Origin of the sequence: Mixta hanseatica (assembly GCF_023517775.1) — a bacterium.
Lineage (GTDB): Bacteria > Pseudomonadota > Gammaproteobacteria > Enterobacterales > Enterobacteriaceae > Mixta > Mixta hanseatica.
The window spans coordinates 1-57671 of the sequence record NZ_CP082904.1; the positions used below are offsets into that span (position 1 = coordinate 1).

54 protein-coding genes and 1 pseudogene (1 of these 55 running past the window's edge) are annotated in these 57671 nt (G+C 53.5%); 37 read left to right on the forward strand and 18 right to left on the reverse strand.

The features are described from left to right. The 6 genes from dnaA to K6958_RS00030 all read left to right on the forward strand — a co-directional run bounded on the left by dnaA (window position 1) and on the right by K6958_RS00030 (window position 8475). Complete coding sequence (gene dnaA / locus K6958_RS00005) at window positions 1-1401, forward strand: chromosomal replication initiator protein DnaA (RefSeq protein WP_249892761.1); 1401 nt, start codon at window positions 1-3, stop codon at window positions 1399-1401. Between the two features lie 4 nt (window positions 1402-1405). Further along, window positions 1406-2506, forward strand: a complete 1101-nt coding sequence (gene dnaN, locus K6958_RS00010) for a DNA polymerase III subunit beta (protein WP_249892762.1) — start codon at window positions 1406-1408, stop codon at window positions 2504-2506. A 234-nt stretch (window positions 2507-2740) separates the two neighbouring features. Next, window positions 2741-3826 (forward strand): DNA replication/repair protein RecF, encoded by a 1086-nt coding sequence (recF, locus tag K6958_RS00015; RefSeq protein WP_249892763.1) that lies wholly within the window; start codon window positions 2741-2743, stop codon window positions 3824-3826. Between the two features lie 17 nt (window positions 3827-3843). Further along, window positions 3844-6252, forward strand: coding sequence for a DNA topoisomerase (ATP-hydrolyzing) subunit B (gene gyrB / locus K6958_RS00020; protein ID WP_249892764.1), 2409 nt, complete (start codon window positions 3844-3846; stop codon window positions 6250-6252). Window positions 6253-6396: 144 nt separating this feature from the next. Further along, window positions 6397-7206, forward strand: a complete 810-nt coding sequence (gene yidA / locus K6958_RS00025) for a sugar-phosphatase (protein ID WP_249892765.1) — start codon at window positions 6397-6399, stop codon at window positions 7204-7206. 3 nt (window positions 7207-7209) lie between these two features. Continuing rightward, window positions 7210-8475 carry a YidR family protein gene (locus tag K6958_RS00030; protein ID WP_249892766.1) on the forward strand — a complete coding sequence of 422 codons (1266 nt, stop codon included), beginning with the start codon at window positions 7210-7212 and terminating at the stop codon, window positions 8473-8475. Here K6958_RS00030 and K6958_RS00035 read toward each other — a convergent pair. Next, window positions 8456-8824 carry a YceK/YidQ family lipoprotein gene (locus K6958_RS00035; protein ID WP_249892767.1) on the reverse strand — a complete coding sequence of 123 codons (369 nt, stop codon included), beginning with the start codon at window positions 8822-8824 and terminating at the stop codon, window positions 8456-8458. The genes K6958_RS00030 and K6958_RS00035 overlap by 20 nt on opposite strands. A gap of 301 nt (window positions 8825-9125) precedes the next feature. Here K6958_RS00035 and ibpA point away from each other — a divergent pair, with 301 nt between their 5' ends. Then, on the forward strand, window positions 9126-9542 hold the full coding sequence (gene ibpA, locus K6958_RS00040; RefSeq protein WP_249892768.1) for a small heat shock chaperone IbpA: 417 nt from the start codon (window positions 9126-9128) through the stop codon (window positions 9540-9542). 57 nt (window positions 9543-9599) lie between these two features. Here ibpA and K6958_RS00045 read toward each other — a convergent pair whose 3' ends face one another. Both K6958_RS00045 and K6958_RS00050 read right to left on the reverse strand, forming a co-directional pair. Continuing rightward, window positions 9600-10514 carry an EamA family transporter gene (locus tag K6958_RS00045; protein ID WP_249892769.1) on the reverse strand — a complete coding sequence of 305 codons (915 nt, stop codon included), beginning with the start codon at window positions 10512-10514 and terminating at the stop codon, window positions 9600-9602. Between the two features lie 257 nt (window positions 10515-10771). Next, window positions 10772-12025: a valine--pyruvate transaminase gene (locus K6958_RS00050; protein ID WP_249892770.1), complete on the reverse strand. Its 1254-nt coding sequence runs from the start codon at window positions 12023-12025 to the stop codon at window positions 10772-10774. 318 nt (window positions 12026-12343) lie between these two features. On the opposite strand from K6958_RS00050, the gene K6958_RS00055 reads away from it, so the two are divergent. Further along, window positions 12344-13552, forward strand: coding sequence for an aldose 1-epimerase family protein (locus tag K6958_RS00055; protein WP_249892771.1), 1209 nt, complete (start codon window positions 12344-12346; stop codon window positions 13550-13552). A 51-nt stretch (window positions 13553-13603) separates the two neighbouring features. On the opposite strand, the gene ghrB is transcribed toward K6958_RS00055, so the two are convergent. The 7 genes from ghrB to K6958_RS00090 all read right to left on the reverse strand — a co-directional run bounded on the left by ghrB (window position 13604) and on the right by K6958_RS00090 (window position 20413). Further along, window positions 13604-14578, reverse strand: coding sequence for a glyoxylate/hydroxypyruvate reductase GhrB (gene ghrB, locus K6958_RS00060; RefSeq protein WP_249892772.1), 975 nt, complete (start codon window positions 14576-14578; stop codon window positions 13604-13606). An 85-nt stretch (window positions 14579-14663) separates the two neighbouring features. Beyond that, window positions 14664-15950: an MFS transporter gene (locus tag K6958_RS00065; RefSeq protein WP_249892773.1), complete on the reverse strand. Its 1287-nt coding sequence runs from the start codon at window positions 15948-15950 to the stop codon at window positions 14664-14666. An 83-nt stretch (window positions 15951-16033) separates the two neighbouring features. Then, window positions 16034-16993 (reverse strand): sugar kinase, encoded by a 960-nt coding sequence (locus K6958_RS00070; RefSeq protein ID WP_249892774.1) that lies wholly within the window; start codon window positions 16991-16993, stop codon window positions 16034-16036. A 3-nt stretch (window positions 16994-16996) separates the two neighbouring features. Next, the gene (locus K6958_RS00075; RefSeq protein WP_249892775.1) at window positions 16997-17722 is read right to left on the reverse strand and encodes a sugar phosphate isomerase/epimerase family protein; all 726 of its coding nucleotides are present in this window, start codon (window positions 17720-17722) and stop codon (window positions 16997-16999) included. Window positions 17723-17915: 193 nt separating this feature from the next. After that, complete coding sequence (locus K6958_RS00080) at window positions 17916-18941, reverse strand: LacI family DNA-binding transcriptional regulator (RefSeq protein ID WP_249892776.1); 1026 nt, start codon at window positions 18939-18941, stop codon at window positions 17916-17918. Between the two features lie 135 nt (window positions 18942-19076). Continuing rightward, the gene (locus K6958_RS00085) at window positions 19077-19739 is read right to left on the reverse strand and encodes an OmpA family lipoprotein (protein ID WP_249892777.1); all 663 of its coding nucleotides are present in this window, start codon (window positions 19737-19739) and stop codon (window positions 19077-19079) included. 107 nt (window positions 19740-19846) lie between these two features. Beyond that, window positions 19847-20413, reverse strand: coding sequence for a DNA-3-methyladenine glycosylase I (locus K6958_RS00090; RefSeq protein WP_249892778.1), 567 nt, complete (start codon window positions 20411-20413; stop codon window positions 19847-19849). 140 nt (window positions 20414-20553) lie between these two features. Here K6958_RS00090 and K6958_RS00095 point away from each other — a divergent pair, with 140 nt between their 5' ends. The 6 genes from K6958_RS00095 to K6958_RS21155 all read left to right on the forward strand — a co-directional run bounded on the left by K6958_RS00095 (window position 20554) and on the right by K6958_RS21155 (window position 27133). Beyond that, entirely contained in the window at window positions 20554-21201 is a 648-nt protein-coding gene (locus tag K6958_RS00095) for a hypothetical protein (RefSeq protein WP_249892779.1), read from the forward strand. Between the two features lie 101 nt (window positions 21202-21302). Continuing rightward, window positions 21303-21845, forward strand: a complete 543-nt coding sequence (dnaT, locus tag K6958_RS00100) for a primosomal protein DnaT (RefSeq protein WP_249892780.1) — start codon at window positions 21303-21305, stop codon at window positions 21843-21845. Further along, complete coding sequence (gene dnaC / locus K6958_RS00105) at window positions 21845-22585, forward strand: replicative helicase loader DnaC (protein WP_249892781.1); 741 nt, start codon at window positions 21845-21847, stop codon at window positions 22583-22585. The genes dnaT and dnaC overlap by 1 nt, the downstream gene beginning before the upstream one ends. Before the next feature lie 155 nt (window positions 22586-22740). Continuing rightward, window positions 22741-23964: an MFS transporter gene (locus K6958_RS00110; RefSeq protein ID WP_249892782.1), complete on the forward strand. Its 1224-nt coding sequence runs from the start codon at window positions 22741-22743 to the stop codon at window positions 23962-23964. Then, window positions 23964-24875, forward strand: coding sequence for a bestrophin family protein (locus tag K6958_RS00115; protein ID WP_249892783.1), 912 nt, complete (start codon window positions 23964-23966; stop codon window positions 24873-24875). Before K6958_RS00110 ends, K6958_RS00115 begins: the two co-directional genes overlap by 1 nt. Window positions 24876-25189: 314 nt before the next feature. Next, window positions 25190-27133: a methyl-accepting chemotaxis protein gene (locus K6958_RS21155; RefSeq protein WP_277614712.1), complete on the forward strand. Its 1944-nt coding sequence runs from the start codon at window positions 25190-25192 to the stop codon at window positions 27131-27133. A 55-nt stretch (window positions 27134-27188) separates the two neighbouring features. Here K6958_RS21155 and lldD read toward each other — a convergent pair whose 3' ends face one another. From lldD to flgA, 6 genes are all read right to left on the reverse strand, one after another. Beyond that, complete coding sequence (gene lldD / locus K6958_RS00125; protein WP_249892784.1) at window positions 27189-28373, reverse strand: FMN-dependent L-lactate dehydrogenase LldD; 1185 nt, start codon at window positions 28371-28373, stop codon at window positions 27189-27191. Further along, entirely contained in the window at window positions 28370-29155 is a 786-nt protein-coding gene (gene lldR, locus K6958_RS00130; RefSeq protein ID WP_249892785.1) for a transcriptional regulator LldR, read from the reverse strand. The genes lldD and lldR overlap by 4 nt, the downstream gene beginning before the upstream one ends. Beyond that, window positions 29140-30792, reverse strand: coding sequence for an L-lactate permease (lldP, locus tag K6958_RS00135; RefSeq protein ID WP_249892786.1), 1653 nt, complete (start codon window positions 30790-30792; stop codon window positions 29140-29142). Before lldP ends, lldR begins: the two co-directional genes overlap by 16 nt. A 349-nt stretch (window positions 30793-31141) precedes the next feature. Further along, window positions 31142-31585, reverse strand: a complete 444-nt coding sequence (locus tag K6958_RS00140; protein WP_249892787.1) for a flagella synthesis protein FlgN — start codon at window positions 31583-31585, stop codon at window positions 31142-31144. 11 nt (window positions 31586-31596) lie between these two features. Beyond that, window positions 31597-31890 carry a flagellar biosynthesis anti-sigma factor FlgM gene (gene flgM, locus K6958_RS00145; protein WP_249892788.1) on the reverse strand — a complete coding sequence of 98 codons (294 nt, stop codon included), beginning with the start codon at window positions 31888-31890 and terminating at the stop codon, window positions 31597-31599. Between the two features lie 78 nt (window positions 31891-31968). After that, on the reverse strand, window positions 31969-32658 hold the full coding sequence (gene flgA / locus K6958_RS00150) for a flagellar basal body P-ring formation chaperone FlgA (protein ID WP_249892789.1): 690 nt from the start codon (window positions 32656-32658) through the stop codon (window positions 31969-31971). A gap of 257 nt (window positions 32659-32915) precedes the next feature. On the opposite strand from flgA, the gene flgB reads away from it, so the two are divergent. The 19 genes from flgB (at window position 32916) to cheW (ending at window position 51260) form a co-directional block, all read left to right on the forward strand. Beyond that, window positions 32916-33329 carry a flagellar basal body rod protein FlgB gene (gene flgB / locus K6958_RS00155; protein WP_249892790.1) on the forward strand — a complete coding sequence of 138 codons (414 nt, stop codon included), beginning with the start codon at window positions 32916-32918 and terminating at the stop codon, window positions 33327-33329. Window positions 33330-33334: 5 nt separating this feature from the next. Further along, window positions 33335-33739: a flagellar basal body rod protein FlgC gene (gene flgC, locus K6958_RS00160; RefSeq protein ID WP_249892791.1), complete on the forward strand. Its 405-nt coding sequence runs from the start codon at window positions 33335-33337 to the stop codon at window positions 33737-33739. Window positions 33740-33750: 11 nt separating this feature from the next. Continuing rightward, window positions 33751-34410, forward strand: a complete 660-nt coding sequence (locus K6958_RS00165) for a flagellar hook assembly protein FlgD (protein WP_249892792.1) — start codon at window positions 33751-33753, stop codon at window positions 34408-34410. A gap of 43 nt (window positions 34411-34453) precedes the next feature. Beyond that, entirely contained in the window at window positions 34454-35677 is a 1224-nt protein-coding gene (gene flgE, locus K6958_RS00170; RefSeq protein ID WP_249892793.1) for a flagellar hook protein FlgE, read from the forward strand. A 12-nt stretch (window positions 35678-35689) separates the two neighbouring features. Continuing rightward, window positions 35690-36439 (forward strand): flagellar basal body rod protein FlgF, encoded by a 750-nt coding sequence (locus K6958_RS00175; protein ID WP_249892794.1) that lies wholly within the window; start codon window positions 35690-35692, stop codon window positions 36437-36439. Between the two features lie 22 nt (window positions 36440-36461). Then, window positions 36462-37244 carry a flagellar basal-body rod protein FlgG gene (gene flgG / locus K6958_RS00180; RefSeq protein WP_249892796.1) on the forward strand — a complete coding sequence of 261 codons (783 nt, stop codon included), beginning with the start codon at window positions 36462-36464 and terminating at the stop codon, window positions 37242-37244. A 154-nt stretch (window positions 37245-37398) separates the two neighbouring features. Beyond that, window positions 37399-38067 (forward strand): flagellar basal body L-ring protein FlgH, encoded by a 669-nt coding sequence (locus tag K6958_RS00185; RefSeq protein ID WP_249894750.1) that lies wholly within the window; start codon window positions 37399-37401, stop codon window positions 38065-38067. Between the two features lie 11 nt (window positions 38068-38078). Then, the gene (locus K6958_RS00190; protein WP_249892797.1) at window positions 38079-39200 is read left to right on the forward strand and encodes a flagellar basal body P-ring protein FlgI; all 1122 of its coding nucleotides are present in this window, start codon (window positions 38079-38081) and stop codon (window positions 39198-39200) included. After that, complete coding sequence (gene flgJ / locus K6958_RS00195) at window positions 39200-40126, forward strand: flagellar assembly peptidoglycan hydrolase FlgJ (RefSeq protein ID WP_249892798.1); 927 nt, start codon at window positions 39200-39202, stop codon at window positions 40124-40126. The genes K6958_RS00190 and flgJ overlap by 1 nt, the downstream gene beginning before the upstream one ends. Before the next feature lie 102 nt (window positions 40127-40228). Beyond that, window positions 40229-41872 (forward strand): flagellar hook-associated protein FlgK, encoded by a 1644-nt coding sequence (flgK, locus tag K6958_RS00200; protein WP_249892799.1) that lies wholly within the window; start codon window positions 40229-40231, stop codon window positions 41870-41872. Between the two features lie 17 nt (window positions 41873-41889). Continuing rightward, window positions 41890-42813 (forward strand): flagellar hook-associated protein FlgL, encoded by a 924-nt coding sequence (gene flgL, locus K6958_RS00205; RefSeq protein ID WP_249892800.1) that lies wholly within the window; start codon window positions 41890-41892, stop codon window positions 42811-42813. Between the two features lie 78 nt (window positions 42814-42891). After that, window positions 42892-44553, forward strand: coding sequence for a methyl-accepting chemotaxis protein (locus K6958_RS21160; protein ID WP_277614713.1), 1662 nt, complete (start codon window positions 42892-42894; stop codon window positions 44551-44553). A 168-nt stretch (window positions 44554-44721) separates the two neighbouring features. After that, window positions 44722-45444, forward strand: coding sequence for an RNA polymerase sigma factor FliA (locus K6958_RS00220; RefSeq protein ID WP_249894751.1), 723 nt, complete (start codon window positions 44722-44724; stop codon window positions 45442-45444). A gap of 471 nt (window positions 45445-45915) precedes the next feature. Next, complete coding sequence (gene flhD / locus K6958_RS00225; RefSeq protein WP_249892801.1) at window positions 45916-46263, forward strand: flagellar transcriptional regulator FlhD; 348 nt, start codon at window positions 45916-45918, stop codon at window positions 46261-46263. Between the two features lie 14 nt (window positions 46264-46277). Then, window positions 46278-46814, forward strand: coding sequence for a flagellar transcriptional regulator FlhC (gene flhC / locus K6958_RS00230; RefSeq protein WP_249892802.1), 537 nt, complete (start codon window positions 46278-46280; stop codon window positions 46812-46814). Window positions 46815-46957: 143 nt separating this feature from the next. Then, on the forward strand, window positions 46958-47845 hold the full coding sequence (gene motA, locus K6958_RS00235; protein WP_249892803.1) for a flagellar motor stator protein MotA: 888 nt from the start codon (window positions 46958-46960) through the stop codon (window positions 47843-47845). Next, entirely contained in the window at window positions 47842-48765 is a 924-nt protein-coding gene (motB, locus tag K6958_RS00240; protein ID WP_249892804.1) for a flagellar motor protein MotB, read from the forward strand. Before motA ends, motB begins: the two co-directional genes overlap by 4 nt. Before the next feature lie 21 nt (window positions 48766-48786). Next, on the forward strand, window positions 48787-50745 hold the full coding sequence (cheA, locus tag K6958_RS00245; RefSeq protein WP_249892805.1) for a chemotaxis protein CheA: 1959 nt from the start codon (window positions 48787-48789) through the stop codon (window positions 50743-50745). A gap of 11 nt (window positions 50746-50756) precedes the next feature. Continuing rightward, window positions 50757-51260, forward strand: a complete 504-nt coding sequence (gene cheW, locus K6958_RS00250) for a chemotaxis protein CheW (RefSeq protein WP_249892806.1) — start codon at window positions 50757-50759, stop codon at window positions 51258-51260. Window positions 51261-51703: 443 nt separating this feature from the next. Here the strand turns inward: cheW and K6958_RS00255 are convergent, their stop codons facing one another. Further along, window positions 51704-52801: a FliC/FljB family flagellin gene (locus tag K6958_RS00255; RefSeq protein WP_249892807.1), complete on the reverse strand. Its 1098-nt coding sequence runs from the start codon at window positions 52799-52801 to the stop codon at window positions 51704-51706. Window positions 52802-53308: 507 nt separating this feature from the next. Between K6958_RS00255 and fliD the strand changes: the two genes are divergently transcribed. The 3 genes and pseudogenes from fliD to K6958_RS00270 all read left to right on the forward strand — a co-directional run bounded on the left by fliD (window position 53309) and on the right by K6958_RS00270 (window position 55832). After that, window positions 53309-54766, forward strand: a complete 1458-nt coding sequence (gene fliD, locus K6958_RS00260; protein ID WP_249892808.1) for a flagellar filament capping protein FliD — start codon at window positions 53309-53311, stop codon at window positions 54764-54766. A 58-nt stretch (window positions 54767-54824) separates the two neighbouring features. Further along, window positions 54825-55079, forward strand: a pseudogene (fliS, locus tag K6958_RS00265) (flagellar export chaperone FliS); the annotation flags it as partial. A 55-nt stretch (window positions 55080-55134) separates the two neighbouring features. Beyond that, a protein-coding gene (locus K6958_RS00270) for an IS1-like element IS1A family transposase (RefSeq protein ID WP_103215986.1) occupies window positions 55135-55832 on the forward strand; the annotation gives its coding sequence in 2 pieces (ribosomal slippage) (window positions 55135-55384 and window positions 55384-55832; 699 coding nt in all). A 269-nt stretch (window positions 55833-56101) separates the two neighbouring features. Here K6958_RS00270 and fliE read toward each other — a convergent pair. Continuing rightward, window positions 56102-56431: a flagellar hook-basal body complex protein FliE gene (fliE, locus tag K6958_RS00275; RefSeq protein ID WP_249892809.1), complete on the reverse strand. Its 330-nt coding sequence runs from the start codon at window positions 56429-56431 to the stop codon at window positions 56102-56104. A 295-nt stretch (window positions 56432-56726) separates the two neighbouring features. On the opposite strand from fliE, the gene fliF reads away from it, so the two are divergent. Next, window positions 56727-57671: the 5' portion of a flagellar basal-body MS-ring/collar protein FliF gene (fliF, locus tag K6958_RS00280; protein WP_249892810.1), read on the forward strand. 720 nt of this gene lie beyond the right edge of the window; only the first 945 of its 1665 coding nucleotides appear in the window; it begins with the start codon at window positions 56727-56729; the stop codon falls past the right edge of the window.

Here is a 57671-nt window from a genome sequence, read left to right on the forward strand (position 1 = left end):
GTGTCACTTTCGCTTTGGCAACAGTGTCTTGCCCGTTTGCAGGATGAGCTACCTGCCACTGAATTCAGCATGTGGATCCGTCCGCTACAGGCTGAACTGAACGACAATACGCTGGCCTTATATGCCCCGAATCGGTTCGTACTCGACTGGGTAAGAGATAAATATCTCCATAATATCAACGCCCTGCTGAATGACTTCTGCGGCACCGAAGCGCCGCAGCTGCGTTTTGAGGTGGGCAGCAAGCCGGTGGTGCAGACCATGCCGCAGGCCAGCATGACCAGCGCCAGCGTGGCGGCGCCGGTGATGGCGAGCATACCGCCAACGGCGCCGGCGGCACGCCCCAGCTGGGATAGCGTACCCGCCCCCGCCGAGCGCTCCTGGCGTTCAAACGTCAACGCCAAACATAACTTTGATAACTTCGTCGAAGGTAAATCGAACCAGCTGGCGCGCGCGGCGGCGCGTCAGGTTGCCGATAACCCCGGCGGCGCCTACAACCCGCTGTTTCTGTATGGCGGCACCGGCTTGGGTAAAACCCACCTGTTACATGCGGTAGGTAACGGCATCATTGCCCGTAAACCCAATGCTAAAGTGGTCTACATGCATTCAGAGCGTTTCGTACAGGACATGGTAAAAGCGCTGCAAAATAACGCGATAGAAGAGTTCAAACGCTATTACCGTTCGGTAGATGCGCTGCTTATCGATGATATTCAGTTCTTTGCCAACAAAGAGCGTTCGCAGGAAGAATTTTTCCATACCTTCAACGCGTTGCTGGAAGGCAATCAGCAAATTATTTTAACCTCAGACCGCTATCCTAAAGAGATCAACGGTGTGGAAGATCGCCTGAAATCACGCTTTGGCTGGGGCCTGACGGTCGCCATTGAGCCGCCGGAGCTGGAAACGCGCGTCGCGATCCTGATGAAAAAGGCGGATGAGAACGATATTCGCCTGCCGGGCGAAGTCGCCTTCTTTATTGCCAAGCGCCTGCGCTCTAACGTGCGTGAGCTGGAAGGAGCGCTGAACCGCGTTATCGCCAACGCCAACTTTACCGGCCGCGCTATTACCATCGATTTTGTGCGCGAAGCGCTGCGCGATCTGCTGGCGCTGCAGGAGAAGCTGGTCACCATCGATAATATTCAAAAAACGGTGGCGGAATATTACAAAATCAAGGTGGCTGATTTGCTCTCTAAACGTCGTTCGCGCTCGGTTGCGCGTCCGCGTCAGATGGCGATGGCAATGGCAAAAGAGCTGACGAACCACAGCCTGCCGGAAATCGGTGACGCTTTCGGGGGTCGCGACCATACTACCGTGCTGCATGCCTGCCGTAAAATCGAGCAGCTACGTGAAGAAAGTCACGACATTAAAGAAGATTTCTCCAATTTAATCAGAACATTATCTTCCTGACGCTATGAAATTTATTGTAGAACGTGAGCAATTACTTAAACCGCTACAGCAGGTGAGCGGTCCGTTAGGCGGTCGTCCGACGCTGCCCATCCTTGGCAACCTGCTGATGCAGGTAAATGATGGCAGCCTGTTATTGACCGGGACTGATTTAGAAATGGAAATGGTGGCGCGCGTTGCCTTAACGCAGCCGCATGAGCCTGGCGCAACCACCGTACCGGCGCGCAAGTTTTTAGATATTTGCCGCGGCCTGCCGGAAGGCGCGGAAATCAGCGTGGTGCTGGAAGGCGACAGAATGCTGGTGCGCTCAGGGCGTAGCCGTTTTTCGCTCTCCACGCTGCCCGCCAGCGATTTCCCTAATCTTGATGACTGGCAGAGCGAAGTTGAATTCACTTTGCCGCAGGCGACCCTGAAACGTCTGATTGAGGCAACGCAGTTCTCAATGGCGCATCAGGACGTGCGTTACTACCTTAACGGCATGCTGTTTGAAACCGAAGGGGAAGAGCTGCGTACCGTCGCCACCGACGGCCACCGCCTGGCGGTTTGCTCGATGCCGGTCGGCCAGTCGCTGCCGAACCATTCGGTGATCGTGCCACGTAAAGGGGTTTCCGAGCTGGTTCGCCTGCTGGACGGCGGTGATACGCCGCTGCAAATCCAGATTGGCAGCAGCAATATTCGTGCGCACGTCGGCGATTTTATCTTTACCTCCAAGCTGGTGGATGGCCGTTTCCCGGACTATCGTCGCGTGCTGCCGAAAAATCCGGACAAAACGCTGGAGGCGGGCTGCGATCTGCTGAAACAGGCGTTTGCGCGCGCCGCGATCTTATCTAATGAAAAATTCCGCGGCGTACGCCTTTATATCAGCCAGAACCAGCTGAAAATCACGGCGAACAACCCGGAGCAGGAAGAAGCGGAAGAGATCCTGGACGTCACCTACGGCGGCAGCGATCTGGAAATCGGCTTTAACGTTAGCTATGTGCTGGACGTGCTGAACGCGCTGAAATGCGAAAATGTGCGTCTGCTGCTGACGGACTCCGTCTCCAGCGTGCAGATTGAGGATGAGGCCAGCCAGAGCGCCGCTTACGTTGTTATGCCGATGCGTCTCTAGTTAACCCGGCGCGCTGGAGCCGATGCTCCAGCGGCCCGGCGGCGCAAAGGTAGGCTGAAGCGATACGCCCCGAGGGCGTTCTTTGCCGCTGCCAAAGCGGGTTCAGCCCTTGTAAAATGCCGGTTCATCCCCATATTGTGATGACAAGCAAGCCCTGGCTAATTGTCCGTGCGCTAAGCAACGACAGCCTTGAGATAAGGCGCCTGCTGTCACTCCATCTCTTTGGATTATTTCATGGCTTTAACCCGCCTGCTGATTAAAGACTTCCGTAATATTGAGCAAGCTGACCTGGCGCTGGCGCCGGGCTTCAATTTTCTGATTGGCGCTAACGGCAGCGGTAAAACCAGCGTGCTGGAGGCCATCTACACGCTGGGCCACGGGCGCGCATTTCGCAGCCTGCAGGCGGGGCGCGTTATCCGTCACGAACAGGATGCGTTTACGCTGCACGGGCGAATTGACGGCGCCGAGCGGGAAACGGCGGTGGGCCTGACGAAAAACCGCGCCGGCGACAGCAAGGTGCGGATTGACGGCAGCGACGGCCATAAGGTCGCCGAGCTGGCGCAGCTGCTGCCGATGCAGCTGATTACGCCGGAGGGCTTTACGCTGCTGAACGGCGGGCCGAAATATCGCCGCGCCTACGTTGACTGGGGCTGCTTTCACAATACGCCCGGCTTCTTTCTGGCGTGGAGTAATCTGAAGCGTCTGCTTAAGCAGCGCAACGCCGCTCTGCGCCAGGTATCGCGTTATCAGCAAATCGAACCCTGGGATCGCGAGCTGGCGCCGCTGGCGGAGCAGATTAGCCGCTGGCGTGCGGAGTACAGCGCGGCGATAGCGGCGGATATTACCGCCACCTGCAGCCAGTTTTTACCGGAGTTCGCGCTGGATTTCTCTTTTCAGCGCGGCTGGGATAAAGAGAGTGACTACGCCGAACTGCTGGAGCGGCAGTTTGAGCGCGACCGGGCGCTGACCTATACCGCCAGCGGTCCCCATAAGGCCGATTTTCGTATTCGCGCCGAAGGGACGCCGGTTGAAGATTTACTGTCTCGCGGACAGCTGAAATTACTGATGTGTGCGCTGCGTCTGGCCCAGGGTGAGTTCCTTACCCGGCAAAACGGACGCCGCTGCCTCTACCTGATCGATGATTTTGCCTCCGAGCTGGATGAGAGCCGTCGCCGCCTGCTGGCGGAGCGGCTTAAAGCCACGCATGCCCAGGTTTTTGTCAGCGCTATCGGTGCCGATCATGTCATCGATATGACTGACGAAAAGGGCAAGATGTTCCGCGTAGAACAGGGTAAAATAGCGGTTCAACCTGAAGATTAAATGAGCGAGAAACGTTGATGTCGAATTCTTATGACTCCTCAAGTATCAAAGTCCTGAAGGGGCTTGATGCGGTACGCAAACGCCCGGGAATGTATATCGGCGATACGGATGACGGCACCGGTCTGCATCACATGGTATTCGAGGTCGTGGATAACGCCATCGACGAAGCGCTCGCCGGCCACTGTAAAGAGATCGTTGTTACCATTCATGCGGATAACTCCGTATCGGTGCAGGATGATGGCCGTGGCATTCCTACCGGGATCCACCCGGAAGAAGGCGTTTCGGCGGCGGAAGTGATCATGACCGTACTGCACGCGGGCGGTAAGTTCGATGACAACTCCTATAAAGTGTCCGGCGGTCTGCACGGCGTGGGCGTGTCGGTAGTGAACGCGCTGTCTGAAAAGCTCGAGCTGACCATCCGTCGTGAAGGCAAAGTGCATCAGCAGACCTATGTGCACGGCGTGCCGCAGGCGCCGCTGGCGATCACCGGCGAAACCGATCTGACCGGTACGCGTGTGCGCTTCTGGCCAAGCCATCAAACCTTTACTAACGTGGTTGATTTCGAATATGAAATCCTGGCCAAGCGTCTGCGCGAGCTGTCGTTCCTGAACTCCGGCGTCTCTATCCGCCTGGAAGATAAGCGCACCGATAAAAGCGATCATTATCATTACGAAGGCGGCATCAAAGCGTTCGTTGAATACCTGAACAAAAACAAAACCCCGATCCATCCGAACGTGTTCTACTTCTCTACCGAAAAGGATGGCATCGGCGTGGAAGTGGCGCTGCAGTGGAACGATGGTTTCCAGGAAAACATCTACTGCTTCACCAACAACATTCCGCAGCGCGACGGCGGCACGCACCTGGCGGGCTTCCGTGCGGCGATGACGCGTACGCTGAACGCCTATATGGATAAAGAAGGCTACAGCAAAAAAGCGAAAGTCAGCGCTACCGGCGACGATGCGCGTGAAGGCCTGATTGCGGTGGTTTCCGTGAAAGTGCCGGACCCGAAATTCTCCTCGCAGACCAAAGACAAACTGGTCTCTTCCGAGGTGAAATCGGCGGTTGAATCGCAGATGAATGAACTGCTGGCAGAATACCTGCTGGAAAACCCGTCCGATGCGAAAATCGTCGTGGGCAAAATTATCGATGCGGCCCGTGCGCGTGAAGCGGCACGCCGCGCGCGTGAAATGACCCGTCGTAAAGGCGCGCTGGATCTGGCCGGTCTGCCGGGCAAGCTGGCTGACTGTCAGGAGCGCGATCCGGCGCACTCTGAAATCTACCTGGTGGAGGGTGACTCCGCAGGCGGCTCCGCCAAGCAGGGACGTAACCGTAAGAACCAGGCGATTCTGCCGCTGAAGGGTAAAATCCTTAACGTAGAGAAAGCGCGCTTCGATAAGATGCTCGCTTCGCAGGAAGTGGCGACGCTGATCACCGCGCTGGGCTGCGGCATTGGCCGTGACGAATACAACCCGGATAAGCTGCGTTATCACAGCATCATTATCATGACCGATGCGGACGTCGACGGCTCACACATTCGTACGCTGCTGTTGACCTTCTTCTATCGTCAGATGCCGGAAATCATCGAACGCGGCCACGTTTATATTGCGCAGCCGCCGCTGTACAAGGTGAAGAAAGGCAAGCAGGAACAGTACATCAAAGATGATGAGGCGATGGATCAGTATCAGATCGCCATTGCGCTGGACGGCGCAACGCTGCATACCAACGCCAGCGCGCCTGCGCTGGGCGGCGAGCCGCTGGAAAGCCTGGTTACCGAGTACAACAGCACGCAGCGCATGATCAAGCGTATGGAGCGTCGTTTCCCGATGGCCCTGCTGAAAACGCTGGTTTACCATCCGACGCTGGAAAGCCTGGATGATCAACAGACGGTGACTCACTGGATCGATACGCTGGTTACCCTGCTGAACGAAAAAGAGGCGCACGGCAGCACTTACGTTGCCAGCGTGCGTGAAAACCGCGAGCTGAATATTTTTGAGCCGGTACTGCGCGTACGTACGCATGGCGTGGATACCGACTATCCGCTGGATAGCGAATTTATTCAGGGGCCGGAGTATCGCAAAATCTGTACGCTGGGCGCTAAGCTGCGCGGTCTGCTGGAGGAAGATGCTTATATCGAACGCGGCGAACGCCGCCAGCCGGTAGAAAGCTTCGAGCAGGCGCTGGAGTGGCTGGTAAAAGAGTCGCGTCGCGGCCTGTCGGTACAGCGTTATAAAGGTCTGGGCGAGATGAACCCAGAGCAGCTGTGGGAAACCACCATGGATCCGGATAGCCGTCGTATGCTGCGCGTAACCATTAAAGATGCGATTGCCGCCGATCAGCTGTTTACTACACTGATGGGCGATGCGGTAGAACCGCGCCGCGCCTTTATCGAAGAGAACGCCCTGAAAGCGGCCAACATTGATATTTAACCGCCTCTGTGTTTTTCAGTAGCCTGACGCCAGTCCCTGTGACTGGCGTTTTTTTATCTGGCGCGCCGCAAGTTTGCGTCATACTGGTCATTGTGAGCTGGATCGCGCTAGCATTAACCCAAACCGAACACTAACGAGGACGTTATGGCGATAAAACTGATTGCAATTGATATGGACGGCACGCTGCTTAATCCCCAACACCAGATTTCACCGCGCGTTAAGCGGGCTATCGGCCAGGCTCGTGACAAAGGCGTGCATATCGTGCTGACCACCGGACGTCCTTATATCGGTGTGGAACGCTATCTGATGGAGCTGGATCTGCAACAGGAAGGCCAGTACTGCATTACCAACAACGGCGCGCTGGTGCAGCGGGCGGTAAACGGCGACTGCGTGGCGGAAACCGCGCTCTCGTTCGATGACTATCTGAAGTTTGAACAACTGGCGCGTGAGCTGGACGTGCATTTCCAGGCGCTGGATAAATCGTCGCTCTATACGCCGAACAAAGACATCAGCGAATATACCATCCATGAAGCTTATTTGACCGGGATCCCGGTGCGCTATCGCGCGGTGGAAGAGATGGACCCGGCGCTCACCTTCCCGAAACTGATGATGATTGATCATCCGGAACGGTTGGATGCGGCTATTGCCCGTCTGCCGGCGGAGACGCAGCAGAATTACACCATTATGAAAAGTGCGCCGTACTATCTCGAAATTCTCCATCCGCAGGTGAACAAAGGCACCGGCGTGCATGCGCTGGCGCAGCAGCTCCAGTTGGCGCAGGATGAAATCATGGCTATCGGCGATCAGGAAAACGATTTGGCGATGATTGAATATGCCGGCACCGGCGTGGCGATGGGCAATGCGATTGAGTCGGTGATCGCCATCAGCCAGTTCGTCACGAAAACCAATGCGGAAGATGGCGTGGCGCACGCTATCGAAAAATTTGTGCTGTAAGCTATGGAAAAACAGATCACTTTTGCCTCGCGCAATCATCAGCTTACTAACATTAACGTCTGGACCGGCGATAGCCAGTGGCTGGCGTATGATGTGCGCCCTTCGGGCGCCTCTTTTACCGGCCTGACCATTGAGCGCGTCAATGTCGTCAGCGGGGCGACGGAAATCCTCTATCAGGCCCGCGACGGCGCGCACGTTGGCGTGGTGACCGTCAGCCCGCATATGCCGCCACGCTATGTTTGTATTCATGGGCCGGAGCATCCGGATGTCGGCTGGCGTTATGATTTTCATCATCGCCGTGGCGTAATTATTCAGAACGGCAAGGCGGAAAATCTGGACGCCTGCGATATCACGCCGCCCTTTACGCCCGGTGCGCTGCGCGGCGGCTCGCATGTTCATGTCTTCAGTCCGGACGGCAGCCGCATCAGCTTTACCTATAACGATCACGTGATGCATGAGTGGGACAGCAAAGAGGATTTGCGTAACGTCGGCGTGGCCGTACCGCTGCATGCGGTTTGTCCCGTTAAACAGCACCCGCGTGAGTATGATGGCAGCCATTTTTGCGTGCTGGTCAGCCAAACTACCGCCACGCCCCAGCCCGGCAGCGATGAGATCAATCGTGCCTATGAAGAGGGCTGGATTGGTCAGCAGGGCTATCTGCGTGCCGACGGCAGCCGTCAACGCTGGGCGCTCGCCTTTATTGGCGATACGCGAGCAATAGATGGCGGCACGGTGCCGGAGGTGTTTATTGTCGATCTGCCGGAAAGCCTGAAAGATTACGCGCAGGCGGGCGATGCGCCGCTGGAAGGCACGGAAACCCGCCTGCCGGCGCCGCCGCGCGGAGTGAAGCAGCGCCGCATAACCTTCACCCATCAGCGCCGTTATCCCGGGCTGACGACCATGCCGCGTCACTGGCTGCGCAGCGCGCCGGATGGCAGTGAAATCGCCTGTTTAATGCGTGACGATGAGGGCATTGTGCAGCTGTGGGGCATTCCAACCTGCGGCGGCGAACCGCGCCAGATCACGCACAGCAAGCATGACATCCAGTCCGCGTTTAGCTGGCATCCTGATGGTGAACGGCTGGCTTTTATCTGCGATAACAGCGTGATGATATGCGAGCGGCAAAGCGGGAAACTTCAGCGCCTTACGCCGCGTAGTGAAACGCCGCCGTCAGGCGATGCGGTAGTGTTTTCGCCCGATGGCCGCCAGATAGCCTTTATGCGCGACCTGGACGGCTATCGGCAAATCTTTACAGTTGCGGTGAGTTAATCGCCAGCGGCGCGGCTTCCGCCAGATGTTCCTGCGTATGCGCCAGCTTTTCTGCTTCTATCACGCGTGCGCGCGGCGAATCGATCGATTGGCTGTCGCCTGCGCGTGCATAGTCCCATGGCAGCAGCAGCGTATCCAGCACGGCGGAAAAAGGCAGATCGACCAGCGCCAGCGGTTTTAGCGCCCAGCTGCTTTGATCGTCGGTTAACATTTCCGCGCTGGCGCGGGTGCCGGGGTAATAGCCCTGACTGGCGCCGGTGTGTGACATCATGCTGGAGCAGCCGGAGGTACCGACCAATGCGCTACAGGCCAGAAGCCCTGCCAAACGGTATTTCATTATCGCTTTCATCTACTTATCCCTTCAACCATCAGCCTGGCTGAGATGTATTATCCGCGGCGGGGAAAATCCCGGTCACTCTGTGGTGACTCGCGCCTGATGTATGACGACATTTTCCCCTGAGTGTATGACATTCTCTGGTGTTTGCTTAAAAAAATCGCAAATTCCCCCTTGAAAGCGCTGTTGCTATCCCCATTTTCTTATCACGGTCAGCGCGGCATCCGCCGAATGGGTTTGCCAGCGTGGCCGGATAGCCTGTCCATTGTGGAAGGCTACGATTAATCAACTCGCTGAAAATCAGGAGCTTTGCATTATGCGTAACTTTGACCTTTCTCCGCTCTATCGTTCATCTATCGGTTTCGATCGTCTGTTCAACCTGCTGGAATCTAATCAGAACCAAAGCAACGGCGGTTATCCTCCGTACAACGTTGAGCTGGTGGCGGAAAACCACTACCGCATTACCATTGCCGTAGCGGGCTTTGCGCAGAACGAACTGGATATTACCGCGCATGACAATATGTTAATCGTGCGTGGCGCACATCCTGAAGAACAGAACGAGCGCAAATATCTTTATCAGGGGATTGCCGAACGTAATTTCGAACGTAAATTCCAGCTGGCCGACCACATCGTGGTACGCGACGCCCGCCTGGAAAACGGTCTGCTGTACATTGATCTGGAACGTATCGTGCCGGAAGAGATGAAACCACGCCGTATCGAAATCCTGAGCTAATAAGCAAACCTGACGCCGCGGAAACGCGGCGTTATTGTTTCTGCGAGTTGATAAACCTTAGTCCCGCTGTGCATGCGCCGGACGCAGCGGCGTTAAACGCCCGCCAAAGACATTAACCACCAGACCGATCACAATAATCAACGCGCCGACCACCTGCCGCATTGAAAGCGTTTCCCCCAGCAGCAGCGCCGCGCTAACAATACCTACTACCGGCACCAGCAGCGAGAGCGGCGCTACGCGCCAGGTTTCGTAGCGGCTTAGCAGCGTGCCCCAGATGCCGTAGCCGACAATGGTGGCGATAAACGCCAGATAAATCAGCGCCAGCACCGTTTGCAGTTGAATATGCACCAGACTATGCACCATCGCCGCCTCGCCTTCGAACAGCCATGAACAAAGCAGAAACGGGCCCACGGGGATCAGCGCGCTCCAGACTACCAGCGACATAATCGGCACGCCGCCGTTGTGCATAATGACCTTGTTAGTGATATTGCCCATGCCCCAGCAGAGTGCGGCGGCCAACGTCAGCAGCATAGTAGTTATTGTGATGCCGCTGGCGGCCTGCACGCCATGAGCGGTAGTGGCTAATAAAAACATGCCGCCTGAGGCGATAACGATACCGGCGATATGGTGCCAGCGCAGCTTCTCCGACAGCAGCAGCGCGCCAAGCAGCAGAGTAAAAAAGGCCTGCGCCTGTAGCACCAGCGAGGCCAGTCCGGCAGGCATACCCAGTTTAATCGCCAAAAACAGAAAGGCGAACTGCCCAAAACTGATGGTAAGTCCGTAAAGCGCCAGCCAGCGCAGCGGTACCTTTGGAGGACGCACAAAAAAAATCGTCGGCAGCGCCACCAGCGCAAAGCGCAGGGCAGCCAACAGAAAAGGCGGCATATCGTGCAGCCCGACTTTAATTACCACAAAGTTAACGCCCCAGGCGACGACCACACACAGCGCCAGCAACAGATCTTTTACGGACATATCCTCTCCCGCTATCCATAGTTAAGAAATTGTTAACCAAATTACGCGCAAAGCCGTCGGTTTGCTATACAGAGTTTGCAGCCATAAGGGAGAGGTCTGACGGATTAATTGGCCCCAGCTGGAATGGCAGCGGCGGTGGGCGAGGTGTATGCCGAATTTAGGGTGGCATCAGTTTTGCGATTAATAAGGATAAGGGGCGGAAAGCGCCCCTTACCTCTGCCAGCGCTGGGTGACAGTACCAGGTTTTGCCGTTCCGGCTATGCCCGTTCATCCCATGCGCGCTCAATTTCTTCCGCCAGAATGATTATGGCCCGCTCAATCTTCTCGCCCTCCGGCACATAGTTCATGCGCATACATTGATGCATATGCGGCCAGTCATGCGCCAGCCCAGGGAAAAAGAAGTGGCCCGGCACCATCAGGACACCGCGCTGCTTCAGACGCTGATAGAGCAGCTCGGTGGTAATGGGCAGATCTTTAAACCACAGCCAGAGGAAGATAGCGCCTTCCGGCTTATGAATCAGGCAGCGATCTTGCGGCAGATAGCGGCGAATAATGCTGATGGTTTCCTGCACGCGCTGCTGGTAAAAGGGTTTAATCACCGTTTCCGACAGCCGCAGCAGATCGCCGCGCTGAATCATTTCCGTAGCGATAGCCGGACCAACGCTACCCGGCGCCAGGCTGATAATGCCGTTCATATTGCCGATCGCGTCAATCACCTTTTCATCCGCTACGATAATCCCGCAGCGCGCGCCCGGCAGGCCGAGCTTCGACAGGCTCATGCAAAGAATAATGTTGGGATTCCACAGCGGACGCGCCTCGCTGAAGATAATGCCGGGAAAAGGCAGACCGTAGGCGTTATCAATCAACAAAGGAATATCATGCTGCTGCGCCAGCATATCCAGGTGCAGCAGTTCCTCATCGGTAATCACATTGCCGGTCGGGTTGGTCGGGCGCGACACACAAATCAGGCCGATCTCATCGGTAATCGACAGATGATCGAAATCGACATGATATTTAAACTGGCCTTCCGGCAGCAGCTCAATATTAGGCCGGGCGGCAATGAACAGATCTTCATCCAGTCCGGCATCGGCATAGCCCAGATATTCCGGCGTCAGCGGAAACAGCACGCGCTTTTTGCTGCTGTCGGCACGGCGTCCGGCGTACAGATTAAACAGATAAAAAAAAGCGCTCTGGCTGCCGTTGGTCAGGGCGATGTTTTTCGGCGAGATTTGCCAGCCCAGCTCTTCGCGCAGCAGCGTTGCCAGCGCATCCAGCAGCAGCGCTTTGCCGCGCGGGCCATCATAATTACACAGCGCCTCGGTTAGCTTCCCTTCCTGATGCATCTGCAACAGCAGCTGATGAAAATAGTCATCCATTGCCGGGATTTGCGCCGGATTGCCGCCACCAAGCATCACTGCGCCGGGCGTGCGCAAACCTTCATCCATATCTTCCATTAAACGAGCAATGCCGGTATGGCGGGTAAATTTGTCACCGAAGAGAGAAAAGCTCATAGCTGTAAATCAATTATGATGGGCAAGTGTAGGTCTACCTTACCGTCAGCCGGATGCTGATGCAAACAGCTTGCCCGATCGGGATAGCGCTGAAACAAACGTTACCTGACGCTGAAACGTATCAAGCTAATACCGGTTTAGATCACGTTTGTACTGTCACTAGCTGCAACAAATCCTCTAAAAATGCGTTAACAATCTCATTTCACCACGGAAACAGCCGGTAAAACCGTGCAGGTGACTGCCATCACTGTTTTTCATATCCGTCGTTTGTAACCTGCTGGCTGTTTGGCTAAATCAATTCAGCTAAGGAATAAAAAAATGAAAAAGACTCTGGTGGCGATGACGGTAGCAACACTGTTTTCCACGCCTGTGATGGCGCAATCCTGGCTGCTGACGGATGCTGAAAGCGGCATGGATAAAGGCAACTGGACGATCAGCAGTCAACAGCTGAAGCTGCAGGGTCAGCCTTTCAGCATTGAACAAAAAGTATTGCATGGCGGCAAGCAGGAAGGATCAAAGGTGATTACTCTGCGCAGCGAAAATGGGCTAACCATCGCCCTTAGCCCAAGCCGTGGAATGGATTTGCTGCACGTAAACGGGCACGGCGTGCGCATGGGCTGGGATTCACCGGTCGATGAGGTGGTCAATCCGGCCTATATCAACCTGGAAAGTCGTAACGGCCTCGGCTGGCTTGATGGCTTCAATGAAATGATGGTGCGCTGCGGTTTTGAATGGACCGGCCATCCGGTGAGCAAGGATGGCGTACTTTATACGCTGCACGGCAAAGCGGGGAATACGCCAGCGTCACGGGTTGAGATTGTTGTTGATGACCAGGCGCCGCATGAAATCCGTATTCGCGGACTGCTGAAAGAGCATACCTTTAAAAAGGCGAATTTCAGTACCTGGACCGAGCTGCGCTATATTCCCGGCAGCGACAGCTTCACCATTCATGATGAACTAACCAATCACAGCGACTATCCGCAAGATTACCAAATCATTTACCACAGCAACTTTGGTACGCCGATCCTGGAAAAAGAGGCACGTTTTATCGCGCCGGTGAAAAGCGTTTCTCCTTTCAATGATTATGCGAAACAGGGGCTGAAAAGCTGGAATACCTACGACGCGCCGACCAAAGGCTTTGATGAGATGGTGTTTAACCTGACACCGCTGGCGGATGCGCAGGGCAAAACGGTGGCGGCGGTGATTAACAGCAAAGGCGACAAGGGCGCGGCCATTGAGTTTGATACCCATCAGCTGCCGCTGCTTACGCTGTGGAAAAATACCGATACGTTGAAGCAGGGCTACGTGACCGGTATTGAGCCTGGCACCAACTACGCTTATCCGGTCACCATAGAGAAAGAGCAGGGACGAGTGAAGCAGCTTCAGCCGGGACAAAGCCAGGCGTTTACCCTGACCTATACATTGCTGAAAGATGCGCAGGCGGTGCAGAAAGTGGAACAGCGGGTAAAAACCTTACAGGGCGATAACGCGCCGCAGCTGGAAGAGAAACCGCTGGCGGTGGAATAAATGCGAGATTAGCGATCGCCCTGCGGCGATCGCTTTCACTGACGTAAGGGCTTAGCGCAGCACCTGCGGATTAACGCAGTTTTTTTCTACCTTGCCCGCCAGCGCGGCGATCAGGTTTTCTACCGCATCACGCGCCATGCCGTAGCGGGTTTCATGCGTTGCCGAACCAATATGCGGTAATGCGACGACGTTAGGCAGCTTCAGCAATGCTGAGTCGGCCGGCAACGGCTCTTGTTCAAATACGTCCAGCCCGGCGGCATGAATGGTTTTATCTTTCAGCGCCGCGATCAGCGCCTGCTCATCCACGACCGGCCCACGCCCGGCGTTGATTAAAATGGCGCTCGGCTTCATTTTCGCCAGCTGTTCGCGTCCGATCATATGATGCGTTTGCTCGGTCAGCGGCAGGCTGATGCAAAGAAAGTCAGACTCCTGCAGCAGCGTATCAAGGTCGCAGTACTGCGCATTAAAGCGCGCTTCCGCTTCTTCATGATGTTTGCGGGCGTTATACAGAATCGGCATGCCAAAGCCGTGATGCGCACGCTGCGCCAGCGCCAGACCGATACGGCCCATACCCAGAATACCCATTTTTTTATGGTGTACATCAATACCAAACCAGTCTGGCCCAATGCTGCGCTGCCACTCGCCAGCCTTAACGCGCTCGGCGACTTCTACCACGCGGCGGGCGCTGCTCAGTACCAGTGCCATCATAGTATCGGCAACGGTTTCGGTCAGCACGGTGGGCGTATGCATCAGCACAATGCCGCGCTGGTTCATCGCGTCAACATCGAAATTGTCATAGCCCACAGAAATGGTCGAGGCGGCACGCAGCTTAGGCATTTTCTCCAGCACGGCTTCATCGACTTTGCAGCTGGACCCGATAATGCCCTCCGCGCGGGCAAATAGCTCCGCATGTTCTTCCAGACTTTCCGGCGTCAGGCTTTTGATCGCCGTTACGGTAAAATGCTCATCAAGACGGGCACGTAACTCATCCGGCAACGATTTATACAACACCACTTCAGGCTTCATAACAGGCTCCATCCGCCTGGCAGGCGGTAAAACAAAAGGAATGACGGTTTGAGGCCGGGCGAGCCCGGCCTTTACGCACGGTTAATCAGGCGTGCCTGGCCGCGCGTCCGGGCGAGGGGGGCTGCTTGTTCTCCGCCGGTTTTACGATCAGCGTCAGGAAAACAGAAACCAGCAGCGCCGCGCCCATAAAGATATAGGAAGCCGCCGGGCTGCCGGTGGCCCCATTAAGGTAGCCAACGATCCACGAACCGACAAACGAGCCGAGCGCGCCCATGCTGTTAATCAACGCCATGGCACCGCCCGCCACGTTACGCGGCAGCATCTCAGGAATAATGGCGAAGAAGGGACCATAGGGCGCATACATGGCCGCACCGGCAATCACCAGCAGGCTGTAGGAGAGCCAGAAATTGCTGGAGCCGACCAGCCAGGAACCGAGGAACGCCAGCGCGCCGATCAGCAGCAAAGGCCAGACGAACAGCTTACGGTTCTGCATGCGGTCAGAGGCCCAGGAAACCACAATCATCGCAATGGTAGCGGCCAGATAAGGCACGGCAGAAAGCCAGCCCGCTTCAACCATCCCCATTTCAGTGCCGTTACGTAAAATCGAAGGCAGCCACAGCACAAATCCATACACGCCGATGCTCCAGGCGAAATATTGTACGCAAAGAATGATCACATTACGTGATTTAAAGGCTTCCCGATAGTTGCGCACCGCCTTGATGCCTTCCTGCTCTTTACGCAGTTGCTCCTGTAGCGCGGCCTTTTCCTCTTCGCTCAGCCAGCGCGCCTGAGCCGGTTTATCCTGCACCATAAACCACCAGCAGACCGCCCAGATAACCGCCGGGATGCCTTCAAAAATAAACATCTCGCGCCAGCCGTAGGCGTTAATCAGATAGCCGGAGACTACCGACATCCACAGTACGGTGACCGGGTTACCCAAAATTAGAAAGGTGTTGGCGCGTGAGCGTTCCGATTTTGTAAACCAGTTGCTGATATAGATCAGCATCGCCGGCATTACTGCGGCTTCCACCACTCCCAGCACAAAGCGGATCGCCGCCAGCATCGGGATATTGCTTACCACGCCGGTCAGCGAGGCGCACACGCCCCACAGCACCAGGCACCAGAACACCAGCTTTTTCACGCTGCGGCGTTCAGCGTAGACGGCGCCGGGGATCTGAAAGAAAAAGTAGCCGAGGAAGAACAGCGCGCCCAATAGCGAGGACATGCCTTTGGTGATGCCTAAATCTTCATTAATACCGGCCGCCGAGGCGAAGCTAAAGTTTGCACGGTCGAGGTACGCCAGACTGTAGGTGATAAAGATGATGGGAATGATATACCACCAACGTTTCGGCGCGATTGTATGCTTATTCATGAGCTTATCCTCTGTGGAGGGCGCATATTCTGATGACAATGTCATCGATATGCATCGTTATCAAGAGTCGTAGGGTTTGTCGCTCAGTAGTCGCCCAGTTCGGCACGCGTCGGCAAGCCTTCGCTATCGCCGATCGCCTGGATAGCCAGCGAGCCAATTTTATTGCCGCGCCGGATCGCCTGCGGCAGCGGCTGGCCTTCCAGCAGCGCGCTGATTACACCAACGGCGAAACCATCGCCTGCGCCGACCGTATCCACGACATTATCGACGCGAATAGCTGCAACCTGACCTTTATCGCCTGCGGCAGTTTTATACCAGGCGCCGTCACAGCCAGTTTTAATGATTACCGCCTTCACGCCTTTATCGAGGTAGAAGTCGGCGATCGCTTCCGGCTGGCGGTAGCCGGTAAGGATTAAGCCCTCTTTCTCGCCCGGCAGTACCCAGTCGGCATAGCTGGCCAGCTGATTAAGCTGCTTCGCCATCTCCTGTTCGCTCGGCCACAGTACCGGGCGCAGGTTAGGATCGAAAGAGAGAGTTTTGCCCATTGCGCGCATTTCCTGCGCCGTATGGTTCAGCAGTTCCAGCGAGCTGGCAGAGAGCGCTGCCGCCACACCGCTTAAATGCAAATGACGGGCCGCGCCGAAATAGTCGCGGTCGAAATCCTCTACAGAAAGATGGCTGGCGGCGGAGCCTTTACGGAAATACTCCACCAGCGGGTCGGAGCCATCCTCTACTTTGGATTTCAGCTGAAAACCGGTGGGATAGCGTGGGTCGGTGATAACGCGTTGATGATCGACACCCTCTTTTTCCAGCTGCTGATGAACAAAGCGGCCGAAGGCGTCATCGCCCACGCGGCTTACCCAGCCCACTTTTAAACCGAGGCGTGCCAGTCCGATAGCGACGTTAAGCTCCGCGCCGGCGATGCGTTTGCTAAAGGTTTCCGCCGCGGCCAGGTCGCCGGTCTCTCTGGCGACGAACATCGCCATCGCTTCGCCGATAGTTACCACATCCAGCGCATTCTGCTGCTGATTTTGGTTAGTCATGATTTACTCCTCACGCAGCAGGTCAACGTAATGGCGCGTAACGGCCGTCAGATCGTCGCCCTGCAGCGGAAATTCAATACCGCGCGGCACGTCGCCGGGCAGCAGTTTTAACAGCTCGCGCCAGCCGTTGTCGGCCTCGTCAAGCGCAATCGCACGCCAGCTGTCGCCATGAGGAATAGCCGCTTTCACATGAATATAGCTGACGTGACGGGCAAGCAGACGCGCCGCGGCAAGGGCATCGTCGCCGGTCCATAGCCAGTTGCCTATATCAAAAGTCATACCGGAAGTGGCGTGCTGCCGCGCAAAGAAGGGGGCGATAGCGTCAAGTCGACCATATTCGGTCTGATCGTTTTCCACCACTAGCCTGATGCCGCGAGTCTCCAGTGCGGTTTCGCGGTCCGGGCGCCAGGCGCCGAGCGACAGTTTCAAACGCTGAGCGCGCAGCTGCTCCGCCTCCTGTAGATAGCGATCCAGCTGCGGATTAACCGCGCCGTCGTCGGCAAACAGCGCATCGGGAACGGAATAGAAAGCTTTCAGCCGATGTTCAGCAATCGCTTCAGCCAGCTGGGGCAGGCGTTGCAGCTCAGATTCCGCCAGCAGCTCACGACGAATTTCAACGCCGTCACCACCGGCTTCAGCCACGATCGGTAATAGCGCCTGCTGTCCGCCCAGCTCGGCAACTTTTTGATGACCGTACGCGGCGGTCACGATAATAATTTCTGGTTTCACCTTTTCCTCCGGGGATACAGCATTTGAACCCGCTTAAAGAAAAGCTAATTGGAACCGGTTCCAAAGCAAAGGTGGAAAGTATGAAATTATGATCGCGCTCACGATGTAAGCTATTTTGTCCCAGGGATCGTCTGATTTGTCACGGCCAGGCAGCTGTCCGGCGCAACCTGCGTTGGCCGGGCAGAAAAAGAGGTTAAAGCAGGGGACGGCTGGAGCCGCGAATCACTAACTCGCCGCGAAAGGTCTTTTCTTCAATCGTCATGGCTTCGCCCTCAATACGCTGGATCACCCGCTCCAGCGCCGCATAGCCGATCTGCCAGGTGGGCTGCTTAAGGGTGGTAATGCCGTCGCCTGCCAGCTCCGCCCACTCCAGTTCATCAAAACCCAGCAGGCCGATTTGCTGGCCCCAGTTAAGACCCAGCCGCCGCATGGCGCGCGCCACCTGCAGTGTCAGCGCGCCGTTGGCCACCAGCAGCGCCGCAGGCTGGCCGGCGTGACGCTGGTAAAAGTCGCTGATAATGCGATCCATTGCGCTGGCGTCGCTGAGCGCCGCCTCCGCATTTTCACCGATCACCGTTTCGTGGCGTGCGCAACACTGGCGGAAAGCCTGCAGGCGCTCCAGACGCGTATTAACCAGGCCAAGCGGCTCACTGAGAAACAGCAACGCCCGGTAGCCGTTCTTCACTAAATGCTCGGTCGCCTCGGTCGCCGCCTGGAGATTATCCAGCCCGACGACATCACAGGAAAACTCAGGGATTTTACGGTCGATCAGCACCATCGGCAGCAGTGACTGCTGCAGCCGATTCAGCGCGTCTTCACGCATCCCAACGGCGTTTACCACGATGCCCTCCACCTGGTAGCTGCTGAGCAGCTGCAAATAATGTTGCTCCTGGTCCACTTCGTTATTGGTGTTACACACCAGCAGCGTAAAGCCGCGCGCGCGGCAGGCCGCTTCAATGCCGCACAGCACATCAACCGAATAGGGATTAGTGATATCGGCGATAATCAGGCCGATAAGGCGGGTGCGTCCGCGCTTCAGGCCGCGCGCCATTTGATTCGGGCGGTAGTTAAGCGCGGCGATCGCCTGCTCAATACGCTGTTTCAGATCCAGGGAGAGCGCATGCTGCTCGCCGTTAAGGTAACGGGAAACGCTGGTTTTCCCGGTTTTTGCCACTCTGGCAACGTCGCTGATGGTGGCGCGTATAGCCTTTTGCTTCATCTCTTTCTTCACTCCGCGAATTCGTTGAGAGACTAACACAGCTTACGGTTGGGAGTTAGCTTCAGGGCGGGGACGATCGGGGAAGAGAAAGCGCAACGGTAAAAAGGGGCAGCAGGCTGCCCCGATAAAACCAGGTTATGACAGCGGGCTGAGAGTGATTTCTACGCGGCGGTTCTGCGCTTTGCCCTCTTCCGTGCTGTTGGAGGCGATCGGGTTGTCCGGGCCCATTCCGCCAGTACGTACGCGATTGCTGGCCACGCCCTGCATAATCAGCGCGCTGGCAACGCTATCGGCGCGTTGCTGCGACAGACGCATATTCAGCGCGCGCGTGCCGGTGCTGTCGGTATAGCCGACCACGTTAACGGCGGTTTTGGGATACTCTTTCAGTACCATCGCCACGCCGGTCAGGGTCTGCGCGCCAGCCGGTTTTAGCGTGCTGCTGCTGCTGTCGAAGGTAACATTATTCGGCATATTCAGAATAATATTATCACCGTTGCGCGTAACGCTAACGCCGGTGCCGCGCATCTTGTCACGCAGCTTGGCTTCCTGCACATCCATATAGTAACCCAGGCCGCCGCCCAGCGCCGCGCCGGAAGCCGCGCCGATCAGCGCGCCTTTGCCGCGATCTTTTTTCGATGAAGAAAGTACGCCGACGCCTGCGCCAACCAGCGCGCCCACGCCTGCACCGATACCGGATTTACCCGCCTGCGACTCGCCGGTATAAGGGTTAGTGGTACAGCCGGAAAGGGCGACGGCGCCACTCAATAATAGCGACAAGGCAATAATGTTTTTTTTCATCTTTATATCCTTTGAAAACCAGACAACAAGCGCACCCGCTTAAAGCGGCAATTATGCCGCGTATTGCTTCAGAAAATATCCAGGAATTTCCTCAGATTTGTAAAGATTCAGTACCGCTGATTAACAGGATGACGGAAGCAGGTGATGATATGGTCATTTACCAGCCCGCAGGCCTGCATAAAGGCGTAACAGATGGTTGAACCGACAAATTTAAAGCCGCGTTTTTTCAGCGCCTTCGACAGGGCGAGCGAGGTTGCCGTCTGTGCCGGCACCTCTGCGCCGTCGGCAAAATGATTGATTTGCGGCTGACCGGCAACGAATGACCAAATAAAGTGAGAAAAATCTTCACCGTTCTCCTGCATCGTCAGATACGCGCGCGCGTTAGCAACAATAGCGTTGAGCTTAGCGCGATGGCGAATCAGGCCGCTGTCTAACATCAAACGATCGATATCAGCCTCATCCATTAGCGCGACCGCCTGCGGATCGAACTGATGAAAAGCGGCGCGGTAGTTTTCCCGTTTTTTCAGTACCGTAATCCACGACAGTCCCGCCTGTTGGCCTTCCAGGCAGAGCATTTCAAACAGTACGCTGTTTTGCGTTTGCGCATTGCCCCACTCATGGTCGTGATAGCGTTGATAAAGCGGATCGGTCGAAACCCAGCCACATCGTTGCATCCCTCTCTCCTTGCCTGCTCCGGCTGAATAAGGCCGCTATCTTAACATGCCGTCGCTGGACGGTTTTAACGCATGAAATGAGAAATATGGTGATTTCGCACGCATATAATCAGCGCGCTAATCTTTTTCAGGGAAATTTCATGTCCGACGATATAAAAATTATTACTGTAAAATTTGCTGGCTTTTTTGGCTGCGCGATCTTTCTTGCGTTGATGATGGGGTTGGTTTTTATTGATGTGAACTGGATGAACGATGCGTTACACGAAACATCGTTTACCGAGATTTTCCAGGAGATTGAGTTGGGAGCTATCGCGCTGATGTTTTTTAGTCAGGCGTACCAACAGGGAAATCTGCGCTACAGCCTGCTGCTCATCGGCGGTTTTTTTACCTGCATGCTGATCCGTGAAATGGATTTTCTGTTTGATAGTCTCTATCACGGCGCCTGGGTCTGGTTTGCGTTGGCCGTCGCGTTTCTCTGCCTGTGGCCTGCGGTTTTGCACCTTCCCGCTACGCTCTCCGGGCTGGTTAATTTCCTGCGTCATCCCAGCTGGAATATGATGGCGGCCGGCCTGCTGACGGTTTTAATCTTCTCACGTCTGTTTGGTATGCATGAGCTGTGGGAAACGCTGATGCTCGACGGCTATAACCGCACGGTGAAAAATATGGCGGAAGAGGGCACCGAACTGCTGGGATACAGTTTCTGCCAGCTTGCCAGCCTGCGTTATCTGTGGGACGTACGCCGTCTGAAACAGGAGAAAACGGGCATCGCCTGGCAGTCTCAGTACTAAGCAACAGGCGATTCCAGGCGCTAAACTTGATAGAATAGCGCCTGTGTCGGCTGCTACGGCAGCCCGTGATGTTTTGCCTGCAACAGAGTCCGGAAATTACCATGTCTGTCAAGATTTTAACCTCCACTGTCATTGGCCTCGACGCGTTTCGCCAGGATCCGATCGGCGCGCTTTCCGCGGCCAGTGCGGGCGCGATCGCCGTGTTCGATAATAATGCGCCGGTGCTGTATGCGGTAACTCCTGACCGGCTGGCGCAGCTTCTGGCGCTTGAGGCGGCGGCAAAGCAGCCGCAAAGCGATGTCACGTTGGATGAACAGCTGTATAACGATGCGCTGACTCATCCGGTTGCGGTGCCGCTGGGAAAATTTATGATGTATCCTGGCTGGCGACCGGACGCCGACTTTCAGCGCCAGGCCGCCATTTGGGGCATAGCGCTCAGCGAACCGGTGACGCCCGCCGAGCTGGCCGCCTTTATTACCTGGTGGCAGGCGGATGGACGTCCTTTCCATCACATGCAGTGGCAGCAGAAACTGGCGCGCAGCGTCCAGCAGAGCCGGGCGGTTAACGGCAGCAGAGCGCAGCGCGATGTTAATCAGCTGCCTGAACCCGATCATACGATCCCTGATGGTTTCCGAGGTGAATAATGAAAACGCCCGCTGAGTTATTTAACCGTCTGCAACGAATGATGCCGGCCCATATCAAGCCAAAATTTCAGAATGGCGAAGAGCTGCTGGCCTGGAACCAGGAGCAGGGCCGTCAGCGATCGGAGGCGATTGCGCGTGAAAACCGGGCGATGAAAATGCAGCGTATTCTCGGCCGCTCCGGTATCCGCGAACTGCATATGAACTGTTCGTTCGATAACTATCGGGTGGAAAACGAAGGGCAGCGTAAAGCGCTGGAGCAGGCGCGCCGCTATGCTGATGAGTTTGATCACAGCATCGCCAGCTTTGTCTTTTCCGGCCGTCCCGGCACTGGGAAAAATCATCTGGCGGCGGCGATCGGCAACCATCTAATCCTGCGGGGTAAAAGCGTATTGATCGTCACGGTCGCCGACCTGATGTCGATCATTAAAGGCACCTTTAGCGGTGACAGCGACCGCACGGAAGAGCATCTGCTGCATGATTTCAGTACCGTCGATCTGCTGGTGATTGATGAAATCGGCATGCAGACCGAATCACGCTATGAAAAGGTGATTATCAACCAGATCGTGGACCGCCGCTCCTCCTCGAAACGCCCGACCGGCATGCTGACCAACCTCGATCACAGCAATATGGTTAAGCTGTTAGGCGAGCGCGTTATGGACCGCATGCGTCTGGGGCAAAGTCTGTGGGTGAATTTCAACTGGGACAGCCATCGCGGACGCATTACCGGCAACGAATATTAAGCTTTCTCTTCGTCAAGTAATGTAAACCAGGCTTTCACCTGTCAGGCTACCGCTTCGTCTGCGCCCGGATTCCCTTCCTAAAATAACATCGTCGGGGCATCCTTTTCGGCGTTCTCGTCCGTGCAGCCTGTTTTATTATGGCAATTAGGATGATTATGGCTTCACCTGCTGAATCGCTGTTACAGCATCGCTCGTTTGTTGCGTTCTGGCTGGCGCGCACCTGCTCCAGCTTTGGCTTCCAGATGTTATCGATCATTGTCGGCTGGCAAATTTATGCCATTACCGGTAAGGCTTTCTATCTTGGGCTGATCGGGTTGGTACAGTTTTTACCCTCCGTGACGCTGGCGCTGTGGGCGGGACATATCGCCGACCAGCGCGATCGCCGTCGTATCGTCTTTTTCTCCCAGCTGGTGGAGTGGCTGGCTATCGTGGCGTTAACGCTGTTAACCCTGCTGCATCACAGCGAAGTCTGGACTATCCTGGCGCTGGTGTTTGTGCTGTCGGTAGCGAAAGTGATGGAAGCGCCGGCGATGCAGTCCATGCTGCCAGCGCTGGTGCCGCCGAGCCTGCTGGCGCGAGCGACCGCCGCCAGCGCCGTCGGCGGCCAGGCGGCGATGATTATGGGACCGGCGCTGGGCGGCCTGCTCTATGTGGCGGGCGCGTCGGTGGTCTATATGCTTACCGCCGTGCTCTATTTGATCTCTATCGTGATGGTGAGCCGCCTGCGCTATGAGCAGGCTCAGCCGCCACGTACGCCCGCCACGCTTTCCACGCTGTTTGCCGGCGTGCGCTTTATCCGTGAACGTCCCGATGTATTGGGCGTTATCTCGCTGGATCTGTTTGCCGTGCTGCTTGGCGGTGCTACCGCGCTGTTGCCCATCTATGCGCACGATATTCTGCATACCGGCCCGCTTGGATTAGGACTGCTGCGCGCCGCGCCGGCGGTAGGCGCGCTGCTGGTCGGCTTCTGGCTCAGCCACCGCTCGCTGGAGCGTCATGTCGGCATGATTATGTTTATCTGCGTGGCGGGCTTTGGCGCGGCGACGCTGGTTTTCGCGCTCTCTACCTGGTTCTGGTTATCGATGCTGGCGCTGTTCGCCACTGGCGGCTTCGATATGGTCAGCATGGTGATCCGCGGCGCGCTGGTACAGCTTGATACGCCAGATGAGATGCGCGGACGCGTTAATGCGGTGAACTCGATATTTATCAATACCTCCAACCAGCTAGGGGAGTTTGAGTCGGGGATGCTGGCTGCCTGGCTGGGTGTGGTGCCTGCGGCGGCGATCGGCGGTATCGGCACGCTGGTGGTGGTGGGATTATGGATGCACTGGTTCCCGGGGCTGCGCCGTCGTCAACGTCTTGAAAACGAGGTGGCCTGATGATTGTTCGTCCCCATCAACACTGGTTCTTCCGTCTGTTCGTCTGGCACGGATCGGTGCTGCCGGATGTGTTATTCCGGCTGAGCCTGAACCTGATGATGTCCATCATCGCGGTGATCTGCTTTCACTGGTATGAGCGTATCGGTATTCATCTGACTACCGCGCCTTTCAGCCTGCTGGGCATCGCCATCGCTATCTTCCTCGGTTTTCGCAATAACGCCAGCTATGCGCGCTATACCGAAGCGCGCCAGCTGTGGGGCGCTCTGCTGATTACCCAGCGATCCCTGCTGCGTCAGGTCAAAAGCGCGTTAAACGATGAACAGCAGGTGCTGTTGTTTAGTAAGATGCTGATCGCCTTTGCCTGGAGCATGAAGCACCAGCTACGGCATACCAGCCCGCAGGAGGATTTACGCCGTCTGGTGCCGGCGCCCTGGCTGGCGCAGGTCGAGGCCAGCCCCCAGCCCACCAACCGTCTGCTGTTATGCATGGGCGACTGGCTGGGCGAGCAGCGCCGTGGCGGGCATCTCAGCGACCTGCTCTACACCAGCATTGATGCCAATCTCAACCGACTGTCGGATGTGCTGGGCGGCTGCGATCGTATCGCTAATACGCCAATACCCTTTGCCTATACGCTAATTTTGCACCGCACGGTCTATCTGTTTTGCACGCTGCTGCCGTTTGCGCTGGTGGCCGATTTGCATTATCTGACGCCGCTGGTCTCGGTGTTTATCTCCTATACCTTTCTGTCGCTGGAATCACTGGCGGAGGAGCTGGAAGATCCCTTTGGCACCTCGGCCAACGATTTGCCGCTTAACGCCCTGTGCAACGGCATCGAAATTATTTTATGTGAAATGCTCGATCGTCCGGGACCGGAAAAAATGCGTCCGGACGCTAACTGTGTGCTGACGTAGCCGTATGCGGCCGCCCCTCTTCTCCGCCTGGCGGCCCGCTTGCAGGTCATTGATGAAAGGCATAAAGGTTGCGAGGAATAATTTTCAAATAATTACATAGCAAAACAGTTAACCAGTTTTAATCTTCATTTTTAGCTACGGCTTTGTCATTACTGGCTTTTTTAGCTACGGATAGTGAGAACAGCCGCCTGGTGCGCTGCTTCTTTTTTGTCGCCGATCAAGTTCCCGAGGGGTCTCAGGTAAATTCACTAAAGCGTACCTTAACCATGTCGATAACCACACTATCGTTCGTTTTTTTAACATAAAGGTGAGTTATGAGCGGTTTGTCGGCGGTAGTGGCAGGTTTCAATAACTGGAGCGTGGGTAAAAAATTGACCTCCGGCTTTATTCTGGTGCTGTTGATAACGGTTGGGATTGCCGCAGCCGGTATTAAAGGTTTTGCCAATATCCGGACGGATACGCAAAAGCAGCAAATTGTCGTACAAATGGTGCAGGCGCTTAATCAGGGCCGTCTTAACCGAACCCTTTATCAGTATACCGGCGAAAGCCGTTACAGTGATGAAAATGCGCGCGCTTTGCAGCAGCTGCAGCAGCTGGGTCAATCGCTTTATCAGTTTAACTGGCACCCGGAAGGGAAAGCGAAGCTGGATACGGTAAAGCAGGGAATAGAAGGTTACCTGGCGCAGCGAGAAATTTTTGTCGGCACGGTTAATCAGCGTAGCGCCCTGCTAAAAGAGATGGATATCAACACGCTGGCTGATTATGGCCACAGCAGTGAAGCGTTAAACCGTCAGGCAGGTGTTGATGTCGGCATTGCGCTGGCGGCCTCCCGTCTGGACGCGGCTATTCAGCAGACGTTAAAAGCCTGGCCCGACTTTATTGCTAAGCCGGATGAGACGCAGAAAGCGAATATGATCAATAAACTCAGCGCGGTAGCCGAGCAGGCCGAGCTGCTGAAAAATCAGCAGCCAGGCGGTGAGAACGGCTGGGTTGCGGGTTTAATTCTGGATACGGCGCGCCTGAGCGCGGCGTTGAATAACTACCAGGCGGCGTTTACCGTTCAGGAGAAGCAGTCAGCGGAGTTGACCGCCACGGCGGGCAAACTGAATGCGGCGGTAACCGATCTCTATCAGGCGCAGTTGGTGAACGTCATTGACGCCATTAGCGAGGCCAATGTCATTATGTATGGTGCTGCCGTGTTGGGCGTACTGGCCGGATTGATTATCGCCTGGCGCATCACCCGTAATATTACCCAGCCGCTACGTGAAACGTTGCTGGTAGCGAATAAAATTGCCGCGGGCGATTTGACGGCGCAGATCGATACGCAGCGCGGCGATGAGCCGGGGCTGCTGATGCAGGCGGTAGGGCGAATGAACCAGAACCTGAAAGAGATTATCGTTCAGGTGCGTCAGGGCGTGGATAACGTGGCGCGCGCTTCAGCGGAAATCGCCGCCGGGAACATCGATCTCTCTTCACGTACTGAAGAGCAATCGGCAGCGGTGGTACAAACGGCGGCCAGTATGGAGCAGCTAACCTCCACTGTGAAACAGAATGCGGAAAATGCTCATCAGGCCAGCAGCCTGGCGCAAGAAGCCTCGCAGAATGCCGGGCGCGGCGGCAAAATCGTGCAGGAAGTGGTGGTGACGATGGAAGAGATCAGCACCAGCTCACGCAAAATCGCTGACATCATTAACGTGATTAACGGTATTGCTTTCCAGACCAATATCCTGGCCTTGAACGCGGCGGTAGAAGCGGCGCGCGCCGGTGAACAGGGACGCGGCTTTGCCGTGGTCGCGGGTGAAGTACGCAGTCTGGCGCAGCGCAGCGCGACGGCGGCGCGTGAAATCGAAGCCTTGATCAGTCAGGCGGGCGAGAAGGTAAATAATGGTTCGCAGCTGGTCAGCAGTGCTGGTCAGGCCATGGAAGATATCGTGCGTTCGGTCTCCCAGGTGAGCAGCATCATGCATGAGATCGCTCATGCTTCTGAAGAGCAGAGCCGGGGTATTCTGCAAATCGGCCAGGCGATGACGGAAATGGACACCACGACGCAGCAGAACGCCGCGTTGGTGGAAGAATCTTCTGCCGCGGCCTCTTCGCTGGAAGAGCAGGCGAAGCAGCTGGAACAGACGGTAGCGGTATTTAAAACGGCGTCGCAGGGGCTGGCCGATCGCAGTCCTGTCACCCAACCGGCGCGCTACGTTGTTGCGTCGAAACCTCAGCCGGTGTCTGCCGCGGCAGGCGGCTGGGAGCAGTTCTGACAGCAGGCTCCGCCCACGGGCGGAGCCTTTCTTTCTCTTCCGGTCATCAAAACGGTTAACCGTTGGCTACCGCTTTCGCCAGCGCATCCGGCTGCATGGGCGATACCGCCTGTACCAGTGATTCACGGGTAATTTCCGCAATCGAACGCGCACCGGTGAGGGTCATCGCTACACGCATCTCTTTTTCCACCAGGTTCAGCAGATTAGTCACCCCGGCTTCGCCCGCTGCCGCCAGCGCATAGAGAAACGCCCTGCCCAACAAAACCGTATCCGCGCCCAGCGCAATCATGCGCACCACATCCAGCCCGCTGCGCACGCCGCCATCGGCGAGAATCGCCAGCTCACCCTTCACCGCGTCAGCAATGGCCGGCAGCGCCCGCGCCGATGAGAGCACGCCATCCAGCTGTCGTCCGCCGTGGTTAGACACCACAATACCATCCGCGCCGAAGCGCACCGCATCACGCGCATCTTCCGGATCGAGGATGCCTTTAATCACCATCGGGCCTTTCCAGAAATCGCGTATCCATTCCAGATCGCGCCACGAGATCGACGGGTCAAAATTATTGCCCAGCCAGCCAATATAATCCTCCAGCCTGGTTGGCTCGCCGCGATAAGCGGAAATATTGCCCAGATCGTGCGGGCGGCCGTGCAGCCCCACATCCCAGGCCCACTGTGGATAAAGCGCTGACTGAATATAGCGGCGCATGGCCGCATTTGGGCCGCTCATGCCGGAGTGGGCATCGCGGTAGCGTGCGCCCGGCACCGGCATATCCACGGTAAAGACCAGCGTTGAACAGCCTGCCGCCTGCGCCCGCTCCAGCGCATTGCGCATAAAGCCGCGATCGCGCAGTACATACAGCTGAAACCACATTGGACGCTGGATCGCCGGCGCGACCTCCTCTATTGGACAAAGCGAAACGGTGGAAAGCGTAAAGGGTATGCCCTTTTTATCCGCTGCTCTGGCCGCCTGCACTTCGCCGCGGCGCGCATACATGCCGCACAGGCCGACCGGCGCCAGCGCCACCGGCATCGACAGAGTTTCGCCAAACAGCTGAGTCTCCAGGCTCAGCGAAGACATATTACGTAAAATTCGCTGGCGCAGGGCGATTTGCGCCAGGTCTTCGCTGTTACGACGCATCGTATATTCGTCATAGGCACCGCCATCGGCGTAGTGAAACAGAAAGGGCGGTACTTTCGCTTTGGCTGCGGCACGGTAATCTTTTGCGGATGAAATAATCACGGTTGTCCTCGCTTACTGTCCGGAATGCGCATACTGCGCGCCCGTCGCGCCTCTTCTTCATGCAGGTTACGCATGGTGGCGTCGACAAATTCAAGATGATGGATAGTTACGCTGCGCGCGCGATCGGCGTCGCCAGCGATAATGGCCTGACAAATCGCCTCATGTTGCACCGCCAACTGGCGGAAAATTTCCGGCGCGGTATACATACGCTGGCGGCTCTGCATCACTGACGACTGCAATAAATCAAACAGGCCGCGCATCGCCTGCAACAGCACCAGATTGTGCGCCGCCTCGGCGATCGCCAGATGAAAACGCACGTCAGAATGGGCTGCCAGATCGGGATCATCACGGTCGCTGACCTGCTGCATCATTTCGCAGCAGCGCCGAATGTGCGCTTTATCTTCCAGCGTGGCGCGTCGGGCCGCATGCCAGGCGGTACTGGATTCAATGGCGATGCGGGCTTCCAGCACGTCATAACGGTAACCCGGATCGTCAGTCAGTAACGTACTAAGCGGCATAACCAGCCGGGTTGACGACCAGTCGTCACGCTGCCTGGCGACAAAATTGCCGCCGCCGCGTCGGCTAATCAGTACTCCTTCGCTAATTAATTTTTGTAACCCTTCGCGCAGCGACGAACGCGAAACGGCCAGCTGCTGCGCCAGCTGACGCTCTGCGGGCAGCCTTGCGCCAGGCTGCAGCTGTTGTTCGGCGATAAACTGACGTAGCTGCTGCGCCAGGCGATCGGCCAGCCTGATTTCATCCGCCATCAGGGGATCATCCATGGGAAAACCCAGGCCTGTAGCGAGGTAATCACCCCGACGATACAGGTGAAAATCAGGCTGTGCTTAACGGTGAAGCGGAACAGATCGGCCTCTTTGCCCACCAGCCCAACCGCCGCGCAGGCGATAGCGATCGATTGCGGCGAGATCATTTTGCCGGTGACGCCGCCGGTGGTATTGGCGGCGACCAGCAGCACTTCCGGCACGCCGATCTGCTGTGCCGTGGTGGCCTGTAACGCGGCAAACAGCGCATTGGAGGAGGTATCAGAGCCGGTAAGAAAGACGCCCAGCCAGCCAAGGAACGGCGAGAAGAAGGTAAAGGCGTTGCCGGTATGGGCCAGCGCCAGCGCCAGGGTAGTGGAAAGCCCCGAATAGTTAGAGACAAAGGCAAAGGCCAGCACCGCGCCGATGGAGTAGATCGGCAGCGCCAGCTCGCGCAGCGTTTCGGCAAAGGCGCTGACCGCCTGAGCGGGACGCATGCGTAACCACAGCACTGACAGCAGCGCGGCGATAAAAATTGCCGTGCCGGTGGCAGAGAGCCAGTCGAATTTATATATCGCGGCGTAAGGCGTGGCGGCAGCCACCACCGGCGGCATTTTAATAACCTGCTGATGCAGGAACGGCACGGCAAAGCTCAAGACCCAGTCGTAAAGCGCGCCGCCGGGCGCAAACAATGCTTTAAACGGCGGGATGCTCCACAGGGTAACCGTAAGGGTTAAAAACAGGAACGGCATCCAGGCGCGGGTAATTTGCGCCGCGCTATAGCGTGTTGCACTGCGCGTTGCGGCGGCGGCGTTTTCCTGATTATCGAAGCGGAAGATGCGGGCTGGTTTCCAGACGCGTAAAAACAGCGTCAGGCAGAGCAGCGAGACCAGCGCGGAAATCACATCCGGCAGCTCCGGGCCAAGGAAGTTAGAGGTCAGGTACTGGGCGATAGCAAAAGAGCCGCCTGAAACCAGCACCGCAGGCCAGGTCTCTTTCACGCCGCGCCAGCCATCCATAATCGCCATCACCCAAAACAGTACAATCATGGTCAGGAACGGTAGCTGACGCCCGGCCATCTGGCTGATGGCCATCGCATCTATGCCGGTAACCTGACCGGCGACGATAATCGGAATGCCCATCGCGCCGAAAGCCACCGGCGCGGTATTGACGATCAGGCACAGTCCGGCGGCATAAACCGGCTTAAAGCCCAGTCCGACCAACAGCGCGGCAGTAATCGCCACCGGCGCACCAAAGCCTGCGGCCCCCTCCAAAAAAGATCCAAACGCAAAGCCGACGATCAGCATTTGCAGGCGTTGATCTTCGGTTATTGAAAGAATGGAATTACGGATAATTTCAAACTGCCCGGTTTTCACTGTGATTTTATAAACAAACACGGCGGCGACAATAATCCAGGCGATAGGCCAGAGACCGTAAAGAAAGCCGTAAATAGCCGAAGCCAGCGCCTGGTCGAGCGGCATACGATAAAACAGCAGGGCGACGGCCAGCGCAATCAATACGGTAATCGTCCCGGCGATATAGCCTTTCAGCCGCAGCCGCGTCAGGGCGAAAAAGAAAAACAGAATGGGAAGCGCGGCAATCAGGCTTGATAGCCAAATATTATCCAGCGGATCGTAGAGTTGCTGCCAGTTTTGCATGCTTGCTGTTCTCCTGAGCATTACGCCTTGTTACCGGGGCGACGAGATCGGCACCGCGATCGGATGACGCATCGCTACAGGCTGGTCAGACCAAAAAGGGTGCAGATGTTAAATTATTGTTTGTCTCACGGTGAACAGAATGCAATCTTTCCTTAACGCTTTAATTTGACGGTGGAAGGAGAGTCACAAACGGGCATTTTTGGTAGGACCAATTTTGTGGAACAGAGATGAGCGCAACAGGGAGAGCGTGCCTGTCGGCGTTAAGCACGTTAAAGGGGAGATAGCGATAGCAAAAAAAAAGCTTCCTGTTCAGGAAGCCGGCAAATCACACAAGAGAGTGGTATAGCTTTTATATAGTAATATTGTAAGCACGCGCTTTTCCGTTATTTTCGGACTGTCCACCTGCGTTATACAAACCAGGCGAGGCGGCGGCTTTATTCATCGCTTTGCTCAGGCTTTGCACCTTTTGCATATGCATATCAAGCAGATGGCTGGTTTGCAGATTCATTTCCCGCGCTTTTTCAGTGGACTGTAATATCCTCTCCCAGCAACCCGCCAGCGTTGGCTGTTGCGCATAGGGCGCAAGTAGCCGCAGGCGTTTTTCCGTCTGCTTTCTTTGTTCATCATGCCAGGCGAGGGTAGATAACAGGCGGCTTTTAATATCAGAGAGTTGCTGCAGCGCAACGGCGTTAACCTGCGCATAGCTTAACTGCTTAATTTCCTCGGTTAGCACCGCTTCCAACTCGTTAAGCGTATCCTGCAGCGTATTTAGCGTCGTCTGTAAGGTTTCCATTATTATTTCTTTTACCGATCGTCGAGAATATTTTGCAGCAACGCCTGGGCGATTTTTTCGTAATCCATTTTCAGTTCGCCGTTACGGATGGCATCTTTAATTTTTTCGACGCGCTCTGTATCAATATCGCGCGAACTATCGATATTAATCTGCTGCGTTAATGCGCTGAGTTTGACATCTGTGCCTTTCTCAGGCGTGGCGTTTGCTTTGGTACTGTTAGCCAGATTCCGTTGAGCGAGCTTGACTTCCTGCTGAACATGGGCTGGCGTAACAGGTTGCGTTTTCAGCGTATGGTTAATGCTCATATTTTTCTCCGAAACCTGGATATTGACCTCTACCGTTACTAACAATATCGGTGTTTCCGCAAATCCCTAAAGATGAAATTACAAATTTATCCTTACGCTGCCATCACTGGTAACGCTACCCGTTACCAGTTGACCGCTCTTCATTCGTACCCGAACGGCTTCATTAATCGCGGCATTATCCAGCGCTTTGCCGCGGGTTATAATATGAAAACCGTTACCGGAAGCGATGACGTCGGTTTCTTCGCCGCGGTTAATACGCCAGCGTTTGCGCAGTCTGTTTTCCGTCAACGGCTGGCCAGCGCGCACGGGACGGGTTAATACAGCACCTTGCAGCGCATTCATATTCATAACAAGGCCGGAAGGCAAATTCGCCAGCGATCCGCTGCGCTTAATCACATCATCCTGACTAACGGCATGTCCCGCTGTTAAATCTTTGGCCACCACCCACCAGCTGCCTTCTGCTTCAATACGCACCTGCAAAAAATATTTTTTACTGCCACAGCGGGCGACCACTGTTCGGTTACCGGTCAGGCGTTGATTGCCGCTCAGGGAGAGATGTGGATCGGCACACAGCGGAGCCAGCTTATCCGGCGGCGTTAATAAAACCCCATGGCGCGTGACGGCGACGTTGCTATTTTTATCAGTACCGTTTAATAAACGGTTAATTTTTTCTGTTAGCGTACTATTATCAGCCTGTGCATTAAGAGTAAATAAGAACCAAAATAATGTTAATATTGTATTGCGCCATAGGTGGCGTGATTTTTTCATACGCAGCCGGAAAGGTGAATAATTAAGAATAAGATGATCGCCTTGTTTGCTATACAGCCAGTGTAACGCTAACTGGGAGTAAGTTAACGTGCTAAATGACGCCAGTATTGCCGCTTATTAAAAATATCGTGCCGTTTCCCTCTATTAGTTAATAAAATAGATAGAGATTTGTCCTGTTTTTGCGGTTTAGATTATTTGCAATCCATCTTATAGTCTCTGTGTTAATCTCCGTGTAGCAAAATAAGGCCAGTCTTTCCATGATGGATAAACTCGATAAGGCGTTATATTTTCAGCAGGAAGCACTAAATTTACTCACCAGTCGGCAGGATATTATAGCGTCTAATATCGCTAATGCTGATACGCCGGGTTATTTAGCCAAGGATATCGATTTTTCTCAGCAGCTTAAAAAGGCCGTGGTGCAAGAACGCCGACAGGCGCACTCCTTAACGCTTAACCTGACGGAAAAACGCCATATTCCGGCAGTCGCGCCCGTTCATAATCGCAACGAATTATTATATCGCATTCCCGATCAGCCCAGCGCCGATGGTAATACCGTTGATATGGATCGTGAACGCGTTAATTTCGCGGACAATAATATCAAATATCAAACCAGCTTAACCCTTCTCGGATCGCAAATTAAAGGGATGATGAATGTCATCTCGCAGGGGTAATTGTTATGTCGTTATTTAGCATTTTTGATATTTCAGGTTCTGCCATGACGGCGCAGTCAAAAAGATTAAATGTCAGCGCCAGTAATATGGCCAACGCCGATAGCGTGGCCGGGCCGGACGGTAGCCCTTATCGCGCGCGTCAGGTGGTTTTTCGCGTTAACCAGGCGCCTGGTCAAGAGATCGGCGGCGTGAGGGTGAGCGATGTTATCGAAAGCGATGCGCCGGATCGTCTGGTGTATGAGCCAGGTAATCCCCTGGCGGATGCCAAAGGCTATCTGCATATGCCAAATGTAAACGTGGTGGGCGAAATGGTGAATACCATCTCCGCCTCACGCAGCTATCAGGCCAATGTAGAGGTAATGAATACCGCCAAGGCAATGATGCTTAAAACGCTGACGTTAGGTCAATAAGGAGAGTTGGAATGGCCGTTTCGCCGGTAACCAGTAACTACGACGCCCCCAGCAGCAGCACCGGTTCCAGTATTGATGACATTACCAATAACTTTATGAACCTTCTCGTTGCGCAGATGCAGAACCAGGATCCTACTAATCCTATGGATAACAATCAGCTTACTTCGCTGATGGCACAGTTTAATACCGCTGCGGGCGTGCAGCAGCTGAACAGTACTCTGGGTAATGTCGGCACGCTGGTGAACAGCATGCAGCAAATGAACGCGGCCCAATGGGTCGGGCGCGGCATTTATGTCGAAGGGGACAGCAGTGTCGCCTCGACAGACGATACCTTTGCTTTTTCTGTTAATAATGACGTCGATAAAGTTAGCGTGGTCTTAACCGATAGCGCCGGCAATAGCTATACCGCCGATCTGAAAGATGTCGAGGCGGGCGTGCATAAATTTACCCTTGATGATTTAAGCGGTTTTCAGCCCGCCGAGCCAACATTTGATAATGGCGAGACCTACAAGGTGACCTATACCGCCGCCAATGAAGATGGCTCTGCGCCAAAAATTGTCTCGTTAAAACACGCCAAAGTGGAAAGCGTCTCTTTTACCTTGTCCGGCGCGGTACTGCAGCTGGGACTGGGCGGCAGCGCCACCTTGGGTGAAGTTTATTTGATTGAGTAATGTCTATTTCAGCGTTGATTGTTAGCGACCAGGAAGGTTACGTATGAGTTTTTCACAGGGTCTTAGCGGACTGAATGCAGCGTCACAAGCTCTGGATGTGGTGGGTAATAACATCGCCAACTCCCAGACGATTGGTTTTAAATCCGGCTCTATCTCTTTTGCCGATGTTTTCGCCGGTTCGCAAATCGGTATGGGCGTGCAGGTTTCCGGCGTCAGGCAAAATTTTAGCGATGGCGTGCTGGGACAGGGCACCGGGAGCCTGGATATGGGTATCCAGGGGAATGGTTTTTTCCGTCTGGTCAGCGAGGCCGGCCAGGTGTTTTATAGCCGTAATGGCCAGTTTAAAACCAATGAAAATGGTTACATCATCAATGATACCGGCATGCAGTTAACCGGTTATCAGGCCAGCGGAACGCCGCCGACTATCCAGCCGGGCGCGGCGATAGGTCCGATCCAGATTCCTACCGGCCAAATGCCGGCGCGCGCTTCTGACAGCGGCATTATGAAAGGCAATCTTGATTCCGGCTCGGAAGTGATCGATCCGGCCCTTGAGTTCGATCCGAAAGACAGCAACAGCTACAACTCCGTCAGCCAGATTGATGCCTATGACAGCCTGGGCAACCGTCACACCATCAACGTTTACTTCGTTAAAACCGGCGACAATCAATGGAAGATCCATACCAGCGATACTACCGCACCGATCGTTGATGGCGATGGCAAGGCCCAGTACCAGGAAATGGATATCGCCTTTGACAGCGCCGGTCAGCTTACCACCAACCCAGCCAGGGTGCCGATCGCCGGCGCCGCTTATAACGGCGCCGAAGCGCTGCAATTCGAGCTGGATATGACCGGTATGACGCAGCAGGCCACCGAGACCGCGATGGAAAGCCCGAGCACCACTGGTTATCCGCCGGGAATGATGAACGGCTTTACCGTAGGCGACAGCGGTCAGATCATCGCTTCTTACAGCAATGGACAACAGCAGCTGTTGGGTCAGGTGGTGCTGGCTAACTTCACTAATGCCGGCGGGCTGGCTTCCAGCGGCAACAATGCCTGGACCGAAACCCCCTCCTCGGGACAGCCGGTGGTGGGCATTGCCGGAACCGGCAACCTGGGCAACCTGTACGGTAATAAGGTTGAAGCTTCCAACGTCGACCTGAGCCAGGAGATGGTCAATATGATCATTTTCCAGCGCAACTACCAGCCCAACTCACAGACAATTAAAACCCAGTCTGAGCTGTTACAGACGCTGGTGAACCTTGGTTAATGGCGGGCTGACATGGATCGTGCAATTTATACCGCAATGGGCGCGGCCAACGCCGCGTTAAATCGCCAGGCCGTTACGGCGAATAACCTGGCGAATGTTTCCACTAACGGTTTCCGCGCTCAGCTAACCGCTTATCGCGCGGTGCCGGTTAACGGTCCTGGCGATGCGACGCGCGTGCTGGTTGCCGAATCCACGCCTTATAACGACTACACCATGGGCTCGGTTAATCAGACCGGGCGCAGCCTGGACGTTGCGATGCCGCAAAACGGCTGGCTGGCGGTTCAGCTGCCGGACGGCAGCGAAGCCTATACGCGCGACGGTAATATCGAAGTCGACAGCGAAGGGCAGCTGCGTGTTAAAGGCTACCCGGTAATGGGCGATGGCGGACCGATCGAGATCCCGCCGCAGGCGCAGATCACTATCGCGCCAGACGGCTCCATTACCGCGCTGGGCGCAGGCGACGAACCGACCGCGCTGGCCCTGATTGGGCGGCTGAAAATGGTCACGGCGCAGCCCTATCTGCTACGACATGGCGACGACAGCCTGTTTCATGTCGATGCCAGCGTAGAGGAAAACCCGGTATTGCCCGCCGACCCGGAGCTGAGACTGATGCCCGGCGCACTGGAAAGCAGCAACGTCAGTCCGGTTAAAGCGATGGTGGATATGATCGCCACAGCGCGCGGTTTTGATATGCAAATGAAAGTAATTTCAGCCGTCGATGATAACCAGAAAAATGCCAATCAACTGCTTAGCGTAAGCTAATAACGGCAAGGAGAAGCCTGTCATGATGCACGCCTTATGGATTGCAAAAACCGGTCTGGAAGCGCAGCAGACCAACATGGATGTGATTACCAACAACCTGGCTAACGTTAGCACCAACGGCTTTAAACGTCAGCGTGCGGTATTCGAAGATTTGTTGTATCAAACCTTACGTCAGCCGGGCGCCCAGTCTTCAGAGCAGACCACCATCCCTTCTGGTTTGCAAATTGGTACCGGCGTACGTCCGGTTGCCACCGAGCGCATTCACAGCCAGGGCGGCATGACGCAAACCAGTAATGCAAAAGATGTCGCTATCAGCGGGCAGGGCTTCTTTCAGGTTCTGCTGCCGGATGGCACCACGGCCTATACCCGTGATGGCGCCTTTCAGATCGATCAGAATGGCCAGCTGGTGACGGCTAACGGCTATCCTATCCAGCCCGCCATTACGTTGCCGCAGGATGCCGGTACGCTAACGGTGGGCAGCGACGGCCTGGTCAGTGTGACCCAGGCGGGACAAACCGCGCCGCAGCAGGTAGGGCAGCTGACGCTGGCGACCTTTATCAATGATTCCGGGCTGGAGAGCATTGGCGAAAACCTGTATCGCGAAACCCAGTCTTCCGGCGCGCCGAATGAATCCACGCCTGGCATGAATGGCGCGGGCGCGTTGAAGCAGGGCTATGTGGAAACTTCCAACGTCAACGTGGCGGAAGAGCTGGTCAATATGATCCAGACGCAGCGCGCATACGAGATCAACAGCAAGGCGGTCACTACGTCCGATCAAATGCTACAGCGCCTGGCACAGCTCTGACGGTAACGGAACCAGGGCCGCAACCGTTATTGCCGCCCTTTTCATCTGCTCTTACGTAGTGAATATCATGATAAATCCGCCTGACTTTGCGCCGTCCGGAGCGCAGCAATATGCCGCTCGCCGTGCTGTCGGTCTCTGTTTAGCCCGTCTGCTGATGCTGTTTATCCTCGGCTCGCTGCTGACAGGCTGTGCCGGCATCATTCATAAACCCCTTGTGGACGGCATTACCAGCGCCAGCCCGATGCAGACCATGCCGGGAACGGCAAATGGCTCGATATTTCAGATGGGGCAGGCGATGAATTACGGCTATCAGCCGCTGTTTGAAGATCGTCGCCCACGTAACATTGGCGATACCCTGACCATCCTGCTGCAAGAAAACGTTAGCGCCAGTAAAAGCTCCTCAGCGAACGCGTCAAAAGATGGCTCAGTTGGACTGGGCTTTAGCGCTATGCCGCGTTTTATGAACGGTTTATTCGGCGGCGATCGGGCGAAAACCGCGATCGAGGGCAGCAATGAATTTACTGGTAAAGGTGGGGCCGCCGCCAGAAATACCTTTAGCGGCACCATTACCGTTACCGTGCACCAGGTGCTGGAAAACGGCAACCTGCTGGTGGTTGGCGAAAAACAGATCGCCATCAATCAGGGCACCGAATACATCCGTTTTTCCGGCGTAGTGAATCCCCGCACCATTAGCGGCAGCAATACGGTGGTCTCTTCGCAGGTTGCTGATGCGCGCATCGAATATGTCGGCAGCGGCTATATCAACGAGGCGCAGCAAATGGGCTGGCTGCAGCGCCTGTTCCTTAACCTTTCTCCTTTTTAACAGGCTGACTAATGAGAATTTCATCTTCACTCTTTTGTCTGCATGGGCTCTGCCTCAGCCTGGCCCTGCTGCTGATACCGCCAGGCTACGCCGAACGGATTCAGGATTTAACAACGTTGCAGGGCGTGCGCAGCAATTCGCTGCTCGGCTATGGGCTGGTGGTGGGGCTGGACGGCACCGGCGACCAAACAATGCAAACCCCCTTTACCACACAAAGTCTGAACAACATGCTGTCACAGCTGGGCATAACCGTGCCGAACGGCACCAATATGCAGCTTAAAAACGTGGCGGCGGTAATGGTCACTGCCGATCTACCGCCATTTGCCCGTGCCGGTGAAAAAATCGACGTGGTTGTTTCCTCAATGGGTAATGCGAAAAGCCTGCGTGGCGGCACCTTGCTGATGACACCGCTGAAAGGTGTTGATAATCAGATTTATGCGCTGGCACAGGGAAATCTGTTGGTTTCCGGCGCCGGCGCGCAAAGCGGCGGCAGTCAGGTGCAGGTTAACCAGCTTAATGGCGCGCGTATTAGCGACGGCGCAACCGTCGAGCGCGAAGTGCCCACACAGTTTGGCCTGGAAAATGTGCTTAGGCTGCAGTTAAAAGAAGAAGATTTTACGTTGGCCCAGCGCATCAGCGATGAAATCAATCATCACTTCGGCGGAGGCATCGCTATGGCGGAAAACGCCCGCGTCATCAAGCTGTTCGCGCCCAGCGACAATACGGAAAAAGTGCGTTTCATCTCTCGTATTCAAAACCTTTCCGTTAAGACCGGTCCGAGGGAAGCGCGGATTGTGGTTAACTCGCGCACCGGCTCCGTGGTGATCAATCGCCACGTAACGCTGGAAGCCTGTGCCGTGGCGCAGGGTGATCTTACGGTAGAGATCTCCCGCAGCAACCAGGTCAGCCAGCCGGATACACCGCTGGCCGGAGGAGAGACGGTGGTAGTGCCCGATACGCAGGTTTCGCTGCGAGAGCAGAGCGGCGCCTTACAAAAAGTTAACACCAGTGCCGACCTCAATGCAGTTATCCGCGCGCTGAACGGCCTCGGCGCCACGCCAAATGACCTGATGTCGATTTTACAATCAATGAAAAGCGCGGGCTGCCTGCGTGCGCAGCTGGAGATGAACTAATGGAAAGCGCTTCTCTCATCCAGGGGGCCGCTTTTGATGCGGGTTCCCTGGATACGCTAAAGCGCCTGGCGAAACAGGATGCGCAGCGTGGTCTACAGGGCGCCGCCCAGCAGATGGAAGGGTTGTTCGTGCAGATGATGCTAAAGAGTATGCGGGCAGCCAGCTTTAAAGACGGCTTGTTTAACTCGCAGCAGTCAGAGATGTTCACCGCTATGTACGATCAGCAGCTGTCGCAGGATATGGCGGCACACGGAAAACTGGGGCTGGCTGATCTTATGCTGCAACAGCTGGGCGGCATCCCAACGACCACGGCGGGCGGCACGCCGGTCGCCTTTTCCTCTCGCCCACTCCCAGCTGGACGAGCATTCTTCCCACCACCTGCCGTCAACCGCGCCGTTTCGAACGGGCAAGCGCTCCCGTCCGCGACCGGCGGCGGGTTTATTTCCCGCCTGTTAGCGCCTGCGGTGGAAGTTTCACGTCGAACGGGCATCCCGCATCAGCTCATCATTGCGCAGGCTGCTCTGGAATCAGGGTGGGGAGATAAAGAGATACGTCGGGAGAATGGCCAGCCAAGCTATAACCTGTTTGGCGTAAAAGCGACGCCGGGCTGGAAAGGGGAAACGGCGGAAATAACCACAACCGAATATATCAACGGCGTGGCGCAAAAAGTAAAGGCGGCATTCCGCGTTTATCATTCTTATACCGATGCGCTGCATGATTATAGCCAGCTGTTAATAAAAAATGCCCGCTACCAGAAAGTGACGCAGGCGAAAACGCCGGAACAGGCCGCGCAAGCGCTACAGGATGGGGGGTATGCCACCGATCCACAATATGCAAAAAAATTGATCGGGGTCATTCACCAAATTAAAAGTAACCTAACGCAAGCGGCAAATGCTTATAAAACCGATCTCTCGTCAATATTTTAGCAGTACAGGTTTTAGAGAGTTTATTCCTCGCCGATAGATGTATAAGGCTCTATTTATTCTGAACAACTCAGAAATTTCGCAAACATGGAATGCGGGTGATTTATGAATCTCATGTATCTGGCACAAAGCGGTCTGAGCGCCGCCCAGGCATCATTAAACGTCGTCGGTAATAACTTAAATAATGCTTATACGGTGGGATATAGCCGGCAAAATATTATTTTAGGCGAGGCGGGCGGTAAAACTACGCAAAATGGTTACTTTGGTTATGGCGTACAGGTTAATGGCGTGAAACGCGCCTATGATGGTTTTATTAATAATCAGTTACGCAGCGCGCAAACCTCTTATAGCGCCCTTTCCAGTCGTTATGAACAGCTTAGCCAGATCGATAATATGCTGGGCGACAAAAGCAATAATGTTTCCGTTTCGCTGAATAATATTTTTGGCGCACTGGAAAAAATGAGCAGCGATCCGGTAAGCATGGCCGCGCGACAGGAAGCGATGTCGCAATTTAAATCGACCGCCTACCAGTTTCAAAGCAGCGCCCGGACGCTTACCGGACTGGAAAAAAGCACCAACACCCAAATCAACCAAACCGTAAACGATATTAATTCGTATGCCAAAGAGCTGGCGACGGTGAATGCCGCGCTGTATAAAACGCATGCGCAAACCGGCGGACAGCCAGCAGATTTGCTGGATCAACGCGATTTGTTGCTGAATAAGTTAAGCAATCTGGTCGGCGTGCGGGTGGATGAAAATCAGCTGACCGGTGAAGTTACTGTTGCGCTTTCCAACGGGTTGCCGCTGGTAAACGGCGATCGTACCTGCCAGTTCGAAGCTACCCCTTCTGCTGCTAATCCGGCACGGTTAGAAGTGGCCTATATTGATGCTTCCGGCAACGCCATCAAGTTGGATGAAGAGAAGATCAACAGCGGGAAGCTGGGCGGTTTATTTAAATTCCGTAATGAGGATCTGGTTGACGCTCGCGATCAGCTAAATCAGCTTGCGTTGCAAATGGCTAACCGTTTTAACGAAGTGAATGCGGCAGGGTTTGATATTGAAGGCGAAGCTGGCGGAGATATTTTCACCATTACCGATCCGACAGCGTTAATGAATCGTAATAATCAGGGCGATGCCTCGCTCGATATTAGCTTTAGCGAAATTTCGCAGGTGAAAGCGCAGGATTATACCCTGGTTTATCAGGGGCCGGGTGCCAACGATTGGCTAATTACCGATAGCAGCGGCAGAGAGATTACGCCGGAAATTGGCGCAGCGGGCGAGCTCACCTTTGAGGGTATCACCATCCAGCCGCAGGGCACGCCTGAAGCCGGCGACAGCTTTATTTTTAACTCCGCTGGCGGCGTGGCTGAAAATATTGCGGTAGCCATTAGCAGCGGCGACAAAATTGCCGCATCCAGCTCCGATGATATCGATGAAGAAAGTAATAACGAAAATATCAAAGATATGATCGCTATTAAAAACGAGAGCCTGGTCGGCAAGGCGACATTAACCGAAGCCTATGCCAGCCTGGTCAGCTCTGTAGGCTCTTCGGTTAATGCGTTAAAGGGCAATACGGAAGTTGCAGGATACGTTAAAGACCAGCTGGTTGAGCAGCAACAAAATGTGGCGGGCGTGGATCCGACGGAAGAATACATTTATATGCAAATGTATACCCAATATTACCAGGCCAACACCCAGGTATTGCAAACCGCCACCACTATTTTTGATGCAATTTTAAGTATCCGATAAAATTTAAGGAAAAAACGATGCGGATTAGCTCACTCTATATGTTTCAACGGCAAATTGGCAACCTGTCTAACAGCACCGCCAACGCCAACGATATTGCTGCCCGACTGGCTTATGGGCAATCCTTGCTGAAGCCGTCAGACGATCCGGCAGGCGCCTCTCAGGCGGTCATTTATCAGAACTCGCTGGCAAATATTGAACAATATGAAACCGCACGTCAGTATGCGCAGGATGCACTGGCGCAGCAGGATGAAGCAATGAATTCGATCGGTTCGTTGTTAACGAAAAACCTGTCAGAGAAAATTGTCGCTGCTGGAAACGGCACCTATTCTGAGCAGGATCGTGCAGCGTTGGCGAAAGAGCTGGAAGGCATTCGTGGTAATCTGATGAACCTTGCTAATAGCCGCAACAGTAATGGACGCTATATTTTTGCTGGCTATAACACCGGCAGCGAACCTTTTACGCAGGATGGCTCCTATGTCGGCGGCAATAAGCCGATCGTGCAGGTGGTCGCCGACAGTACGGAAATGCAGGTTAGTCATACCGGCAGTGATGTTTTCATGTCAGGCACGCCAGACGATGTTTTTGCCGCTCTGGATAGCGCCATTACCGCATTAACCGCGCCGATAACGGATGATGCCGACCGTGAGGCGCTGCAGCTTACGCTGGATAAGGCCAACGTTTCGATCAAAAAGAACATCGATAATCTGGGCAAAGTGCAGGCGATGGTAGGCACCAATCTTCAGCAGTTGGATATGCTGGGCTCCAGCGCCGATACGCATAAAATAGACGTGGAAAGCAGCCTGCAGGAAACGCTGGGCGCCGATATGGACAGCTTTACCACGCTGGTCGTTCAGTCAAAAATGACCGAATTTGCTTTAAATTCTTCTTATATGGTATTCCAGACCATGCAACAAATGTCGATTTTCAATATGCTTAAGTAATTTCCTGCATAAAAATAATGGAATGACGACGTTTTCGGTATCAACGTCAAATTCAGGCAGAATGATTAAGGATAATCAATGCTCAATAATTTAAAAATCGTCACGGGAATTAATATTGCCATCTATAGCCTGATTTTAATGCTGTTGGGCATTGTGGGCTTCGGTTATTACAGTGCCTCAACATCAAGTCAGCAATTTTCACAATTTATGCAGGTCAGTGAAAACGCATCGGTTCTGGATGATGCCGATAACGCAATAAATAGTCTGTTAGAGAAAATTTACGCGTTAACTTTGACAACCAGCAAAGGAGAAAAGGCAACGACACAGCAGCTTAGTGAAGCCCGACGGTCGCTTGCTTTGGCCCAGGAACGCTTAAAGCGTTTCTATGCGCAGCCGTATCAACAAGATGCCATTGCAATTGTTGATAAAATCAAACAGCAGGCGGATACGTTAATGGGGATGCTTGTATCGCGACTGGAAAATATCAACCAGGCCGATAATGCTGTGCGCGAAATGAATAAAATTTCCGCCGCTCGCATCCTTTTTGAAAATGAAATAAAGCAGTACAGTGCTCGCTTCGATGCATTGATCGATACGATAGAGCTGGAAGCGAAAGCCAACAACAGCCGCTTCAATACGCTGGCGATTAGCGCCGGTATTATTGCACTGGCGTTGGCGGTTTGCATGCGCCTGTGGCTCAAACGCGCGCTTTTCCGGCGCCTGGATGAGACGGTGAAAACTTTCCAGTCCATGTCGACGGGCAAACTGGACGAAGCGATCCCGACTGGCGCCGCTAATGAGATCGGTCTGATGTTCATTGAGCTGGAAAAGCTGCGTCAGTGGGTAACAATGACCGTCTCGGCTATCCGCAGCGGCGTAAGCCGTATTAATGCCTCAGCGCAGGAAATCGTCAGCGGCAATAATAATCTCTCTTCGCGTACCGAAGAACAGGCTTCTTCTTTGCAGCAGACTGCCGCAAGTATGGAAGAGCTGAAAATTACGGTGCGGCAGAACGCAGATAATGCGCATACCGCGCGGCAACTGGCAGAAAGCGCCAGCGGCAGCGCCCGTAACGGCGGCGAGGTTATGGTAAGCCTCAATACGATTATGAGCAGGATTATTGAAAGCTCACGTCAGATTGGCGATATCAATAGCGTGATCGACAGCATCGCGAATCAAACCAATATTCTGGCGCTGAATGCCGCGGTGGAAGCGGCACGAGCCGGTGAGCAGGGACGTGGATTCGCTGTAGTCGCGGGTGAAGTACGTCATCTGGCGAAGCGCAGCGCCGACGCGGCGAAGGAGATACGTTCGCTGATAAACACCTGCGTGGCGGATATGCATTCCGGTTCACAGGAGGTTGATCAGGCGGGAACGGCAATGCAACAAATTATCCAGTCGGTCTCTCAGGTGACGGACATTATGGCGGAGATCGCCTCAGCTTCTGATGAACAAAGCGCTGGCATTAACCAAATTGCTCAGGCGGTGAACGAGCTCGATTTAGTCACCCAGCAAAATGCCGAAATGGTCGAGCAGGCGGCGACAGCGGCAATAAGTATGGAAGGTCATGCAGAACAGCTGGGCAACCTGGTGGCGCATATCAGGCTAAAGGAAGAAGTGGAAGAGACGGTTATCGAACACCCACCACTATTAAGTCCGGTAAGGTTGTTACCTGAAACTAAACACAAGGGAGGTGAGTTGGATCACATTAAGCCGGTAGGAGAATGGGAAAGTTTTTAAATTAATTACTTTTAAACGGCGCGAGTAGTGCAATTGCCCAATAAGCGACGCAAGATATCATTTCATTTACGGAATTAGCGAAAATAGTGGAGTCTTATTGAGCTATATATACCCAAGCCAATGAAAGATAATTAAACTATTACCCATGGCAGGATGGACAATGTCATTGTGAATGAATTATATACCTCTGAAGGTATGGTAGATAAAAATGCCTTATGGAAAAAGTATGCTTTCCTGGTACGCCATGAGGCATTAAGGCTACAGGTGCGGTTACCCACCTGCGTAGAGCTGGATGATTTGATTCAGGCGGGTGCAATTGCGCTCCTTAACGCTATCGACCATTTCGATCCTAAAAAAGGCATTGTTTTTAGCACCTATATTACCCAGCGTATACGTTGGGCTTTGATTGATGAACTACGAGAGCGTGACTGGGTACCGCGTCGTATCCGCAGTAACGCACGAGAAATTGCCGGGGTTATTCATCGTATCGAACAGGCGACGGGAAAAGCCGCTAAAGAGGCGGATATTGCTGCTGAGATGAATATAACACTTAGTGAGTATAGACAAATGCTGGCGGATACTAACGCCAGCCAAATATGCTCGCTGGATGAACTGCAGGAAGAGCTGGCGGACAGGTTTGAACAGCCTGATATACAACATGAAAAACTTAATCCGCTCAATAAGATTACGCAGCACAGGTTACTGACAAAAATTGCTGATGAGATTAAAAAGCTACCCGAAAGGGAGCAGGTATTATTGAATCTCTACTACCAGCAAGAGTTGAATATGAAAGAAATTGGTGAAATCCTTGGAATAACGGAAACGCGGGTAAGCCAGCTGCATAGCCAGGGAATTAAACGCATCCGTTCTCGTTTGCAATTACTCGGGTAATTGTTAAATTAATTAAGGATTTTATATTTTTTAACGCTTAATTTTAAGCAGTTGATAACATTTAATGCCTGCTGATTACTATTTATAATAACTTTATCCATTAATCGGGAGCCAGATCTCGTTATCTTACTGATTGCGTTTAAAAGTGTTAGGATTAATTAATATAGATTAAAAAGTTCTTGAAAAAAGCTAGTTGCTTAGATGATAATCGGGATTCCAAATAGGAATTGTCTTGAAAATGCCAACATCAGGAAAATAACCTCCCGGTGCTAAAAGTAGAATGATTCTCATATTCAGCACGTTGCTTTTATTTGCGTCAGCATGACGCAGCCCGGTGTGAAACCGTTTATCTATACTGAGATTTGCGCAAAATAGTAAGTGGACATTCCATATTGTTTGGCTCTCATCTAATACCGATATTAAAAAATATCGGCTGGATTATTTTACACAAAATCAATGTGGAATATAAATATGCACAGCTCTGATACTAACGATCAGCTTCAAACTATCCATGACCTGAACCTGACTTATTTGGTTCTGGCGCAAAGGCTTATCCGTGAAGATAAGTTCGCCGCGGGTTTTCGCCTGGGGTTAGACGGCACCATTCTTGATACGCTCAGTGAGCTTACTCTGCCGCAGCTGATCAAGATGGCGGCTACCAGCCAGCTAATATGCCGCTTGCGCGTAGATGACAAAGAATTAATTGACTGTCTGACGAAAGCCTCACGTATTGATGCGTTACAACAAATCCATACTGGCATTATTTTATCAACGGAGTTGCTCAACTCGCTTTCCGAGCAAAACCATTCACCTTGCTGACGGAGCTAGCAATCATGAGTGAAAAAAGTATCCTGGACGAAATCAAAGAAGTCCAGATGGCAATGGAGCTTATTACTTTTGGTGCCAGAATGCAGGTGCTGGAAAGTGAGATCAGCCTAAGTCGTAGGCGACTGCTAAGGCTTTACAAGGAACTGCGCGGCTGTCCCCCGCCAAAAGGCATGCTGCCTTTTTCTGCGGAGTGGTTTATGTCCTGGGAGCAGAATATCCACTCATCGATGTTTTACAATATTTATCTTTTTATCAGAAAAATAGAAAATTGCCGCCCTATCGAAGCATTAATCAAAGCTTACCGTTTATACCTGGAACAGTGCCCGGTTAAACCTACAGAAAAACCAGTGCTGGGATTAACCCGTGCATGGGCACTCTTACGTTTTATTGAGTGCGGCATGATAGGACGTACAGAATGTATCGCCTGTCACGGCGCTTTTGTTATTACCCATGAACATGCAAAAGAGCCCTTTACCTGCAGCTTATGCAGCCCGCCTTCCCGCGCGGCGAAAAAATGTGAAAGCTATGATATTGCCGGTTAAACAGCGCACTGCACGATAACGTTGATGGTAAGAAACTGGGATCGTTAATAACGTATCTGTATATCTGGATACGTTAACGCCTCAAGCGTTATTCACTATTAATAAATATAAAGAAACAGGCGTGTTTATAATAAGGAGACAACATGCTGGTTATTATCGGGTATGTGGTTGTTTTTGCCACTGTTTTTGGTGGGTTTGTTCTATCTGGTGGTCATCTTGGCGCGCTTTATCAACCTACCGAACTGCTTATCATCGGCGGGGCTGGCGTAGGCGCATTTATTGTAGGAAATAATGGTAAAGCCATCTCTGCTACCATGAAGTCATTTCCTCTGCTGTTTAAAGGCTCACAGTACAATAAAGCGGTTTACATGGAATTAATGGCGCTGATGTTTTTATTACTGACCAAAGCGCGACAAAGCGGAATGATGGCGCTGGAAAATGATATAGAAGACCCACAAAGCAGTACCCTTTTCGCCAACTATCCGCGTCTTATTGCCGATAAGTTATTAATGAATTTCCTGGTCGATTATCTGCGCCTGATGATCAGCGGCAATATGAGCCCGCATGAAATTGAAGCCTTAATGGATGAAGAAATTGAAACCTGCGAGCATGAGCTTGAGGTGCCGGCCGGCAGCCTGAACTCCGTGGGTGATGCTTTTCCTGCTTTCGGCATTGTGGCGGCGGTAATGGGCGTGGTTAATGCGCTGGCGGCAGCCGATCGGCCCGCGGCTGAACTGGGCGAACTGATCGCGCACGCCATGGTAGGCACCTTTTTAGGGATTCTGCTGGCGTACGGTTTTATCCTGCCGCTGGCAGCCCTGCTGCGGCAAAAAAGCAGTGAGAAAGTGAAGATGCTGCAATGCATTAAAGTCACGCTGCTTTCCAGCATGAGTGGGTATGCGCCGCAGATAGCGATCGAATTCGGACGTAAAATCCTTTTTTCCACTGAACGCCCTACCTTTATTGAGCTTGAAGAGCATGTGCGTCAAGTGAAGTCGAATGCCGGCAGTGATTCGGAAAGTGCGCCATGAGTAAAAATAAGCACCCGATCATTATCGTCCGCAAGCGGAAAAAACACGGCCATGGTCATCATGGTGGTTCATGGAAAATCGCCTACGCCGATTTTATGACGGCGATGATGGCGTTTTTCCTTGTCATGTGGCTGATTACCAGTAGCTCTCCACAGCAGCGACACAGTATTGCGGAATATTTCCAAACGCCTTTAAAGGTGGCGTTATCGCAGGGCAATCAGGCCAGCCTGAGCGAAAGCGTTATTCCAGGCGGCGGTAGCGATATGGTACACAAAGAGGGCGTAGTTAACCGCTCTACGCCGCGCGACAATACCGATCTTAAGCGGCTGAGAAAAGCGCGCGATCGTCTGGAAAGCATGGTTAAAACCGATCCCAAACTCAGTAATTTCCAGTCAAATCTGCGTATGCAGCTCACCGAAAATGGTCTTCTCATTCAAATTATCGATACTCAGGACCGGCCGATGTTTAAGCTGGGCAGCAAACAGCTGGAAGGCTATTTGAAAGGTATTTTCGAGAGCCTGGTCCCGGTGATTAATCAGTTGCCTAATCGGGTTAGCCTGACGGGGCATACTGATTCTCTTCCCTATGCGCATGGCGATACGGGTTACAGCAACTGGGAGCTTTCCGCCGATCGCGCTAACGCTTCGCGGCGTGCATTAATCAGTGCTGGCCTGGCGGCCAATAAATTTCTGCGGGTAGTAGGAACGGCGGATTCGATGGTGCTGGATAATACCTCGCCCCATGATCCTATTAACCGCCGCATTAGTATTTTGGTATTAAGCCAAAATAAAGAGAAATCGTTGATTAAGGATGACAGCTTAATCCAGGACGTAGCCAGTCATGAAAATATCGAAGCAATAAAGGATGAGCTAAAGATAACACCGCAAACCAATGAAGGTGCTGCCGCGCTTGCGAATTAAATCAGGATAAGGTTGAACAATATGGATGTAAGCGATTTTTATCAGACTTTTTTTGATGAAGCCGATGAGCTGTTAGCCGATATGGAGAAATATCTGCTGCAGCTTGATGTCATTTCGCCCGACAAGGAAATGTTGGATGCTATTTTCCGCGCAGCGCATTCAATTAAAGGCGGCGCGGGAACGTTCGGGTTTAAAATACTGCAAGAAACCACCCACTTGATGGAAAATCTGCTGGATGATGCGCGCTGCGGTGTACTGCGGCTAACCAGCGAAATCATTAATCTGTTTCTGGAGAGCAAGGATATTATGCAAGATCAGCTTGATGCCTATAAATCTTCTCAGGAACCAGATGAAGAAACGTTTAATTATATCTGCGAGGCGTTGCGGCAAATTGCGCTACAAAGCAAAGAGGGCGCGGCGGGACCGACGACGGCAGCATCTGCAAGCGTACCGGTAGAGCGCGCTTTTCTTGATATCACCTTGCTAAAGGTCCAGGAAGAAGAGGGGCGTTTGCTGGCTGATGAGCTCTCTAATCTGGGTAAAATCCTTAGCCAGCAGCAGCAGGAAGATCGGTTGCAGGTTCAGCTGGAAACCACGGCCAGCGCAGATGAAATCGAAGCGGTGCTCTGTTTTATTCTTGAAACAGAACAGATCCTGATTACCGCAGGCAGCGGGACGGCAGAGCCTGCCGACAGCCCATCGTCGGTCACAGCGGATGCCGCCGGCCCGGCGACGAAAAGCGCGCCCGTCAGGCCTGCCGCCCGTGCGCAAGCCGCCGAATCCAATAGCATTCGTGTTGCCGTTGAGAAGGTGGATCAGATTATCAACCTGGTTGGCGAACTTATTATTACCCAATCGATGCTGTCACAGCTTTCCTCCACCTTAGAACCATCGGCAAATGACGTGCTGATCAACAGCATCGCCCAGTTGGAGCGCAACGCGCGTGATTTGCAGGAGTCGGTGATGTCGATTCGTATGATGCCGATGGAGTATGTGTTTAGCCGCTTCCCGCGGCTGGTGCATGATTTAGCCGGCAAGCTGAATAAAGAGGTGGAGCTAACGTTGATTGGCGGCTCCGCCGAGCTGGATAAAAGCCTGATAGAGCGCATTATCGATCCTTTAACCCATCTGGTGCGCAACAGCCTCGATCATGGAATTGAAAGCAGTGAAGAACGCGTAGCGAAAGGCAAATCCGCCGTGGGCAACCTGACGCTGTCTGCCGAGCATCAGGGCGGAAATATTGTGATTGAAGTCAGCGATGATGGCGCAGGCCTTAACCGTGAGAAAATCCTGGCCCGAGCGCAGTCGCAGGGCATGGCGATTAACGAAAATATCAGTAATGAAGATGTCTGGATGCTGATTTTCGCGGCAGGCTTCTCCACGGCGGAAAAAGTGACCGATGTCTCCGGACGCGGTGTCGGCATGGATGTGGTACGACGTAATATCCAGGAAATGGGCGGCCATGTTGAGATCGCCTCTGAACAGAATAAAGGATCGACTATCCGCATCATTCTGCCTTTAACTCTGGCGATCCTGGACGGCATGTCGGTGCGCGTTGCCGATGAAACCTATGTGCTACCGCTTGGCGCAGTGATGGAGTCGCTGAAACTGTCAGAAGATTCGCTCTATCATATGGCGGGCGACGAACTGATGCTGCAGGTACGCGGCGAATATATCCCGCTGATTACGCTACAGTACATATTTAATATGGCGGAAGCGCCCGCCGCTATTAATGACAGCGTTGCGGTGATTTTACAAAGCGCTGGCGTACGTTACGCCTTGATGGTCGATCAGCTCATTGGCCAACATCAGGTGGTGGTAAAAAATCTTGAGCTTAACTATCGCAAAGTGCCCGGTATCTCGGCCGCTACTATTTTGGGCGACGGTAGCGTGGCGTTAATTCTTGACGTCGCTGCGCTGGCGAAACTGTGTCAGGCCAGGCGCGTGGCGATGAAAGCCGGACAAACGCTCTCTGTTTAAGGACAAACAACATGACTGCTTCCGCATCTGTAAAGAAAACAGCCAATGATAATCATGGCAATGAATACCTGGTGTTTACGCTGGGAAATGAAGAATACGGCATCGAAATATTAAAGGTGCAGGAAATACGTGGCTGTGAACGGGTCACCCGGCTCGCCAATACGCCCGAATTTATCACCGGTGTTACTAACCTGCGCGGCGTTATTGTGCCGATCGTCGATCTACGGATTAAATTCGATCTGGCAGGCGTAGAAATTAATGAAAAGACGGTGGTAATAGTGTTAAGCCTGGCGAACCGGGTGGTGGGCATTGTTGTGGACGGCGTTTCCGATGTCCTGTCGTTGAATACTGAAGAGATCAAACCGGCGCCGGACTTTTCCGTTACGCTCTCTACTGATTATCTGCTGGGTTTGGGTTCGGTGGATGAAAGAATGATTATCCTGGTGGATATAGAAAAGTTACTGACCAGCGAAGAGATGGAGCTGGTAGAGAAAAGCGTTAACGAGACGCTGTAAGGCTTTACCGGGCAGCAACGGCCAGTAATGCGCCGCTGCTGCCCTTTTTATTTCCTGCCTGTAGCCCGACCTGCTGTTTCCTTTCCCTGCTCCTGCTCCTGCTCCTGCTCCTGTTCCTGCTCCTGCCACCTGGTCCTGCCACCTGCTACCCATTTACTCTTTGCCGCCGGTTCCATTGTGCCGACTGCTTTCCTGCCGGCTGCATTGCTACCGGACTACCTGACATGCCTCAGGGTGGATGTGTTGCCGTACGCAGTTACGGCCAGAACTTACCGCGATTGACCGGGTTTGATTGCGGCAGGCGGCAGTTTTGCAGCTGTCGATTGGTGGGTAAGGCGTCGGGAAGCGGTGAGCAGGAATGGTGGGTATAAAAAACGCCCTGCCAATAAAGGCAGGGCGTCAGCTTATTAAGCTAAAGGAGCGTTACGCTCGCTACGTTAAACTTAGCGCAGCAGGGACAGCACGTTTTGCGGCACCTGGTTAGCCTGGGCCAGCACGGTGGTACCAGCAGACTGCAGGATGTTAGCACGGCTCATGTTGGAAACTTCAGAAGCGAAGTCCGCATCCAGGATACGTGAACGTGACTCAGACAGGTTGTTTACTGCGCTGTCCAGGTTGCTGATTACTGAAGCAAAACGGTTCTGCGCGGCACCCAGACTTGAGCGCAGGCTATCCACCTGTTTCAGGGCCGCATCCACCGTTTTCATCAGTTTGGCGCTCGGATCATTGATGTTATTGCCTTTTACAAAGGCCGCGGTAGATGGTGTCCCGGTAATTGTTGCCTTGATTTCTATAGCGACTTCAGTGCCGGTTTCTGTAGTACCTACCGCCCTGAGTTTGTTATCGCTACCAATATAGATATCACCGCTACCGTTAGCGCCAAAGGCCAACTCTTTCATTTTCGTCATGTCAGTAGCAGTCAGCTGATGCGTTGCGAGGGTCGTGTCAGCACCGGTGGTAATAGTCATACCTGCGGCAGCTTTGTTACCCAGATCCACACGATCGGCATATTTATTAACGTCGAAATCCGCCATATTCAGCGTGTCGGCGTTGATCTGCTCCAGGTTCAGGCTAATGGTTTCGCTATCATTCGCGCCAACCTGAATTGTCAGACTCTGATCGCTCTTCAGCACTTTCACGCCGTTGAAGTCAGTTTGTTCAGAGATTCGGTTGATTTCAGACAGGCGCTGGGTGATTTCGTCCTGAATGGACTGACGGTCAGAAGCAGAGTTGGTGCCGTTGGAAGCCTGTACGGTCAGACGACGAATGTTCTGCAGGTTATCGTTGATTTCGTTCAGTGCGCCTTCTGTGGTCTGAGCCAGAGAAATACCGTCGTTCGCATTACGTGAAGCCTGAGTCAGGCCGGTAATGTTAGAGGTAAAACGGTTACTGATTGCCTGACCTGCCGCGTCATCTTTTGCGCTGTTAATACGCAGGCCGGAAGAAAGGCGCTGAATGGCAGAACCCAGAGAGCTCTGTGATTTGTTCAAATTATTTTGAGCCATCAAACTCAGGGCGTTAGTATTAATCACCTGTGACATATTGTTCCCTCATATATATAGGTTGGGTTCTTTTATTGCAGATATCTGCATTTCAATGATGCGTTAACAAGCGCATATTAAAATTATCGGCCTCAGATAAATTCTCTAAAAAAATATTTGAAAATAATTTTTCATCCGCACAATTATTGGGCGGGCGTAATAATTCAGTAAGAGAAATGTTTAAATAATGCGTTAAGTTTCTCCCAGTGCCTCAAAGTCGATAAAAGCCATCATTACCGCTTTTTTATAGCGCATTTATTCTTGGGGGAAAGATGCGATAATTAGGGCTTTTATAAGGGTTTTAATATCGGGCTGGCCGCATGCATAAAGAGGGTGACAATTATAAGCATGGTTAAAGGTGGGCAGTGGTTTAAATAAGCGTGGCGCTTAAAGGCGTAAAATTACTCCGGTGGCCTGTAGCCAGAAAGAGAAAAGATTTATCTTCGCGCTGTTTAAACCGATAGCTAAAAGAGTAGGTCCGAATAATAATCCTTAAAGGAGTTTATCATGGCAACCCTGTCTTCCCTTGGCGTTGGTACCGGCGGCATCGATACGGCCAGCATGCTGACGCAGATAAAAGCTGCAGAGCAGACCCGTCTGACGCCTTACACCAATTTAAAAAGTAGCTACGAAAATAAAATTTCCGCCTGGGGCAAAATCTCCAGCGCGCTCGCTACTCTGCAGGGCAGCGTTAAGAAACTCAGCGGAGAAGCGTTTAATACGCTGAAGGTTAGTGATAACAAGACTTTTACGGCCACGGCAACGGCGGAGGCCAACGCCGATGCGCATGATGTCACCGTAATGCAGCTGGCGGTTTCCCATAAGCTGCGCACCGCGGGTTACGAAGACGCCGCTGAAAACCTGGGTGAAACCACCGGCGCAACCCGTACCATTACCATTACGCAAAAAAATGGCAAAGAGCTGAAAGTCGAACTGGCAGATGATGAAACCTCTCTTAACCAGATGGCGAAAGCGATCAATAAGCAAGAGGGCGATGTCCGCGCCTCGGTGCAGCGTACCGATGAGGGTTATCAGCTGGTGCTCAGTTCACGCACCGCCGGTACCGACGGCGAAATGTCGGTAAGCGTCGAGGGTGACGATACGCTGGGCGCGCTGTTAAATACTCAGGAAGGCGGACGAGAGGCTGATGACGAGACGAATGGCATGATTGTCGTTTCCGAAGCCCAGGATGCAAAACTGAAGGTTGATGGCATCACGTACACGCGATCCAGTAATAATATTACCGACATCATCGAAGGTGTGACCTTAAATCTGAAAGCCGTTTCTGAAAATGAAAAGTCAGAGCAGCTTACGCTCAGCATAGATAACTCCGCCATCAAAAGTACGCTGCAGGATTTTGTTAAACAATATAATGCATTGCTAACGCAAACCGCCGCCTCCAGTAAATATGTGCCGAACGACGCTTCCGGCTTAACGGACGATGAGGTCGCCAAACCCAACAAGGAAAATGGCGCGTTGATGGGTGACGGCACGCTGCGCAGCATGGTGGGCGAACTGCGCGCCGCAGTTAACGGCGTTTATGGCGACAATAACAGCGACTATGACGCCCTGACCTCGCTGGGCATCACGTTTGATGCCGGCACGGGTCAAATGACGTTAAGTGAGAAAACGTTGGACGAAGCAATTGCCAACGATTCCGATCAAATTGGTCTGATGTTTAAAGACCATGCCGGAAATCAAGGCCTGGCCTCCACGCTAAGCGATATTATTACCAAATATGCTGGTGACGAAGAGAGCAAAACCGACGGCATAATCAAAGGCACCACCAACACGCTGGATGAGCAGGTTAAGCTGGTAAAAGAGCAAATAGACAAAACGCAAAAACTGATTGATGCGCAGGTAGAGCGCTATCGTGTGCAGTTCCAGAACCTGGATACCACCATGTCACAGTTGAACAGCCTGAGTAACCAGCTGATCTCAATGTTATCCAGCTTCAATAAATAACGTGCGCAAACAGCCAGAATAAGCAGGCGACCACCTGCTTATTTTTATGGAGACTACTATGTACGCAAAGCAGGGAACCCACGCCTACGCGCAGGTCGATCTTCACAGCAAGGTGGCCGGCGCGACGCCGCATCAGCTGATTACTATGCTGTTTGAAGGGGCGCACAGCGCGATTGTGCGTGCACGCCTTTATTTTGAAAACGGCAACATCGCGAAACGTGGCGAGATGATCTCAAAGGCGATTAATATTATTGATAACGGCTTGCGATCCGCGCTGGATCATGAAAAAGGCCAGCAGATCGCACGCGATCTGGGTGATGCTGCCAACTTACTGATTTAGTGTATGATGGTGTTTTTGAGGTGCTCCAGTGGCTTCTGTTTCTATCAGCTGTCCCTCCTGTTCAGCTACTGACGGGGTGGTGCGTAACGGCAAAAGCACCGCCGGACATCAGCGCTATCTCTGCTCTCACTGCCGTAAAACATGGCAACTGCAGTTCACTTACACCGCTTCTCAACCCGGTACGCACCAGAAAATCATTGATATGGCCATGAATGGCGTTGGATGCCGGGCAACTGCCCGCATTATGGGCGTTGGCCTCAACACGATTTTACGTCACTTAAAAAACTCAGGCCGCAGTCGGTAACCTCGCGCATACAGCCGGGCAGTGACGTCATCGTCTGCGCGGAAATGGACGAACAGTGGGGCTATGTCGGGGCTAAATCGCGCCAGCGCTGGCTGTTTTACGCGTATGACAGGCTCCGGAAGACGGTTGTTGCGCACGTATTCGGTGAACGCACTATGGCGACGCTGGGGCGTCTTATGAGCCTGCTGTCACCCTTTGACGTGGTGATATGGATGACGGATGGCTGGCCGCTGTATGAATCCCGCCTGAAGGGAAAGCTGCACGTAATCAGCAAGCGATATACGCAGCGAATTGAGCGGCATAACCTGAATCTGAGGCAGCACCTGGCACGGCTGGGACGGAAGTCGCTGTCGTTCTCAAAATCGGTGGAGCTGCATGACAAAGTCATCGGGCATTATCTGAACATAAAACACTATCAATAAGTTGGAGTCATTACCCAATTCCGCGTCGGTTAAAACGAAATCATTCTGGATATTCACGGGTTTATTGTTCAATTCAATGGTTTCACTTATCGCGCTTCGCCGGTGTGCCGTAACAACAGACGTATCCGCAGAACAGTTATCCCACCAACACGTGCCTGTAGCAAAAAGCAACCCACGGGCGCTGGACAATAAATATGGGCTGGTTAAAGCCATCGATTGCAAAGTCGGCCAGACAGGAAACGTCTTGCGATGATAAAAAACGGTGCCTGTTATACCGGCATGTTCATTATTTCCTGGTAAGCGCTAACTAATTTATTACGTACCTGCACGCCCAGGTTTAATGCAATAGAGGATTTTTGCATAGAAACCATAACATCATTAAGGCCAATCCCAGGTACGCCAGCAAGATAATTTTCAGACTGCTTTTTAGCGCCGGTTTGCATTTGGTTAATAGTGTTAAGGCTGTTAATTAAAAGGTTGGAAAAGGATACGGGTTCGCTATTTTCTGTATCACGAATAGCGAGGCTGGACCCAGTAGCTGCAATCTTATTTGCCTGAAACTGGATTTGCTCCAGTACGCCCACAGATTGAATTGACATAATATTCCTTTATAAAATAACGCTGACAGACGTAAACGCCACGTCAGGTTTTCCTTTTATTAACGTTTAATTAATAATGAGAATAACATAACTTTGCATGGGGCAAATAATCCAAATAAGCGACAGAAGCTTTCATTTATTAACGCTTAATATTTTCTGCAAATGTCGGATAATGTTTAAAGGCGCGTTGCCGGGAAAAGGCATTACGCCTGTTAATACTGGCTCAGGATTTAACGCGCGGACTAACGGCTTATGGTGCAGGTTGCATCATCTTTTATTCAGGTAGGATGACCGCATGGATGCCAGCGACAACAGCAATAAAACTAACGCTTCATTGAATTTAACCTCTCTTATAGAACGACTTCGTGCTAATCCTCGTTTTGTCTTTATTATTTTGGCAGCAGCATTTATTTCGGTGATTGTCGCGCTGCTGTTTTGGGCCAAATCTCCTGATTATCGCGTACTCTACAGTAATATTAGCGATGAAGACGGCGGCGCTATTGTTGCGCAGCTAACGCAGATGAACGTGCCTTATAGCTTTCAGGAAGGCGGCGGTGCCATTATGGTGCCCGCCGATCGCGTCTATGAAGCGCGTCTGAAGCTGGCCCAGCAGGGGCTGCCAAAAAGAGGGCAGGTCGGTTTCGAGCTGCTCGATCAGGAGAAATTTGGTCTCAGCCAGTTTAATGAACAGATTAACTACCAGCGCGCTCTGGAAGGCGAGCTGGCGCGTACCATTGAGAAGCTGGGGCCGGTCCGCAGCGCGCGCGTACATCTGGCCATCCCGAAGCAAACGCTGTTCGTACGCGAGCAAAAATCGCCTTCCGCCTCGGTAACGCTGGATCTGAATGCGGGACGCTTACTGGATGCAGGCCAGGTTAACGCGATTAGCTGGCTTATCTCCAGCGCCGTACCTGGCCTGAACGCCGATAACGTCACTCTTGTCGATCAGCGCGGCAATTTGCTGACGCAGCGCGGCGCCCAGGCTATCCAGACCAACCAGCTTAAATATATCAGTGAAATTGAAGCGGATTACCGCCAGCGTATTCAGGCCATCCTTGCACCGGTCGTGGGAGCGGCAAACGTCAAAACACAGGTCACCGCGCAGGTTGATTTTACCACTCATGAGCAGACGGCCGAGCAGTACCAACCGAACAGCGCGCCGGAAAAAATGGCTATACGCAGCCGTCAAATCAACAGCAGCGAGCAGGGCAGCAAAGCGGGTCCGGGTGGCGTACCGGGC

Excerpts from the sequence above, each read along its gene's own strand:
- dnaN (WP_249892762.1), top strand. The coding sequence starts at position 1,406 with ATGAAATTTATTGTAGAACGTGAGCAATTACTTAAACCGCTACAGCAG.
- recF (WP_249892763.1), top strand. The coding sequence starts at position 2,741 with ATGGCTTTAACCCGCCTGCTGATTAAAGACTTCCGTAATATTGAGCAA.
- gyrB (WP_249892764.1), top strand. The coding sequence starts at position 3,844 with ATGTCGAATTCTTATGACTCCTCAAGTATCAAAGTCCTGAAGGGGCTT.
- yidA (WP_249892765.1), top strand. The coding sequence starts at position 6,397 with ATGGCGATAAAACTGATTGCAATTGATATGGACGGCACGCTGCTTAAT.
- K6958_RS00030 (WP_249892766.1), top strand. The coding sequence starts at position 7,210 with ATGGAAAAACAGATCACTTTTGCCTCGCGCAATCATCAGCTTACTAAC.
- K6958_RS00035 (WP_249892767.1), bottom strand. The coding sequence starts at position 8,824 with ATGAAAGCGATAATGAAATACCGTTTGGCAGGGCTTCTGGCCTGTAGC.
- ibpA (WP_249892768.1), top strand. The coding sequence starts at position 9,126 with ATGCGTAACTTTGACCTTTCTCCGCTCTATCGTTCATCTATCGGTTTC.
- K6958_RS00045 (WP_249892769.1), bottom strand. The coding sequence starts at position 10,514 with ATGTCCGTAAAAGATCTGTTGCTGGCGCTGTGTGTGGTCGTCGCCTGG.
- K6958_RS00050 (WP_249892770.1), bottom strand. The coding sequence starts at position 12,025 with ATGAGCTTTTCTCTCTTCGGTGACAAATTTACCCGCCATACCGGCATT.
- K6958_RS00055 (WP_249892771.1), top strand. The coding sequence starts at position 12,344 with ATGAAAAAGACTCTGGTGGCGATGACGGTAGCAACACTGTTTTCCACG.
- ghrB (WP_249892772.1), bottom strand. The coding sequence starts at position 14,578 with ATGAAGCCTGAAGTGGTGTTGTATAAATCGTTGCCGGATGAGTTACGT.
- K6958_RS00065 (WP_249892773.1), bottom strand. The coding sequence starts at position 15,950 with ATGAATAAGCATACAATCGCGCCGAAACGTTGGTGGTATATCATTCCC.
- K6958_RS00070 (WP_249892774.1), bottom strand. The coding sequence starts at position 16,993 with ATGACTAACCAAAATCAGCAGCAGAATGCGCTGGATGTGGTAACTATC.
- K6958_RS00080 (WP_249892776.1), bottom strand. The coding sequence starts at position 18,941 with ATGAAGCAAAAGGCTATACGCGCCACCATCAGCGACGTTGCCAGAGTG.
- K6958_RS00085 (WP_249892777.1), bottom strand. The coding sequence starts at position 19,739 with ATGAAAAAAAACATTATTGCCTTGTCGCTATTATTGAGTGGCGCCGTC.
- K6958_RS00090 (WP_249892778.1), bottom strand. The coding sequence starts at position 20,413 with ATGCAACGATGTGGCTGGGTTTCGACCGATCCGCTTTATCAACGCTAT.
- K6958_RS00095 (WP_249892779.1), top strand. The coding sequence starts at position 20,554 with ATGTCCGACGATATAAAAATTATTACTGTAAAATTTGCTGGCTTTTTT.
- dnaT (WP_249892780.1), top strand. The coding sequence starts at position 21,303 with ATGTCTGTCAAGATTTTAACCTCCACTGTCATTGGCCTCGACGCGTTT.
- dnaC (WP_249892781.1), top strand. The coding sequence starts at position 21,845 with ATGAAAACGCCCGCTGAGTTATTTAACCGTCTGCAACGAATGATGCCG.
- K6958_RS00110 (WP_249892782.1), top strand. The coding sequence starts at position 22,741 with ATGGCTTCACCTGCTGAATCGCTGTTACAGCATCGCTCGTTTGTTGCG.
- K6958_RS00115 (WP_249892783.1), top strand. The coding sequence starts at position 23,964 with ATGATTGTTCGTCCCCATCAACACTGGTTCTTCCGTCTGTTCGTCTGG.
- K6958_RS21155 (WP_277614712.1), top strand. The coding sequence starts at position 25,190 with ATGAGCGGTTTGTCGGCGGTAGTGGCAGGTTTCAATAACTGGAGCGTG.
- lldR (WP_249892785.1), bottom strand. The coding sequence starts at position 29,155 with ATGGATGATCCCCTGATGGCGGATGAAATCAGGCTGGCCGATCGCCTG.
- lldP (WP_249892786.1), bottom strand. The coding sequence starts at position 30,792 with ATGCAAAACTGGCAGCAACTCTACGATCCGCTGGATAATATTTGGCTA.
- K6958_RS00140 (WP_249892787.1), bottom strand. The coding sequence starts at position 31,585 with ATGGAAACCTTACAGACGACGCTAAATACGCTGCAGGATACGCTTAAC.
- flgM (WP_249892788.1), bottom strand. The coding sequence starts at position 31,890 with ATGAGCATTAACCATACGCTGAAAACGCAACCTGTTACGCCAGCCCAT.
- flgA (WP_249892789.1), bottom strand. The coding sequence starts at position 32,658 with ATGAAAAAATCACGCCACCTATGGCGCAATACAATATTAACATTATTT.
- flgB (WP_249892790.1), top strand. The coding sequence starts at position 32,916 with ATGATGGATAAACTCGATAAGGCGTTATATTTTCAGCAGGAAGCACTA.
- flgC (WP_249892791.1), top strand. The coding sequence starts at position 33,335 with ATGTCGTTATTTAGCATTTTTGATATTTCAGGTTCTGCCATGACGGCG.
- K6958_RS00165 (WP_249892792.1), top strand. The coding sequence starts at position 33,751 with ATGGCCGTTTCGCCGGTAACCAGTAACTACGACGCCCCCAGCAGCAGC.
- flgE (WP_249892793.1), top strand. The coding sequence starts at position 34,454 with ATGAGTTTTTCACAGGGTCTTAGCGGACTGAATGCAGCGTCACAAGCT.
- K6958_RS00175 (WP_249892794.1), top strand. The coding sequence starts at position 35,690 with ATGGATCGTGCAATTTATACCGCAATGGGCGCGGCCAACGCCGCGTTA.
- flgG (WP_249892796.1), top strand. The coding sequence starts at position 36,462 with ATGATGCACGCCTTATGGATTGCAAAAACCGGTCTGGAAGCGCAGCAG.
- K6958_RS00185 (WP_249894750.1), top strand. The coding sequence starts at position 37,399 with ATGCTGTTTATCCTCGGCTCGCTGCTGACAGGCTGTGCCGGCATCATT.
- K6958_RS00190 (WP_249892797.1), top strand. The coding sequence starts at position 38,079 with ATGAGAATTTCATCTTCACTCTTTTGTCTGCATGGGCTCTGCCTCAGC.
- flgJ (WP_249892798.1), top strand. The coding sequence starts at position 39,200 with ATGGAAAGCGCTTCTCTCATCCAGGGGGCCGCTTTTGATGCGGGTTCC.
- flgK (WP_249892799.1), top strand. The coding sequence starts at position 40,229 with ATGAATCTCATGTATCTGGCACAAAGCGGTCTGAGCGCCGCCCAGGCA.
- flgL (WP_249892800.1), top strand. The coding sequence starts at position 41,890 with ATGCGGATTAGCTCACTCTATATGTTTCAACGGCAAATTGGCAACCTG.
- K6958_RS21160 (WP_277614713.1), top strand. The coding sequence starts at position 42,892 with ATGCTCAATAATTTAAAAATCGTCACGGGAATTAATATTGCCATCTAT.
- flhD (WP_249892801.1), top strand. The coding sequence starts at position 45,916 with ATGCACAGCTCTGATACTAACGATCAGCTTCAAACTATCCATGACCTG.
- flhC (WP_249892802.1), top strand. The coding sequence starts at position 46,278 with ATGAGTGAAAAAAGTATCCTGGACGAAATCAAAGAAGTCCAGATGGCA.
- motA (WP_249892803.1), top strand. The coding sequence starts at position 46,958 with ATGCTGGTTATTATCGGGTATGTGGTTGTTTTTGCCACTGTTTTTGGT.
- motB (WP_249892804.1), top strand. The coding sequence starts at position 47,842 with ATGAGTAAAAATAAGCACCCGATCATTATCGTCCGCAAGCGGAAAAAA.
- cheA (WP_249892805.1), top strand. The coding sequence starts at position 48,787 with ATGGATGTAAGCGATTTTTATCAGACTTTTTTTGATGAAGCCGATGAG.
- cheW (WP_249892806.1), top strand. The coding sequence starts at position 50,757 with ATGACTGCTTCCGCATCTGTAAAGAAAACAGCCAATGATAATCATGGC.
- K6958_RS00255 (WP_249892807.1), bottom strand. The coding sequence starts at position 52,801 with ATGTCACAGGTGATTAATACTAACGCCCTGAGTTTGATGGCTCAAAAT.
- fliD (WP_249892808.1), top strand. The coding sequence starts at position 53,309 with ATGGCAACCCTGTCTTCCCTTGGCGTTGGTACCGGCGGCATCGATACG.
- fliE (WP_249892809.1), bottom strand. The coding sequence starts at position 56,431 with ATGTCAATTCAATCTGTGGGCGTACTGGAGCAAATCCAGTTTCAGGCA.